This is a genomic window from Amycolatopsis sp. WAC 04182, assembly GCF_003947465.1.
Lineage (GTDB): Bacteria > Actinomycetota > Actinomycetes > Mycobacteriales > Pseudonocardiaceae > Amycolatopsis.
Genome location: NZ_QHJJ01000008.1, coordinates 399,115 through 454,831, shown reverse-complemented (window position 1 = coordinate 454,831; position 55,717 = coordinate 399,115). Strand labels below are relative to the sequence as shown.

At 68.7% G+C, this 55,717-nt stretch carries 53 protein-coding genes, 4 tRNA genes and 1 pseudogene (2 of these 58 running past the window's edge); 16 read left to right on the top strand and 42 right to left on the bottom strand.

The annotated features are described in order from the left end of the window. From DMH01_RS36935 to ruvC, 8 genes are all read right to left on the bottom strand, one after another. Window positions 1-2,143: the 5' portion of a bifunctional (p)ppGpp synthetase/guanosine-3',5'-bis(diphosphate) 3'-pyrophosphohydrolase gene (locus tag DMH01_RS36935; protein WP_125683150.1), read on the bottom strand. It extends 188 nt beyond the left edge of the window; the window shows 2,143 of its 2,331 coding nt (coding positions 1-2,143); the start codon lies at window positions 2,141-2,143; its stop codon lies off the left edge, out of view. Window positions 2,144-2,221: 78 nt separating this feature from the next. Beyond that, on the bottom strand, window positions 2,222-2,740 hold the full coding sequence (locus DMH01_RS36930) for an adenine phosphoribosyltransferase (RefSeq protein ID WP_125683148.1): 519 nt from the start codon (window positions 2,738-2,740) through the stop codon (window positions 2,222-2,224). A 107-nt stretch (window positions 2,741-2,847) separates the two neighbouring features. Continuing rightward, a complete protein-coding gene (secF, locus tag DMH01_RS36925; RefSeq protein ID WP_233621834.1) occupies window positions 2,848-3,990 on the bottom strand; it encodes a protein translocase subunit SecF in 1,143 nt (380 codons plus the stop codon). Window positions 3,991-4,046: 56 nt separating this feature from the next. Continuing rightward, complete coding sequence (gene secD, locus DMH01_RS36920) at window positions 4,047-5,741, bottom strand: protein translocase subunit SecD (RefSeq protein ID WP_199745759.1); 1,695 nt, start codon at window positions 5,739-5,741, stop codon at window positions 4,047-4,049. Between the two features lie 206 nt (window positions 5,742-5,947). Then, the gene (gene yajC / locus DMH01_RS36915) at window positions 5,948-6,355 is read right to left on the bottom strand and encodes a preprotein translocase subunit YajC (protein WP_125683144.1); all 408 of its coding nucleotides are present in this window, start codon (window positions 6,353-6,355) and stop codon (window positions 5,948-5,950) included. Between the two features lie 145 nt (window positions 6,356-6,500). Beyond that, complete coding sequence (ruvB, locus tag DMH01_RS36910) at window positions 6,501-7,577, bottom strand: Holliday junction branch migration DNA helicase RuvB (protein ID WP_125683142.1); 1,077 nt, start codon at window positions 7,575-7,577, stop codon at window positions 6,501-6,503. A gap of 8 nt (window positions 7,578-7,585) precedes the next feature. Further along, window positions 7,586-8,185, bottom strand: coding sequence for a Holliday junction branch migration protein RuvA (gene ruvA / locus DMH01_RS36905; RefSeq protein ID WP_125683140.1), 600 nt, complete (start codon window positions 8,183-8,185; stop codon window positions 7,586-7,588). Continuing rightward, on the bottom strand, window positions 8,182-8,766 hold the full coding sequence (gene ruvC, locus DMH01_RS36900) for a crossover junction endodeoxyribonuclease RuvC (RefSeq protein WP_125683138.1): 585 nt from the start codon (window positions 8,764-8,766) through the stop codon (window positions 8,182-8,184). Before ruvC ends, ruvA begins: the two co-directional genes overlap by 4 nt. A gap of 77 nt (window positions 8,767-8,843) precedes the next feature. Here ruvC and DMH01_RS36895 point away from each other — a divergent pair, with 77 nt between their 5' ends. Next, window positions 8,844-9,290, top strand: coding sequence for a cupin domain-containing protein (locus DMH01_RS36895; protein ID WP_125683136.1), 447 nt, complete (start codon window positions 8,844-8,846; stop codon window positions 9,288-9,290). A gap of 229 nt (window positions 9,291-9,519) precedes the next feature. Here the strand turns inward: DMH01_RS36895 and DMH01_RS36890 are convergent, their stop codons facing one another. The 5 genes from DMH01_RS36890 to DMH01_RS36870 all read right to left on the bottom strand — a co-directional run bounded on the left by DMH01_RS36890 (window position 9,520) and on the right by DMH01_RS36870 (window position 12,636). Then, complete coding sequence (locus DMH01_RS36890) at window positions 9,520-10,050, bottom strand: DUF4262 domain-containing protein (RefSeq protein WP_125683134.1); 531 nt, start codon at window positions 10,048-10,050, stop codon at window positions 9,520-9,522. A 67-nt stretch (window positions 10,051-10,117) separates the two neighbouring features. Beyond that, window positions 10,118-10,867, bottom strand: coding sequence for a YebC/PmpR family DNA-binding transcriptional regulator (locus DMH01_RS36885; protein ID WP_016334762.1), 750 nt, complete (start codon window positions 10,865-10,867; stop codon window positions 10,118-10,120). Between the two features lie 51 nt (window positions 10,868-10,918). Then, window positions 10,919-11,548: a pyridoxal 5'-phosphate synthase glutaminase subunit PdxT gene (gene pdxT / locus DMH01_RS36880; protein WP_125683132.1), complete on the bottom strand. Its 630-nt coding sequence runs from the start codon at window positions 11,546-11,548 to the stop codon at window positions 10,919-10,921. Between the two features lie 54 nt (window positions 11,549-11,602). Continuing rightward, entirely contained in the window at window positions 11,603-11,923 is a 321-nt protein-coding gene (locus DMH01_RS36875) for an AzlD domain-containing protein (RefSeq protein ID WP_005159089.1), read from the bottom strand. Then, complete coding sequence (locus DMH01_RS36870; RefSeq protein ID WP_148106601.1) at window positions 11,923-12,636, bottom strand: AzlC family ABC transporter permease; 714 nt, start codon at window positions 12,634-12,636, stop codon at window positions 11,923-11,925. Before DMH01_RS36870 ends, DMH01_RS36875 begins: the two co-directional genes overlap by 1 nt. Window positions 12,637-12,704: 68 nt before the next feature. Between DMH01_RS36870 and DMH01_RS36865 the strand changes: the two genes are divergently transcribed. Then, window positions 12,705-13,271 (top strand): helix-turn-helix domain-containing protein, encoded by a 567-nt coding sequence (locus DMH01_RS36865; RefSeq protein ID WP_034308044.1) that lies wholly within the window; start codon window positions 12,705-12,707, stop codon window positions 13,269-13,271. On the opposite strand, the gene DMH01_RS36860 is transcribed toward DMH01_RS36865, so the two are convergent. Further along, window positions 13,272-14,648, bottom strand: a complete 1,377-nt coding sequence (locus tag DMH01_RS36860) for an APC family permease (protein WP_125683130.1) — start codon at window positions 14,646-14,648, stop codon at window positions 13,272-13,274. It abuts the gene before it with no gap. Between the two features lie 142 nt (window positions 14,649-14,790). On the opposite strand from DMH01_RS36860, the gene DMH01_RS36855 reads away from it, so the two are divergent. Next, window positions 14,791-15,402, top strand: coding sequence for a TetR/AcrR family transcriptional regulator (locus DMH01_RS36855; protein ID WP_125683128.1), 612 nt, complete (start codon window positions 14,791-14,793; stop codon window positions 15,400-15,402). Then, window positions 15,399-16,460 (top strand): P1 family peptidase, encoded by a 1,062-nt coding sequence (locus DMH01_RS36850; protein ID WP_125683126.1) that lies wholly within the window; start codon window positions 15,399-15,401, stop codon window positions 16,458-16,460. The genes DMH01_RS36855 and DMH01_RS36850 overlap by 4 nt, the downstream gene beginning before the upstream one ends. 107 nt (window positions 16,461-16,567) lie before the next feature. Here DMH01_RS36850 and DMH01_RS36845 read toward each other — a convergent pair whose 3' ends face one another. From DMH01_RS36845 to DMH01_RS36835, 3 genes are all read right to left on the bottom strand, one after another. Beyond that, on the bottom strand, window positions 16,568-19,240 hold the full coding sequence (locus tag DMH01_RS36845) for a BTAD domain-containing putative transcriptional regulator (protein WP_125683124.1): 2,673 nt from the start codon (window positions 19,238-19,240) through the stop codon (window positions 16,568-16,570). A 91-nt stretch (window positions 19,241-19,331) separates the two neighbouring features. Next, on the bottom strand, window positions 19,332-19,832 hold the full coding sequence (locus tag DMH01_RS36840) for a peptidase inhibitor family I36 protein (protein WP_125683122.1): 501 nt from the start codon (window positions 19,830-19,832) through the stop codon (window positions 19,332-19,334). A 123-nt stretch (window positions 19,833-19,955) separates the two neighbouring features. Beyond that, the gene (locus tag DMH01_RS36835; protein WP_125683120.1) at window positions 19,956-20,372 is read right to left on the bottom strand and encodes a hypothetical protein; all 417 of its coding nucleotides are present in this window, start codon (window positions 20,370-20,372) and stop codon (window positions 19,956-19,958) included. 166 nt (window positions 20,373-20,538) lie between these two features. Here DMH01_RS36835 and DMH01_RS36830 point away from each other — a divergent pair, with 166 nt between their 5' ends. Further along, window positions 20,539-20,964 carry a PaaI family thioesterase gene (locus tag DMH01_RS36830; RefSeq protein WP_125683118.1) on the top strand — a complete coding sequence of 142 codons (426 nt, stop codon included), beginning with the start codon at window positions 20,539-20,541 and terminating at the stop codon, window positions 20,962-20,964. 63 nt (window positions 20,965-21,027) lie between these two features. Here the strand turns inward: DMH01_RS36830 and pdxS are convergent, their stop codons facing one another. Together pdxS and DMH01_RS36820 are read right to left on the bottom strand one after the other, a co-directional pair. Then, a complete protein-coding gene (gene pdxS / locus DMH01_RS36825; protein WP_125683116.1) occupies window positions 21,028-21,942 on the bottom strand; it encodes a pyridoxal 5'-phosphate synthase lyase subunit PdxS in 915 nt (304 codons plus the stop codon). A gap of 148 nt (window positions 21,943-22,090) precedes the next feature. Next, on the bottom strand, window positions 22,091-23,509 hold the full coding sequence (locus tag DMH01_RS36820) for an FAD-binding oxidoreductase (RefSeq protein ID WP_125683114.1): 1,419 nt from the start codon (window positions 23,507-23,509) through the stop codon (window positions 22,091-22,093). A gap of 163 nt (window positions 23,510-23,672) precedes the next feature. Between DMH01_RS36820 and DMH01_RS36815 the strand changes: the two genes are divergently transcribed. Next, window positions 23,673-25,781 carry an elongation factor G-like protein EF-G2 gene (locus DMH01_RS36815; RefSeq protein ID WP_125683112.1) on the top strand — a complete coding sequence of 703 codons (2,109 nt, stop codon included), beginning with the start codon at window positions 23,673-23,675 and terminating at the stop codon, window positions 25,779-25,781. Here DMH01_RS36815 and DMH01_RS36810 read toward each other — a convergent pair. From DMH01_RS36810 to DMH01_RS36785, 6 genes are all read right to left on the bottom strand, one after another. Continuing rightward, entirely contained in the window at window positions 25,775-26,236 is a 462-nt protein-coding gene (locus DMH01_RS36810) for an XdhC family protein (RefSeq protein WP_125683110.1), read from the bottom strand. The two genes, DMH01_RS36815 and DMH01_RS36810, sit on opposite strands and share 7 nt — an antisense overlap. Window positions 26,237-26,248: 12 nt before the next feature. Then, a complete protein-coding gene (locus tag DMH01_RS36805) occupies window positions 26,249-26,731 on the bottom strand; it encodes an NUDIX hydrolase (protein WP_125683108.1) in 483 nt (160 codons plus the stop codon). Beyond that, window positions 26,728-27,873, bottom strand: coding sequence for a glycosyltransferase family 4 protein (locus DMH01_RS36800; protein WP_125683106.1), 1,146 nt, complete (start codon window positions 27,871-27,873; stop codon window positions 26,728-26,730). Before DMH01_RS36800 ends, DMH01_RS36805 begins: the two co-directional genes overlap by 4 nt. A 22-nt stretch (window positions 27,874-27,895) precedes the next feature. Beyond that, entirely contained in the window at window positions 27,896-28,813 is a 918-nt protein-coding gene (locus DMH01_RS36795; RefSeq protein ID WP_125683104.1) for a phosphatidylinositol mannoside acyltransferase, read from the bottom strand. After that, entirely contained in the window at window positions 28,810-29,451 is a 642-nt protein-coding gene (gene pgsA, locus DMH01_RS36790) for a phosphatidylinositol phosphate synthase (RefSeq protein ID WP_125683102.1), read from the bottom strand. The genes DMH01_RS36795 and pgsA overlap by 4 nt, the downstream gene beginning before the upstream one ends. A 102-nt stretch (window positions 29,452-29,553) precedes the next feature. Continuing rightward, window positions 29,554-30,096 carry a MarR family winged helix-turn-helix transcriptional regulator gene (locus tag DMH01_RS36785; RefSeq protein WP_125683100.1) on the bottom strand — a complete coding sequence of 181 codons (543 nt, stop codon included), beginning with the start codon at window positions 30,094-30,096 and terminating at the stop codon, window positions 29,554-29,556. A gap of 118 nt (window positions 30,097-30,214) precedes the next feature. Between DMH01_RS36785 and DMH01_RS36780 the strand changes: the two genes are divergently transcribed. Further along, the gene (locus DMH01_RS36780) at window positions 30,215-30,757 is read left to right on the top strand and encodes a YceI family protein (protein ID WP_038512463.1); all 543 of its coding nucleotides are present in this window, start codon (window positions 30,215-30,217) and stop codon (window positions 30,755-30,757) included. 79 nt (window positions 30,758-30,836) lie between these two features. Here DMH01_RS36780 and DMH01_RS36775 read toward each other — a convergent pair whose 3' ends face one another. The 5 genes from DMH01_RS36775 to DMH01_RS36755 all read right to left on the bottom strand — a co-directional run bounded on the left by DMH01_RS36775 (window position 30,837) and on the right by DMH01_RS36755 (window position 36,773). Next, window positions 30,837-31,373 carry an HIT domain-containing protein gene (locus tag DMH01_RS36775; protein ID WP_125683098.1) on the bottom strand — a complete coding sequence of 179 codons (537 nt, stop codon included), beginning with the start codon at window positions 31,371-31,373 and terminating at the stop codon, window positions 30,837-30,839. Continuing rightward, the gene (thrS, locus tag DMH01_RS36770; RefSeq protein ID WP_233621821.1) at window positions 31,370-33,388 is read right to left on the bottom strand and encodes a threonine--tRNA ligase; all 2,019 of its coding nucleotides are present in this window, start codon (window positions 33,386-33,388) and stop codon (window positions 31,370-31,372) included. Before thrS ends, DMH01_RS36775 begins: the two co-directional genes overlap by 4 nt. 181 nt (window positions 33,389-33,569) lie before the next feature. Then, window positions 33,570-34,184: a malonic semialdehyde reductase gene (locus DMH01_RS36765; RefSeq protein ID WP_125683095.1), complete on the bottom strand. Its 615-nt coding sequence runs from the start codon at window positions 34,182-34,184 to the stop codon at window positions 33,570-33,572. A gap of 109 nt (window positions 34,185-34,293) precedes the next feature. Next, the gene (locus DMH01_RS36760) at window positions 34,294-35,820 is read right to left on the bottom strand and encodes a sugar transferase (RefSeq protein WP_199745758.1); all 1,527 of its coding nucleotides are present in this window, start codon (window positions 35,818-35,820) and stop codon (window positions 34,294-34,296) included. An 881-nt stretch (window positions 35,821-36,701) separates the two neighbouring features. Further along, window positions 36,702-36,773, bottom strand: a tRNA-Val gene (locus DMH01_RS36755). A gap of 400 nt (window positions 36,774-37,173) precedes the next feature. Between DMH01_RS36755 and DMH01_RS36750 the strand changes: the two genes are divergently transcribed. From DMH01_RS36750 to DMH01_RS36735, 4 genes are all read left to right on the top strand, one after another. Beyond that, window positions 37,174-37,599, top strand: coding sequence for an SsgA family sporulation/cell division regulator (locus DMH01_RS36750; RefSeq protein ID WP_005159130.1), 426 nt, complete (start codon window positions 37,174-37,176; stop codon window positions 37,597-37,599). 136 nt (window positions 37,600-37,735) lie between these two features. Next, window positions 37,736-37,808, top strand: a tRNA-Gly gene (locus DMH01_RS36745). A gap of 25 nt (window positions 37,809-37,833) precedes the next feature. Further along, window positions 37,834-37,904 (top strand) — tRNA-Cys (locus DMH01_RS36740). 1 nt (window position 37,905) lies between these two features. Further along, window positions 37,906-37,980, top strand: a tRNA-Val gene (locus DMH01_RS36735). 49 nt (window positions 37,981-38,029) lie between these two features. On the opposite strand, the pseudogene DMH01_RS43440 reads toward DMH01_RS36735, so the two are convergent. From DMH01_RS43440 to DMH01_RS36705, 6 genes and pseudogenes are all read right to left on the bottom strand, one after another. Further along, a pseudogene (locus tag DMH01_RS43440) lies at window positions 38,030-39,162 on the bottom strand (integrase). A gap of 95 nt (window positions 39,163-39,257) precedes the next feature. Beyond that, window positions 39,258-39,902, bottom strand: a complete 645-nt coding sequence (locus DMH01_RS36725) for a class I SAM-dependent methyltransferase (protein ID WP_125683094.1) — start codon at window positions 39,900-39,902, stop codon at window positions 39,258-39,260. 141 nt (window positions 39,903-40,043) lie between these two features. Next, a complete protein-coding gene (locus tag DMH01_RS43120) occupies window positions 40,044-40,214 on the bottom strand; it encodes a hypothetical protein (protein ID WP_199745757.1) in 171 nt (56 codons plus the stop codon). Window positions 40,215-40,372: 158 nt separating this feature from the next. Next, window positions 40,373-40,636 carry a hypothetical protein gene (locus tag DMH01_RS36715; RefSeq protein WP_199745756.1) on the bottom strand — a complete coding sequence of 88 codons (264 nt, stop codon included), beginning with the start codon at window positions 40,634-40,636 and terminating at the stop codon, window positions 40,373-40,375. After that, window positions 40,633-41,124 carry an NUDIX hydrolase gene (locus DMH01_RS36710; protein ID WP_125683092.1) on the bottom strand — a complete coding sequence of 164 codons (492 nt, stop codon included), beginning with the start codon at window positions 41,122-41,124 and terminating at the stop codon, window positions 40,633-40,635. Before DMH01_RS36710 ends, DMH01_RS36715 begins: the two co-directional genes overlap by 4 nt. A 73-nt stretch (window positions 41,125-41,197) precedes the next feature. Then, window positions 41,198-46,882, bottom strand: a complete 5,685-nt coding sequence (locus DMH01_RS36705) for a CHAT domain-containing protein (RefSeq protein ID WP_158633288.1) — start codon at window positions 46,880-46,882, stop codon at window positions 41,198-41,200. Between the two features lie 64 nt (window positions 46,883-46,946). Here DMH01_RS36705 and DMH01_RS42830 point away from each other — a divergent pair, with 64 nt between their 5' ends. Beyond that, on the top strand, window positions 46,947-47,336 hold the full coding sequence (locus DMH01_RS42830; RefSeq protein WP_158633287.1) for a hypothetical protein: 390 nt from the start codon (window positions 46,947-46,949) through the stop codon (window positions 47,334-47,336). Further along, window positions 47,333-48,145 (top strand): hypothetical protein, encoded by an 813-nt coding sequence (locus tag DMH01_RS36700; RefSeq protein ID WP_125683088.1) that lies wholly within the window; start codon window positions 47,333-47,335, stop codon window positions 48,143-48,145. The genes DMH01_RS42830 and DMH01_RS36700 overlap by 4 nt, the downstream gene beginning before the upstream one ends. Before the next feature lie 103 nt (window positions 48,146-48,248). Here the strand turns inward: DMH01_RS36700 and DMH01_RS36695 are convergent, their stop codons facing one another. Continuing rightward, window positions 48,249-48,920, bottom strand: a complete 672-nt coding sequence (locus DMH01_RS36695) for a hypothetical protein (protein ID WP_233621819.1) — start codon at window positions 48,918-48,920, stop codon at window positions 48,249-48,251. 107 nt (window positions 48,921-49,027) lie between these two features. Further along, window positions 49,028-49,822: a nuclear transport factor 2 family protein gene (locus tag DMH01_RS36690; protein WP_233621818.1), complete on the bottom strand. Its 795-nt coding sequence runs from the start codon at window positions 49,820-49,822 to the stop codon at window positions 49,028-49,030. A gap of 63 nt (window positions 49,823-49,885) precedes the next feature. Between DMH01_RS36690 and DMH01_RS36685 the strand changes: the two genes are divergently transcribed. Continuing rightward, window positions 49,886-50,881 (top strand): YafY family protein, encoded by a 996-nt coding sequence (locus DMH01_RS36685; protein WP_125683086.1) that lies wholly within the window; start codon window positions 49,886-49,888, stop codon window positions 50,879-50,881. Between the two features lie 676 nt (window positions 50,882-51,557). Here the strand turns inward: DMH01_RS36685 and DMH01_RS36680 are convergent. The 3 genes from DMH01_RS36680 to DMH01_RS36670 are packed head-to-tail and all read right to left on the bottom strand — an operon-like array spanning window position 51,558 to window position 53,544. Further along, a complete protein-coding gene (locus DMH01_RS36680) occupies window positions 51,558-51,914 on the bottom strand; it encodes a hypothetical protein (RefSeq protein ID WP_125683084.1) in 357 nt (118 codons plus the stop codon). Next, the gene (locus DMH01_RS36675) at window positions 51,907-52,344 is read right to left on the bottom strand and encodes a hypothetical protein (RefSeq protein ID WP_125683082.1); all 438 of its coding nucleotides are present in this window, start codon (window positions 52,342-52,344) and stop codon (window positions 51,907-51,909) included. The genes DMH01_RS36680 and DMH01_RS36675 overlap by 8 nt, the downstream gene beginning before the upstream one ends. Window positions 52,345-52,404: 60 nt before the next feature. Next, window positions 52,405-53,544 (bottom strand): hypothetical protein, encoded by a 1,140-nt coding sequence (locus DMH01_RS36670; protein WP_125683080.1) that lies wholly within the window; start codon window positions 53,542-53,544, stop codon window positions 52,405-52,407. 357 nt (window positions 53,545-53,901) lie between these two features. Here DMH01_RS36670 and DMH01_RS36665 point away from each other — a divergent pair, with 357 nt between their 5' ends. Beyond that, window positions 53,902-54,144, top strand: coding sequence for a hypothetical protein (locus DMH01_RS36665; RefSeq protein WP_125683078.1), 243 nt, complete (start codon window positions 53,902-53,904; stop codon window positions 54,142-54,144). Between the two features lie 318 nt (window positions 54,145-54,462). Continuing rightward, window positions 54,463-54,807, top strand: a complete 345-nt coding sequence (locus DMH01_RS36660; RefSeq protein ID WP_125683076.1) for a DoxX family protein — start codon at window positions 54,463-54,465, stop codon at window positions 54,805-54,807. 346 nt (window positions 54,808-55,153) lie between these two features. Here the strand turns inward: DMH01_RS36660 and DMH01_RS36655 are convergent, their stop codons facing one another. After that, window positions 55,154-55,717 carry the 3' portion of a hypothetical protein gene (locus tag DMH01_RS36655; protein ID WP_125683074.1) on the bottom strand. Its footprint extends 390 nt past the window's final position, so only the last 564 of its 954 coding nucleotides appear in the window; its start codon lies beyond the right edge, outside the window; it ends in the stop codon at window positions 55,154-55,156.

The following is a 55,717-nucleotide window of genomic DNA, read 5'->3' as shown; positions in this document are numbered from 1 at the left end:
CGTCCGAGAGCAGGCGATGCCGGTCCAGCGCTTCGACCTGGATCGCGACGAGGAACACCGAGGACGCCGACGGCGCCCATTCGACCTCGACCAGCCGTTCGGGCTGGGCCCGCAGGTCGTCGGCGTTGGTGCAGTCGGTCCGGTGCACGCTGACACCGCCGCCTCGCGTGACGAAACCGAGGATCTCGTCGCCGGGCACCGGCGTGCAGCAGCGGGCGAGCTTGGCCCAGACGTCGCTGGCGCCCTTCACCACGACGCCGACGTCGTTCGAGCCACGCCGGCGGGTGACCGTGGACGGTGTCGCGCGCTCGGCGAGCTCCTCCTCCGCCTCGTCGACCCCGCCGATGAGCGCGACCAGCCGCTGCACGACGTGCTTCGCGCTGGTGTGGCCCTCACCGACGGCCGCGTACAGCGAACTGATGTCGGGATGCCGCAGTTCGGTGGCGACCGCGCCCATCGACTCGGCGGAGACCAGCCGCTGGATCGGGAGGCCGACCTTGCGGACCTCTTTGGTGATGGCCTCCTTGCCGCCTTCGATCGCCTCGTCGCGGCGTTCCTTGGCGAACCACTGCCGGATCTTCGCGCGGGCCTTGGGCGAGCCGGCGAACTGCAGCCAGTCGCGGCTCGGCCCCGCCGTCTCGGCCTTCGAGGTGAAGATCTCGATGACCTCGCCGTTCTCCAGCTTGCGCTCGAGCGCGACGAGCCTGCCGTTGACGCGGGCCCCGATGCAGCGATGCCCGACCTCGGTGTGCACGGCGTAGGCGAAGTCGACCGGTGTCGAATCGACCGGCAGCGTGATCACGTCACCCTTGGGCGTGAACACGAAGATCTCGCGCGAAGCGAGTTCGTAGCGCAGTGACTCGAGGAAGTCCCCCGGGTCCGCCGCTTCACGCTGCCAGTCGAGGAGCTGGCGCATCCACGCCATCTCGTCGACGTCCACGGCGTTCCCGTTGTGGGTGCCCTTGGTCTCCTTGTACCGCCAGTGCGCGGCGATGCCGTATTCGGCGGTGCGGTGCATCTCGTAGGTACGGATCTGGACTTCCAGCGGTTTGCCGTCCGGCCCGATCACCGTGGTGTGCAACGACTGGTACACACCGAAACGAGGCTGCGCGATGTAGTCCTTGAACCGGCCGGGCACCGGCTGCCACAGTGCGTGGACGACGCCCATCGCGGCGTAGCAGTCACGGACGTCCTCGACCAGGATCCGCACGCCCACCAGGTCGTGGATGTCGTCGAGGTCGCGGCCGCGGACGATCATCTTCTGGTGGATCGAGTAGTAGTGCTTCGGCCTGCCTTCGACCTTCGCGGTGATCCGAGAGCTTTCGAGATTGCCAGTCAGCTCGGTGATCACCGACCGCAGGTACGTGTCGCGCGAAGGCGCGCGATCGGCGACCAGGCGGACGATCTCGTCGTACTTCTTCGGCTGCAGGATGGCGAACGCCAGGTCCTCCAGCTCCCATTTGACCGTCGCCATGCCGAGCCGGTGCGCCAGCGGGGCGAGGACCTCCAAGGTCTCGCGGGCCTTCCTGGCCTGCTTCTCCGGCGGCAGGAAGCGCATCGTGCGCATGTTGTGCAACCGGTCGGCCAGCTTGATGACCAGCACGCGCGGGTCGCGCGCCATCGCGATGACCATCTTGCGGATGGTCTCGGCCTCGGCGGCCGTGCCGAGCTTGACCTTGTCCAGTTTGGTGACCCCGTCGACGAGCTCGCCGACCTTCTCGCCGAAGTCGGCCTTCAGGCTCTCGAGCGAGTAGCCGGTGTCTTCGACGGTGTCGTGCAGCAGAGCCGCCACCAGCGTCGTGGTGTCCATGCCGAGTTCGGCGAGGATGGTCGCGACCGCGAGCGGATGCGTGATGTACGGGTCGCCGGACTTGCGCCGCTGCTCCCGGTGGAGCTCTTCGGCGACGTCGTAGGCGCGCTGGAGCTGCGCGAGGTCCGCGTTGGGATGCAGCTCGCGGTGGATGACGGCGAGCGGTTCGAGAACCTGCTTGACCGGCGCGGCGCGCTGCGCGGTGATCCGGCGGGCGAGGCGGGCACGCACACGGCGTGTCGCGGACGGCGTCGGCGCTGCCCCCTGTCGCGCCGCACCGTTCTGCTCGGTGCCGTCCTTCGAGGACACCGCGGCATCGAGCTCTTGGCTCACCCGCACCTCCTGCGCTTCGTGCGGCCTTCGGACATCAAGGGTAACCGCTCCCCCTCGCGGCTCACTTGGTACGCCCGTTCAACACACCCGGAGGGCCTCCACACGGCGCCCTTCAAGCACGGAACGACCACCGAGCGCGCCGAGTTCCATGACCACCGAAACGCCGGTGACCTGCGCCTTCGCGTCTTCCAGGAGCTTGCAGGTCGCCGCGACCGTCCCACCCGTCGCGAGCACGTCGTCGAGGACCGCGACACGCTGGCCTGGCTGGACGACGCCTTCGGGGAGTTCGACGGTCGCGGTGCCGTACTCCAGCGTGTACCCGACCCTGCCCGCGACCCGGGGCAGCTTGCCGGGCTTGCGGATCAGCGCGACACCGAGGCCACGGGCATAGCCGACCGCGGCGGCCAGCAGGAATCCGCGTGCTTCCACACCCGCCAGCAGGTCCACGCCGGGATCGACAGTGGCGGCCAGCGCGTCGGCGACGGCCTTGAACCCCGCCGCGTCGGCGAACAACGGGCTCAGATCCCGGAACAGCACGCCGGGTTCCGGGAAGTCCGGCACGTCGGCGATGAGGTCGAGTGCCTTGTCCAGCTCCATGTACTTCCTGCTCTCCAGTCGTGCTTCCGGTCCCTGAACGCCAGGAAAGGTCCTTTCATTGCAAATTTCGCAATGAAAGGACCTTTCCTGGCGTTTGACGGCCGGGATTACTTCTTCCGCTTGCCCGACGGACGGCCCTTGTGGGCCTTCTGGTTCCGGGCGGGAACGCTCGCCGCGGCGGCGTACGCCTTCTCCTTGCGGAGTTCGGCGGCCAAGGCGTCCTCGTCGTTCGGGTCGAAGTCGTCGTCGCGCTCGGCGGCCTTGCGGGCCTGGTTCGCACGCCGCGAAGCGACCCGATCGGCCTGCTGCCGGTACTTCGGGTCACGCATCTTGAAGTCGACCAGCAGCGGGGTCGCCAGCGCGACCGACGACAGCACACCGACCACGGTGCCGGTGAGCTGCACCAGCGCGAGTTCCTGCAGGGTGCCGGAGCCGAGCAGGAGGTACCCGATCACCAGCAGGCCGAGGATCGGCAGCGCCGCGATCAAGGACGTGTTGAACGAACGCATCAGCGTCTGGTTCAACGCCAGGTTCGCCGCTTCCCCGTAGGTCCGGCGGGTCAGTCCGAGCAGGCCACGCGTGTTCTCACGGACCTTGTCGAACACCACCACCGTGTCGTACAGCGAGAACCCGAGGATCGTCAGCAGACCGATCACCGTCGCCGGCGTGACCTCGAAACCGATCAGCGAGTACACACCCGCCGTCACCACGATGTCGTTCAGCAGGGTGACCAGTGCCGCGGCCGCCATCCGGGGGTCGAAATACAACGCCAGGAACAGCGTGACCGCCAGCAGGAAGACCCCGAGCGCGATCAGCGCCTGCCGGGAGATCTCCCCGCCCCAGGACGCGCTCACCGCGCTGTCACTGATCGCCTGGACGCTGGGCTGGCCGGACGTCCCGATCGGGCCCAGTTCCTGGAACAGCGCCTGCTTGACCTTGGCGACCTCGGCCGCGTCCAGGGTGTCCGAGCGGAGCTGGATGGTCGACGAGACGCCGCTGCCGACCTTCTGCGCCTCGTCGGCGGGCTTGCCCAGCGCGGCGGCGAAGACCTCCTTGGCCCGCTCTTCGGTGATCTGCCCGCTCTTGCCGTTGGCGGGCAGCTGGATCTGCGTGCCGCCTTCGAAGTCGATGCCGAAGTTGAAGCCCTTGACGCCCATCGACGCGATGCACACCAGCACCAGCGCGCCGAAGAAGAGGTACCAGCGCTTGCGGACGCCGACGACGTTGAATACGCCGCTGCCCACATACATCCGGTGGAAGATGCTCTCGCGTTTGTTCTCGGTGGTGTTCTTCTCGTCGACCACGGTCACGCCTCCTTGACGTTCGGGCGACCGGTGGCGGGACGGGCCGCCTTGCGCTCCGAGCCCAGCTGCTGCACGGCGCCGAGGCCGAGATTCTTGGGGTTGGACAGGAACTTCGACTTCGATCGGGAGACCATCGCGACCAACGGATGCGTCACGAGGTAGACCACGACGAGGTCGAGCACCGTCGACATGCCGAGAGTGAACGCGAAGCCCTTCACGTCACCGACGGCCAGCAGGTAGAGGACCGCCGCGGCGAGGAAGCTGACCGCGTCCGCCGCGAGAATCGTGCGCTGGGCTCGGGACCAGCCCCGGGGGACCGCGGAGCGGAACGTCCTGCCCTCCCGGATCTCGTCCTTCAGCCGCTCGAAGTAGATGACGAACGAGTCCGCGGTGATACCGATCGCGATGATCAGGCCCGCCACGCCGGCGAGGTCGAGGGTGTACCCGATCCACCGCCCCAGCAGCACCAGGACGCCGTACACGATCGCGAACGACAAGCCGAGCGACAGGATCGTCAGCAGGCCGAGCAGCCGGTAATAGAACATGCAGTAGATGAACACGGCCAGCAGGCCGATACCGCCGGCGATCAGGCCCGCCTGCAGCGACGCGAGACCCAGCGTCGCGGACACCGTGGTCGCGTCCGAGGACTCGAACGACAGCGGCAGCGAACCGTACTTCAGCACATCCGCCAGGTCCTTCGCCTCGGTCTGGCTGAACCGGCCGGTGATCTGGGTCTGGCCACCGAGGATCGCGGCCTGGATGGTCGGCGCGGAGACGACCTGCGTGTCGAGGACGAACGCGGCCTGCTTCTGGACGTTCTTCGAGGTGAAGTCGCCCCAGATCTGGGAACCCTCGCTCTTGAAGTTCAGGTTGACGACCCACTGGGAGTTCTGGGTGTCGTAGGCCGAGGAGGCGTCGGAGATCTGCGTTCCGGGGAGGAACTCCGGCTCCAGCAGGTACTTCATCGAGTTCTTGTCACCGCAGGCGACCAGCGGCTTGTCGGTGAGGTCGTTGCCGACCAGCGGGTCCGACACCTTGGGGTCGCAGTTGAGGGCCGCGAAGGCCTTCTCGGCGGCCGCGGCCTGCTTCGCCTGGTCCGTCGACAGCAGATCGGGGTTCTGCCGGAGGCTCCGGGCTTCCTCGATCTCCCGCTTGGTCTTCTCGTCCGCGTTCTCGTCCGGCTGCTGCTGCGGCGCGCCGGCGGCGCCACCGCCGTTGGCCGGGCTGCTCGGCGGGGCGCCGGCGCCCGGTGAAGCCGGCGGTGCCGAAGACGGCGTGCCGGAAGCGGGCGGGGCCGACGGCTGCGGAACCGGGGTCACCGGCTGCGACGTCACGACCTTCCGGAAGCCCAGTTTCGCGGTCTTGCCCAGGGCCTTGGCCTGGTCGCCCTGCTCGCCGGGGACGGTGATGACGACGTTGCTGCCATCGAGGACGACCTCGGTGCCGCTGACGCCGATACCGTTGACCCGGCGCTCGATGATCGAGCGGGCCTGTTCGAGGGACTCTCGCGGAGGGTCGCCGCCGTCGGGATTGCGGGCGGTCAGCGTAACCCTCGTGCCGCCTTGAAGATCGATGCCGAGCTTCGGCGTCGGCTTGCCGCTACCGGTGAAGAACACCAGGGCGTACAGCGCCACCACGATCAGGGCGAAGAAGGCGAGATAGCGTCCCGGGCGGAGATGCCCGGCCGGTGCGGCCACTGTGCTTCGGTCTCCTCGGACGGACTGGGTTTTTCCCCAATGGACTTGGCTGTTCACTCACAGGACGGGAGTCCGGCGGTACCGCGAACGAGCACGACTATGACGACGGACACGCACGCAGCACCGAGACACTACTCGGTGCTGCGTGAGCCCGGCGTTGCCCCCGCACCTACGAAAGTCTGGTGTCGGGGATGGCCTTACAAGCGCTACTTCTTGCCGTGCTCCAGCGGAGGAGCGATCTGCGCGCTCGACTTCTCTTCGACGCGCTCGTCGTCCTTCGACTCGATGGCCGGCTCCTCGACGACGGCCTCGTCGTCGATCGTGTCGGCGTCGTCCACGTCGGTCTCGACGACCGGCTCGACCTTCTCGCGGACGGCCTGGCGCAGCCAGGTGGTCACGACGCCCGGAGCGATCTCGAGGTCGATCGTGGTGTCGGCGGAAGCGTCGGCGACAGACGCGTAGAGACCGGAGGTGGTCATCACCCGGTCACCGGGAGCCAGGCTCGAGAGCAGCTCCTGCTGCGCTGCCGCCGCCTTCTTCTGCTTACGGGTGCCCATGACGAGCGGAATCGCCACAACGAGCATCAGGAGCAGCGGCAGCAATAACTGGTTCATGATTCTCCATTTCGAGCGGACGCCGCGCGGTGCGCTGTTTTGTCCGGTTTGGCGGGGTGTGCTCTCTCCGAGTGTGCCAGGTGCCAGCGGAAACTCCACCACCACCCGTCGTCACCACGGGCCTCGGACCGCGTGAACGGTCCGGTCAGTCCTGGTCGAACAGGTTCGGTCCGCCCTGCTCGCCGCGCGTGGCACCGGCCGGGACCGGCAGGCCGAGGTGTTCCCACGCGGCCGCTGTGGCGACCCGGCCGCGAGGAGTGCGGGCGAGCATACCGGCGCGGACCAGGTAAGGCTCACACACCTCCTCGACGGTGGTCGGTTCTTCCCCCACCGCGACGGCCAGCGTGGACACGCCGACCGGGCCGCCGCCGAAGGAGCGGACCAGCGCGGTCAGCACCGCGCGGTCGAGCCGGTCGAGGCCCAGTTCGTCGACGTCGTAGACCTCCAGCGCGGCGCGCGCGATCTTGCGCGTGACCTTGCCGTCGGCCCGTACCTCGGCGTAGTCGCGCACCCGGCGCAGGAGCCGGTTCGCGATCCGCGGTGTACCCCGTGACCGGCGGGCGATCTCCGCGCAGCCGTCCCGGTCGATGTCGATGTCGAGGATCGTGGCGGCGCGCCGGGCGACGAGTTCGAGTTCGCTGTCGCTGTAGAACTCCATCTGGCCGGTGAAACCGAACCGGTCGCGCAGCGGGCCGGTCAGCGAACCGGACCTCGTCGTGGCGCCGACCAGCGTGAACGGCGCGATCTCCAGCGGGATGCTGGTGGCGCCGGGCCCCTTGCCGACGACGACGTCGACGCGGAAGTCCTCCATCGCGAGGTACAGCATCTCCTCGGCGGGGCGGGCGATGCGGTGGATCTCGTCGATGAACAGGACGTCGCCGGGCGCCAGGTTCGACAGCATCGCGGCCAGGTCGCCCGCGCGTTCCAGCGCCGGTCCGGAGGTGATCCGGATGGCGGCGTTGAGTTCGGCGGCGACGATCATCGCCATACTCGTCTTGCCCAAGCCCGGCGGACCGGAGAGCAGGACGTGGTCCGGCGGGACACCCCGGCGTCGCGCGCTCTCCAAGACGAGTTCGAGCTGTTCGCGCACCCGTGGCTGGCCGACGAACTCGTCCAGCTTGCGGGGGCGCAGCGTGGTCTCGACCTCGCGTTCGCCCGTCTGCGGCAGCGCCGAAAGCGTCTCGTCGTCGGCGTCGAATTCCGTCACGGCCTCATAGTCCATGTGGCCGGCTACCGCTTACGCCCGAGGGTGGCCAACGCGGCGCGCAGCACGGACGACGTCGTGTGGCCTTCGCCCTCGCCGAGCACCTTGTCGACGGCCTGTTCGGCCTGTTTGGCCGGGAACCCGAGGCCCGCGAGCGCTTCGACGACCTCGCCTCGCAGCGCACCGGGCGCGACGACCGCAGGCGAGCCGTCCGTCGGGCCCGCGAGCGCGGTGACCTTGTCCCGGAGTTCGAGCGTGAGCCGCTCGGCGCCCTTGCGGCCGATGCCGGGCACCTGGGTGAGCACGGTGATGTTGCCTTCGACCAGCGCGGAACGCAGCTTGTCGGGATCGAGGACGGCGAGTGTCGCGAGCGCGAGCCGCGGGCCGATCCCGGAGACCGTCTGCAGCAGGCCGAACAGTTCGCGGGCGTCCGCGTCGGCGAAACCGAACAGCGTCAAGGAATCCTCGCGGACGACGAGCGCGGTGTGCAGCATCGCCTCCTCGCCGCGGCGAAGCGTCGCGAGGGTGGCGGGGGTGGCCTGCACGGCGAAGCCCACTCCCCCGACCTCGATCACGACGTGGTCGAGACCGATGGAGAGGATTTCACCGCGTACCGAGGAGATCATCGAGCCGCTCCCTGCGTCTTTGCTTCCTTGGCCGCGGCGGCGAGCCTGGCCTTGTGGTTCTTGGCGATCTCGGCCGCCCTGGCCTCGGCTTCGGCGAGCCGGACGCGCATCGGTTCGCGCCAGAGATGGCAGATGGCGAGCGCGAGCGCGTCCGCGGCGTCCGCCGGATGCGGTTTGACCTCGAGGCCGAGCAGTCGCATGACCATACCGGTGACCTGCGCCTTGTCCGCGCGCCCGGACCCCGTGACGGCGGCCTTGACCTCACTCGGGGTGTGGAACACGACCGGCAGCCCGCGTTTGGCCGCGGCGAGCGCGACGACGCCGCCCGCCTGCGCGGTACCCATCGCGGTGCGCACGTTGTGCTGCGCGAAAACCCGTTCCACGGCGACGGCCTCGGGCTTGTAGCGATCCAGCCAGCGCTCGACGGCGTCGGAGATCCCCAGCAGCCGCACGGAAAGATCGGCGTCCGGCGGCGTCCGCACGACGTCGACGGCCACGGCGCGGACGGTGCGGCCCGTGCCGCCGTCGACCACTCCGAGCCCGCACCTGGTCAGACCGGGGTCGACCCCGAGTACCCGCACGCGTTTCCTCCGCACTTCCGGCGAACATCCGTTCGAGCCTGAGGCTACCCGGGGATCACTCCGGGCAAGATGAGGACATGCCGAGCCCCGACGAGTTCACCGTTCATCTGGGTCTCCAGCCGCTGCCCGTGGAAGGCGGCCGCTGGGCACAGAGCTGGCGCGACGAGACCGCTTCGGCGATCTACTACCTGCTGGCGCCTCCGGAAACGTCGGCGCCCCACCGGCTGGACCGGCTGGAGATCTACGCGCACCACGCCGGGGCTCCGGTGCGGATGCTGCTGTTGTTCCCGGACGGGCGGATCGCGCGACCGGTGCTGGGCCCGGACGTCGCGGCGGGTCAGCGGCCGCAGGTGGTGGTGCCCGCTGGGGTTTGGCAGGCGTCGGTGAGCACCGGCGAGTGGAGCCTGGTCGGGACGGTGGTGGTGCCGCCTTATACGGACGACTGCGTGGAGTTCCGGTCCGCGGTCGCTTTGGCCGCGGAGTGGCCGGAGGCGGCGGAGGACCTGGCGCCCTGGCTTGGGTGAGTGAGCGTTACCCCGGAGAGCCGGATCTCGCGTGATCAGGCACGTAACTCGCGTGATTGGACGCCGCACTCGATGATCCGCCTCTGATCACGCGAGTTACGCGTCCAAACACGCGAGTTACGTCTCTGATCACGCGAGTGCGGCTTCGGCTCGTCCCAAGCGCAATGAAGGGGCCTTTCCTCGCGAAATTTGCGAGGAAAGGCCCCTTCATCTCAAGCCTCAGCACACCTCAGGGGCCGTCGACGCCCGGCGTCCAGCTCTCCGGGTCACCGGATTCGGTCAGCACCGGCTGGTACCGCGCGAAGCCCTCGGGCGCGTCCGGATGCCAGGGGAAGTGCCCGTCCGGCGTGGCGACGATCAGTTGCAGCGCCGGGAAGTCCCCGTCCGGGTAGATCAGGAACGCGCTCCCGAAGTACTCGGGATAGTGCCCCTTCGCGACCCGTTCGAAGACCACCGGCGCGCCCTCGAAGAAATCGTCGTACTGCTTGCCGACTTCGAAGATCTCGCCGGCGGCCGCGCGGTCGACGTAGGCGTCGAGCAGGACCGGCCCCATGTGCCCGGGCAGTCCGATCACGACCGCTTCCGCAACTTGGTGCAGCGCCCAGGCGCACGCGGTGAAGCAGAAGGCCGCTTCCTCCTCGTCGCCTTCGACCGCGATGACCGCGTTCCCTCTCGCCTTCGCCTGTCCCTCGATCCACTGGATGAGTTCGGTCTCTTCGGCGGTGAGGGCGTCGGCTTCGGAGGTCGTCACGCGCGACATTGTGCCCCACGCGAGCGCCCGCACATAGCCCCGGGACCGATTTTCCGCGGCATGGCGGGAAAATCGATCAGCCGACCTCGGCCATGACCTCGTCGGACACATCGAAGTTCGCGTACACGTTCTGCACGTCGTCGCAATCCTCGAGCGCGTCGATGAGCTTGAAGACCTTCTTCGCGCCTTCGACGTCCAGCGGGACGCTGACCGACGGCAGGAACGTGAGATCCGCGGACTCGTACTCGAAACCGGCTTCCTGCAAGGCTTTCCGGACCGGCACGAGGTCGGTGGCCTCGGAGACGATCTCGAAGTTCTCGTCGAGGTCGTTGACCTCTTCGGCGCCCGCGTCGAGCACGGCCATGAGGACGTCGTCCTCGCCCGCGTCACCCTTGGGCATGATCACGACGCCCTTGCGGTTGAACATGTAGGCGACCGAACCCGGGTCGGCGAGCGAGCCGTTGTTCCGGGTGAGCGCGGTCCGGACCTCCATGGCGGCGCGGTTCTTGTTGTCGGTGAGGCATTCGATCAGCACGGCCACACCGTTCGGGCCGTAGCCTTCGTAGGTGATGGTCTGCCAGTCGGCGCCACCGGCCTCTTCACCGGCGCCGCGCTTGCGGGCGCGCTCGATGTTGTCCTGCGGGACCGAGTTCTTCTTGGCCTTCTGGATGGCGTCGTAGAGCGTCGGGTTGCCGTCCGGGTCGCCACCGCCGGTCCGGGCCGCCACCTCGATGTTCTTGATCAACCGGGCGAAGAGCTTGCCGCGCTTCGCGTCCAGGTTGGCCTTCTTGTGCTTCGTGGTGGCCCACTTGGAGTGGCCGCTCATCTCTCCTCCATCTACTCCTGTGCCCGCCGCTGAGCACAGTGTCGGTTTTGCTTAAGCCTGCCGCACGAGGTCGACGAACAGCCTGTGCACGCGTTCGTCCCCGGTGAGTTCCGGGTGGAACGACGTGGCGAGTACCGCCCCCTGCCGGACCGCGACGATCCTAGCGGCCGCGTCGTCCGAGCCCGGCATTTCGGGGACACTGGCGAGTACCTCGACCCCGTCGCCCGCCTTTTCGACCCACGGGGCGCGGATGAACACAGCGTGCACCGGGCCGCCTTCGACACCGGTGAAGTCGAGGTCGGCTTCGAAGGAGTCGACCTGCCGCCCGAACGCGTTACGCCGGACGACGACGTCGAGCCCGCCGAGTTGCCGCTGGTCAGGCCGTCCGTCGAGGGCCTGGCGGGCGAGCAGGATCATCCCGGCGCAGGAGCCGAACGCGGGCATCCCGTCCACGATGCGCTCGCGCAGCGGGTCCAGCAGTTCGAAGGTCTCCAGCAGCCTCGACATGGTGGTCGACTCGCCGCCCGGCAGCACCAGACCGTCCACTTCGGACAGTTCGCTCGCGCGGCGGACCGGCAGCGCACGCGCACCGGCACGTTCCACCATCGCGGCGTGCTCCCGCACGTCGCCCTGCAGTGCGAGCACGCCGACCACCGGCCGTGCCCCCGTCGCGATCGCCACCCGACCTCCCGAAAGACCTTCCCCTTAGCTTAGGCGCTTCGGGGAAGGGCCAGGTCAGGGGACCCCGGCCAGCCGCAGCAGGGCGGCGGTCGCGGCGGCCGCCACGACGACCAGCGCGAACGGCGCCTTGCGCCAGGCGAGCACGCCACCGACCAGGACTCCGGCGGGCCGGGCGTATCCGGCGAACTCGTGTCCCTCGGTGAGCGCGGCGACCGCGACCAGCGCGGCCAGCAGGACGACGGCCGAACGCGCCATCAGTTTCTCGGCCTTGGGCGACACGGTGAACCGCGCCTTCAGGACCGGCCCGGCGAACCGGAAGGCGAAGGTCCCGGCCGCGAGCACACCGCCGGCGATGATCAGGTCCAGCGGGTCCATCAGCGCACTCCCTCGGGTTCACGTTCGGCCGGTTCCTTCGCGGCCACCCCGGCCAGCACGCCGACCAGGGCGAGCAGCACCGGCAGGCCCGCGGGCAGGAACGGTGTCGTCGCCAGCGCGACGGCCACGCCGACGAGCACCGGCAGCCGGGCGGCACGGTCGCGCAGCGACGGCAGGACCAGCGCGAGCAGGACCGCGGGGAAGGCCGCGTCGAGGCCGAAGGCGTCGGTGTCGCTGATCGCGGTCCCGGCGTACGCACCGGCGAGGACGCCGACGTTCCAGCAGACGAACAGCCCGATCCCGCAGACCCAGTAGGCCGCCTTGCGCCGCTCCTCGTCGCGCTGGGCCAGGGCGAACGCGACCGATTCGTCGATCATCAGATGGCTGCCGACGATCCGCGACGACCACCGCTTGCCCAGGACGTCGCCGATCGCGAAGCCGAACGGCAGATGCCGCGCGTTGGCGAGCAGACCCGCCGCGACGGCCGCGACCGGGCTGCCGCCGGCGGCGATGATGCCGACGAACATGAACTGCGAGGCGCCCGCGAAGACCAGTACCGAAAGCAGCATCGGCGCCCAGATCGGGAAGCCGGAGCCCACCGCGATCGCGCCGTAGGAGATGCCGACAATGGTGTCGGCGAGGCAGACCAGCCCGATGTCACGGAGAAGATCGCGCCCCAGGACACGAGTGGTTGTTCGCCATATCGAACGCATAGCGTCATACAATGAACGAACGCAGCCGTGTTCGTCAAGGCGAACGCAACGACCGATGGAGCGAACGCATGTCCCCGACCGCGTCCGACGGCGCACCCCTGGACGTCATCGCCATGTCCCTGCGCCGGGAACGCGCCCGGACCGGGCTGTCCCTCACCGAGGTCGCCAAACGCGCCGGCATCGCGAAATCCACGCTCTCGCAGCTCGAGTCCGGGACCGGGAACCCGAGCGTCGAGACGATCTGGGCGCTGTGCGTCGCGCTCGACGTCCCGTTCTCCCGCGTGGTCGAACCCGAACGCCCCCGCGTGCAGGTCATCCGTTCGGGCAGCGGGCCGACGGTCTTCGCCGAACACGCCGACTACGCCTGCACGCTGCTCAGTTCGTGCCCGCCCGGCGCCCGGCGCGACGTGTACCTGATCCGCGCCGAGCCCGGGAAACCACGGCTCTCCGATCCGCATATGAGCGGCATCGTCGAGCACATCGTCCTCAGCGCGGGCCGTGCCAAGGTCGGCCCGCTGGACGAGCCGGTCGAACTGCTGCCCGGTGACTACATCTGCTACCCCGGCGACGTGCCGCATATCTTCGAGGCGCTCGAACCGGGCACATACGGCGTGGAGATCGCCGAATACACCTGATCAAGCGGGCTCGTCGGCCTTCTCCTCGGTGACGTCGGCGAGCTTCCAGCCGCCCTTCCGCCGCAGCACCAGGACGTAGTACGCGATGGACAGCAGGGCGACGCAGGCGGTGACGATCAGGCTCGGCCGCCCCACCGCCGGGTCGAGCAGGTTCTGGTAGACGACGAACACCAGGACGGCCAGCGCCAGCACCGGCGCGACCGGGAACCACGGCATCCGGTACTTGGCGTGCGCGGTGGCGCCGGTACGCCGTCCGACGATCGCGCCGAGGCAGAGCGCCCCGTAGACCGCCACGATCGACGTGCTCGTCACCACCAGCAGCAGTTTCGGGTCGACGAAGCAGAGCAGCGCGGCGACCAGACCGGTGCCGACGGTGGCCACCCACGGCGTCCCGAACTTCGGGTGCACCGCGGCCAGCGCCCGGTTGACCGGCGACGGCCAGGCCCGGTCGCGGCCGCTGCTGAACAGCATCCGCGAGCTGATCAGCACGATCGCCAGCACCGCGTTGATGATCGCGAGCGCGACGGCCAGGCCGAGCACCGTGTTCAGCGTGCCGCCACCGCGCGCATCGATGAAGTAGGACAGCATGTTCTCCGAGGCGAACAACGCGTTCAGATCCGGCGCGCCGAGCAGGACCGCGGTCACCGGGACCAGCTCGGCGAGCACGGTGATGCCCAGCGCGAGCAGGATCGCCCGGGCGATCCCCCGCGACGCGTCCTGCGTCTCCTCGCCGAAGTAGACGGCCGAGCCGTAGCCGTTGTAGGCGAAGATCGCGACCGAGGTGGCGATCGCGATGGCGCCGACGGTGGCCGGTCCACCGTCCGAGGCGACCGGATGCGCCAGCAGATCGGCGAACGACCGCGCGGGGTTCAGCAGTCCGAGCGCGCTGACCACGATCAGCGCGAGAATCTCGATCGCCAGGAAGATCCCGGTGACCCAGGCGTTGAGCTTGATGTCGAAAACGCCGACGACGGCCGCGACCACGCAGGTCACGGCGGCGATGACCGAACCGGGCACGCCGGGAAGGAGTACGCCGAGGTAGGTGCCGACGCCGAGCGCGATCACCGCGACGATGAGCACCTGCGTGATGATCATCAGCCCCAGGACGGCGAACCCGGGCAGGCGGCCGAGAGTGCGGGTGACGATCGCGTACTCACCGCCCGCCAGCGGGAACGCCGACGCCAGTTCGGCGTAGACGAAGGCCATGAACACACCGACCACGGCGGCCGCCACGAAGCTGTAGAAGGCGCCCGTCCCGGCCCCGGAGATCACCCCCGGCGCGATGATGAAGACCGACGAGGCGGGGCTGATCGCGGAGAGCGTGATGAGCAGCGTGCCGAGGGTGCGCAGACCGCGGCGCAGGGCGGGAGTGGACACGGCCGACCTCCTACAAGGTGGGTTCCTTGAATCTCCTTCGAAAAACCGTTGAGCACGCATCAAAGGCCTTCGATCCTGTGACGTCAAGAGCTGATCGCGCTCGGCTCTTGCGTTTTTCGAACAAGCTTCGAAGAATGAACCCATGGCGAGACCGAGCAAGGCAGCGGAGCGGCGTACCGAACTGATCGAGGTGGCCAGACGGGCCGTCCTCGAACGCGGCGTGCTGAACCTGCGGCTGAGGGACGTCGCCGAGGGCGCGGGCCTGTCGTCGAGTTCGGTCCTGTACTACTTCCCCACCCTCACCGACCTGCTCCAAGAGGTGCAGCGCGAGGCGGTGGCGCGGTTCTGTTCGGCGCGGGAGCTGGCCGCGAGCACGAAGACCACCCCGTCGGAGCGCCTGCGGGCGATGATCCGCAGCGGCCTGCCCACCGGCCCCGACGACGAACTCTGTGTACTGCTCTACGAACTGGGCACGATCGCCCGCCGCGATCCCGTGTACGCGGCCCGGCACATCACGCTCTACGAGCAGCAGGTCCGGATCTACACCGGCATCCTCGAAGCGGGCGCCGCCACCGGCGAGTTCACGCTGACCGCGGACGCGGTGTCGATCGCGCGGAACCTCGTCGCGCTGGAGGACGGCTACGGCCTGCACCTCACGCAGGCCGTGCCGACGCTGGAAACCGCCACCGCCGAAGCGATGTTGCTCTCCTACGCCCGCACAGCCACCTCGAACCCCTTGGAGGACCGTCCATGACCCGCGCCCGCGACCTGGGTGTCCCGCTGCCCGGCCGGACCGGCGAGCACAACGCGCTCACCGACGTCCCCGGCGTCGAGGTCGGTTTCACGACCCTCGTCGAAGGCGAATCGGTGCGCACCGGCGTCACCGCCGTCCTGCCGCGCGGCCGGGAGGATTTCGCCATGCCGTGCGCGGCCGGGACGTACGCCCTCAACGGCAACGGCGAGATGACCGGTACCGCGTGGCTGAACGAGACCGGTTCGCTGACCCTGCCGGTGCTGATCACCTCCACGCACGCCGTCGGCGCGTGCCATCGCGGCACGATCGACTGGGTGGTGCGGGAACGACCCGACGTGGCCGCCGAATGGCTGCTGCCGGTGGTCGCCGAAACCTGGGACGGCTATCTGAACGACAGCACCGCGCCGACGATCCACAGTGGACACGCCATCGCCGCGATCGACGCCGCGCGAACGGGTCCGGTCGGCGAAGGCTCCGTCGGCGGCGGAACCGGGATGACCTGTTACGGTTTCAAGGGTGGCACCGGCACGGCCTCCCGCGTCGTGTCCTACGGGGACGACGAGTACACCGTGGGAACGTTGGTACAGGCCAACTTCGGCTCCCGTCGCGAACTCACCGTCGCGGGTGAGCACGTCGGAGCGGAACTCGGCGCCGACAACCCGATGGAGGAGGACTGGGCGGCGCCGTCCGGCGCGGGATCGGTTATCGTGATCGTGGGTACCGACGCTCCCCTGCTGCCCGGCCAGTGCACCTCCCTCGCCCGCCGTGTCCCGCTCGGCCTCGCCCGCACCGGCACCGCGGGCTCCCACTTCTCCGGCGATCTCTTCCTCGCCTTCAGCACGGCGAACCCGGGGGCGCTCACCAGCCGGTTCCCCCGGACCGAAGAGGCCGAGTACGAAAACCTCCGGTTCATCCCGTGGGGCAGGCTCGACCCGTTCTTCGAGGCCGTGGTGCAGGCGACCGAAGAGGCGGTACTCAACGCCCTGTTCGCGAACGAGGAGATGACCGGTCATCGCGGCCACCGGGTCCCCGCGTTGCCCACGGCCCGCTGGCGCTAAGGCAAAGGTGGCGTGGTCGGCACTTCCGCGGGGCATGTTCCGCTCGAAGCCGGCGCCCCGGTGCTCATGTCGCGATCTTCGGCTTACCCCTCAATACGAAACACGCCCTAGGTTCCGATCAGCACCTTCGCGGGGGCCCGCGCGAGGTCCAGCCGGACCCGCGAGGCGCAGATCTCGTCGGAGAGCGAGTCCAGCAGTTCCAGCGCGCGGCGCAGGCAGGACATCGCGCTCCGCCGGTCTTCGCGCCGCAGGTACAGCTGGCCCCGCCTGCGCAGGATGAGCGCAGTGCGGTGCGGGTCGTTCAGCTCGGCCGACAGCCGTCCGGCTTCGTCCAGCGCCGCCTCCGCCTCGTCGAGCAGTCCGAGCTCCGCGCTCGCGACGGCGTACGAGGTGTGGGCGTGCGCCATGCCGAGGACGTCGCCGATCTCCCGGAAAAGAGCCAGCGCCCGCCTCGCGGTCGCGCGCGAGTCCCCGGGCCGTCCGACGGCGCGGGCGAGGACGCACAGCCCGGTCAGTGCCCTGGCCCGCCCGGCGGGGTCGCCGATCCGCTCGCTGATCCGGCACGACTCGGTGAGCGCCTCCCCCGCCGCCCGGTAGTCGTCCCGGTACAGGTCGATCTGGCCGATTCCCCGTAGCAGCGCGGCTTCCCCGCGTGCGCACCCCGACTCCCTCGCCGCGGCGAGCGCGCATCGATGGCATCGCGACCATTCCGCGTACAGTCCATTGTGGTCGAAGTAGGACGCGGCCACGACGGCGAGTTCCCAGGCGAGCTCGCCCAGTCCGGCGTCCGCCGCGTGCGAGACGGCGGCCTCCAGCGCGGGCACTTCGCAGCGAAACCACGAAAGCGGTTCGGTCACCAGCGTTTCGTCGAGCGAGGTCCGCGTCGCGCAGCCGGGCTCGGGCCGCAAAACGCTCCGGGACAACCGATCCGCGGCCCGCTCCGCGAGCCAGAGCCAGCCGCCGAGCACTCGTTCGACCGTCTCCGCGCGGACCTGTTCCGGCTCGGCCGCGACCTGCTCGGCGGCGAACGCGCGCACGAGGTCGTGCACACGGTAACGGGGTGCGCCGGTGGCCCGCGGAACCGGCTGGACCATATGCCGATACCTCAGGTCTTCGAGCGCGCGGGACGTCGCCTCGGGTTCGCCGTCGTCCGCCAGCGCCGCCGCCCAGACCGGGAAATCGGCCGAGGGCAGCAGGCCGAGTCTTCGGAACTGCCGCTGCCGGTCCGGGGTCAATTGCCGGTACCCGAGGGACAGGCTGCCGCGGACGGCGAGATCCCCGGTGCGGAGCCAATCCAGCCGTCGCCGTTCGACGGCCAGTTCGCCCGCGACGTCGGCGAGCCGCCAGCCTGCCCGGTCGCCGATCCGGCTGCCGGCGATCCGCAGGGCCAGCGGGAGCCCGCCGCAGTGGTCGAGAACCTGCCGGGCGGCGACGGGATCTTCGTCGATCTCGGTGAGTTTTGCGAGCAGGGCCTCCGCGTCCTCCAGTGGCAAGAGACCGACCGGGACCTTGCGCCCGAGTTCGAGTCCGGCGAGGGAGAACCGGCTCGTGACGATCACCGCGCAGCCGCCGGACGCGGGAAGGAGGGGCCGCAGCTGTGCCTCGCCGGCGGCGTCGTCCAGGACGAGCAGCACGCGACGGCCGTGGACCAGGCTGCGGAACAGGCAGGCGCATTCGTCGACGTCGGCCGGGATCTCGTCGCTGGGAACGCCGAAGGCGCGCAGGAAACCGGCGAGTACGGCCTCCGGCGGCCTCGGCTCGTTCGTGGTCCCCCGCAGGGCCGCGAACAGCCGCCCGTCGGGGTAGTCGTCCGCGACCCGGTGCGCGAGCCGGATCGCCAGCGAGGACTTCCCGACCCCACCCGCGCCGGTCAGCAGCAGTACGGGCGGGGTGTCGCGGCCGCCGTCCTCGCCCAGTTCCCCCAGGAGGTCCGCGATGAGCGCGTCCCTGCCGACGAAGTCCGGGATCCCCGGCGGCAGCTGGCTCGGCACGGCGGGTTCCTGGTACGCGGGGTACTCCCGCGTGGCCCTGCCCTGGCCCTCGCGCAGGATCTCGCACTGCAACGCGCGAATCGACGGCGACGGCTCGACGCCGAGCTCGTCGACCAGCCGGCGGCGCCATCCGGCGTAGACGTCGAGCGCCTCGGCCACCCGGCCCGCCCGGGCGAGCGCGGTCATCAGCTGTCCGCAGACCCGTTCACGGAACGGGGCCGCGGCGAGCAGGTCACGCAGCCCGGGAACGAGCCTGTCGTGTTCGCCGAGGCCGAGTTCGGCATCGGCCTTGTCCTCCAGCACCGCGAGGCGCTCTTCCTCCCAGTGCGCGACGACCTCGGCCGCGGCGGGGATCCCGGCGAGCACCGGCCCGCGCCAGAGTTCGAGCGCGTCCGCGAACCGCTGGGCCGCCTCGCGATGGCAGTCACGGGCGAGCAGCGCACGCCCCTGGGCGGTGAGGCAGGTGAACCGGCCGGTGTCGGTTTCCTCGGCACTCGCGTCGAGAAGATAGGCCGCTCCCCTGGTGAGAATCGGCGTTCCCCCCGACGGCGCGCGCAAAGCCCGGCGAAGACCCGATATCAGACCTTGAACCTGGACTTTCGCCGAAATCGGTGGTGCCTCGCCCCAGAGCTCGTCGATTATCCGATCGAGGGGCACCGGGCGCCCCGCCTCGATCAGCAGGAGCGCGAAGACCCGGCGCGCCTGCGGTGGGCCGAGTGGCAGGTCGGCGCCCTGCCACTCGGCCGCGGGTTCACCGAACAAACGATAGAAATAATTCTTTTCCTTCACCGGTTTCTCCCCCAATATTCGAGACACCCGTAGCCGAGAGAATGTCACAAATATCCGGCGATGACGTCCGGCATTCGAAGGAACGTCTCACTCAGCAGGCGCTTGCCGACGTGTAAATTCTCAACGAAGTCGCCTGGTCGTTGTCGGCGTTGCCCACGTACGACGATTGGGCTCCCGCCTGCATGCAGCGACTGGTCCCACTGCCGATGTTGTAGTACCAGCGGGCGTCGACTCCGCGCCGGTTGTGCCAGGACGACATCTGGTCGTTGAATCCGTAATCGACCAGATTCTTCAGCCCCGGGTCCCGGAACTGCAATCGCCGTCCGCCGAAGTCGCGATGCTCGTACAGGCACACGTAGTTCGCTTGGCAGTTGCTGGCCGCGCTGGGCGACAACGACAGAGTGGTCTCCCCACCGTTCCAGACGATCTGGTCCCCGACGACCTTCCACCCGGGAGCGAGCTTCGCCGCGTCGACCCCGGCCGACTTCAGTGCGGCCGCCCCGTCCGTCGCGGCCGAAGCGGGAGTCGCGACGAGCGCCGTCGCGATCGCGGCGGCGCCCAAGGCCGCGGAAACGAACCGAAGAGTGCGCATTTGTCCTCCTTGATCCCGGCGTGCCCTCTGCACGCCGGAATCAAGCTCCCGTGATCCGCTACGCGATGCTTAAGCGGTCGAAAAGGGAACGCGGTTCATCCGCTTAGCTCTGCTGGTGGCGCGTCAGACCCAGTCCGCTTCGATGCCGCGGGCGCGGAGCGTCTCCAGCGCCTCGTCGTTGCCCGTGTAGAGCAGGGTCATCGACTTCAGGTGGGGAAAATGGTCGACGTCGGCGAACTCGTCGACGTCGAACAGGGAGTCCTCGCCGTCCCAGTTCGGCGCGATCTGGAGGTAGATCTCGTTGCCGCCGTCCATCTCGATCTCGGTGATCTTCTCCGCGAACTCTGCGGGGATCTCGAGCGCCTCGAAGTAGGCCAAGGCCTCAGGGACCGCCTCGACACTGCCGCTGTCGTAGGTGAAGCCCTTCTCGGCGGCGTACTGCCCTAGGTCGAACTTCGGCAGGAGTTCCTGGTTGTACATCAGCTCTTGGACGACCGCGAGCTTGAAGTTGGGGTCGGTGAACCGGATCGACTGACTCATGTCCGGACCTTATAAGCCTGCCCGTCCGCATGGTCCGAAATCGCCGAATCCCCAGCGCCCGGGTGATCACGCTCTCGTCCACCGGATCCCCGGGCGGTCCTGGTCGCGGGCCTCGTTCGACCGATCGATCCGGCTATGATCGACTCGTGCTGAAAGCAGAACTCCGATGACCGCACTGACCCTCGAAGACGCCCAAAAGGGCCTCGCCTCGCAACCGTTCAGTGTCCTGCTCGGAGCCCGGGTGGTCTCGTTCGGCGACGGCGCCGCTGCACTGGAACTCGACATCCGCGAAGACCTGTTGCAACAGAACGGATATCTCCACGGCGGCGTACTCGCCTACGCGGCGGACAACGCGATCACCTTCGCGGCCGGGACCACACTGGGCCCGAATGTCCTCACCGGCGGCTTCAGCATCAACTATCTGCGCCCGGCACAGGGAATCCGGCTCGTGGCGGAAGCGCGGGTCCTGCACAGCGGCCGGCGGCAGGCCACCTGCCGCTGCGATCTCTACGTGATCGGCCAGGACGGGAGCACGACGCTCAGTGCCGCGGCGCAGGGAAGCGTGCTGACCAGAAACGGTCCCACCCCCTGATACACGCGGAACGGCCCGGGGCTCATCGAGGAGCACCGGGCCGTCCGTACAGGAGCCGAGTCTTTACCAGCCGCGCTCGGACAGCCGGTGCGGTTCGGGCACGTCGTCGACGTTGATACCGACCATCGCTTCGCCGAGACCACGCGAAACCTTCGCGATGACGTCCGGGTCGTCGTAGAACGTGGTGGCCTTGACGATCGCCTCGGCGCGCTGCGCCGGGTTGCCGGACTTGAAGATGCCGGAGCCGACGAACACGCCTTCGGCACCGAGCTGCATCATCATCGCGGCGTCGGCCGGGGTCGCGATACCGCCGGCGGTGAACAGCACGACGGGGAGCTTGCCCTTCTCCGCGACCTCCTTGACGAGGTCGTACGGGGCCTGAAGTTCCTTCGCCGCAACGTAAAGCTCGTCCTCGGGCAGCGAGGAAAGGCGGCGCAGCTCCGCGCGGATCTTGCGCATGTGCGTGGTCGCGTTCGAGACGTCGCCGGTGCCGGCCTCGCCCTTGGAGCGGATCATCGCCGCGCCCTCGTTGATCCGGCGCAGCGCCTCGCCGAGGTTGGTCGCACCACAGACGAAGGGCACGGTGAAGGCCCACTTGTCGATGTGGTTCTCGTAGTCGGCCGGGGTCAGCACCTCGGACTCGTCGATGTAGTCGACGCCGAGCGACTGAAGCAGCTGTGCCTCGACGAAGTGGCCGATGCGGGCCTTCGCCATGACGGGGATCGAAACGGCCTCGATGATGCCGTCGATCAGGTCCGGGTCGCTCATCCGGGCGACGCCGCCCTGGGCGCGGATGTCCGCGGGGACCCGCTCGAGCGCCATCACGGCGACGGCGCCGGCGTCCTCGGCGATCTTCGCCTGTTCGGCGGTGACCACGTCCATGATCACACCGCCCTTGAGCATCTCCGCCATCCCGCGCTTGACCCGGGCGGTGCCGGTGAGCGAGGTGGTGGCCGGGTTCGTGGAGTCGTCAGACACTGCTGGACCTTTCGGAAAGCGCACGAGGTGGGGTGGCGCCTCCGAGCGTAGGCCGCTTTTGGACCTCTCAGGCAGGCCAGTTCGCGGCGATTTCAGCAGTCCACTGGGTGATCTGGCCCGCATCCAGAGGACCAAATGCGACCGGGGCCTAGCGGGCCAGGCCCTGTTCGAAGGCGAAGAGGCCATCCGGGTCGTACTTCCGCGCCACCCGGCGCAGGCGCGGCAGGCTGTCGCCGTAGTACGCCTTCGCCCACTCGGGCATCTCCGGGTCGATGTAGTTGACGTACCCGGCCTGCCCGTATTCGCGGCCGAGTTCGTCCCTGACCAGGCCGATCGCCTGGCGCGCGGCCGCCTCGCCGCCCTCCAGGCCACGGATGATCTGGACGCTGCCCAGCGCGGACCGATGCGGGAAGCACGACTCGCTCGACGGCACCCGAGCGATCGCACCGCCATACGCGTCCACGATCGAGTAAAGATGGGGATCGCTGGTCAACAGCGTCGCGAGCGCGCCGGGGTCGGGCACCGGATGCGTCAGCATCCTCGAAGTGGCCACATACTCCCCGCGCTGCGCGACCGCGGCGGGGAACGCGGTTTCCTGGGCGAAGGCGCGCATCGTCGCCAGGTGGCCCTGCTCGGTCACCTCGCGTTTGGTCGGCTGAGTGCCGACACGGCGGACCAGATCGTCCAGCAACGGGTTCACCTGCGCGGCGGTGCCCACGAAGCAGCCGCCGCAGTTCGCGGCCGTCGCGCCGAGGCCCATCCCGGACCACAGGTCGTCCGGCATCGCGGGCTGCCACTCCTGCCAGGCCGCGACCAGCGCGGCCAACGCGGCGGGCGGGAAGACCAGGTTGAAGTTCGTCAGCGTCCTGGCCGCCGCCGTGCGGAAGGTGAACGACGTGACGATGCCGAAGTTGCCGCCGCCACCGCCGCGCAACGCCCACAGCAGGTCCGGCGCGGTCTCCTCCGACACCAGGCGCGCCTTCCCGTCCGCACCGACGAAGCGCACGGATTCCACATTGTCGCAGGTCAACCCGTACTTGCGGACCAAGACGCCGATCCCGCCGCCGAGGGTCAGCCCGGCGATGCCGACCTGGGGGCAGCTGCCTGCGGGCAGCGCGCGGCCCGCCGCGGCCAAGGCCTCGTACACCTGGCCGAGCTGGGCACCCGCTCCGATCGCCGCCCGGCCGCCGGGCAGGATCCCGACCGCGTTCAGCCGGGACAGGTCGACGACCAGTCCTTTGTCCACAATGGAATAGCCGGCGTAGCCGTGCCCGCCGGAGCGGGCCGCGATCGGGATCCGCTGCCTGGCCGCGAAATCGACGCAGTGTCGCACGTCGTCCTCGTTCGCGCAGACCGCGACACCGGCGGGCAGCCGATGGTCGTAGAGGCTGAAGAACCCGAGCCGCTTTTCGTCGTATCCGGGATCGCCGGGCCGGAACAGCTCCCCCGTCAACCGGGCGCGCAGCCGTTCCCACGGACCACCGCCCCCGGGGATCTCCGCGGGCACCGCCGCCATCACCGGGACCGCCCCCGCCAGCCGCAACACGGTTCGCCTGTCGAGCTCCATCGCTCATCCCCCACCGTCGGATCCGCTCCGGGTGTCCGCCATCGAGCATAACGGCGCGTCGACATTCGGGGGTTCCCTCGCCGGTCGCCTTGCCGCGACGCCCGTCGCGGGTGTGTGATCGAGGACACACCTGTACGCGGCATCGTGTGGTGAGGAGACCGGCATGGCCGACAAACAGAGCAAGAACGGAGACTCCGGGGCCGCCGTCGCTGTGGACGACCCGGCGAAGGTCCGCAACGTCGTCCTGGTCGGCCCGTCGGGATCAGGAAAGACGACACTCGCCGAAGCGCTGCTCGCCGCGTCCGGCACGGTGACCCGGGCGGGCTCGGTCGTCGAGGGCACCACCGTGTGCGACCACGACCCCGCGGCGGTCCGGCAGCAGCGGTCGGTCGGCCTCTCGGTCGCGCCGGTGCTGCATCAGGGCCACAAGATCAACCTCATCGACACCCCCGGATACGCCGATTTCGTCGGCGAACTGCGTGCCGGCCTTCGCGCCGCCGACGCGGCGCTGTTCGTGGTCTGCGCGGCGGAAGGCGTCGACGCTGCCACGATCGCGGTCTGGGAGGAATGCGCCGCCGTCGGCATGCCGAGGGCGGTGGTCGTCTCCCGGCTGGACCATCACCGCGCCGACCCCGAAGGCGAGATCGCGGCCTGCCAGGAGGCTTTCGGCGCCGGAGTCCTGCCGCTGTACCTGCCCGCGCGTGACGGGCTCGTCGGGCTCATCACCCGCCGCTACTTCGACTATTCGAACGGTTTCCCACCGCAGGCCGGTGAGCCGGACGAGGCCGATCTCGCCCGGATGACCGAGGCCCGCAACGAACTGATCGAAGGGGTCATCGCCGAGAGCGAGGACGAGTCACTGATGGACCGGTACCTCGCCGGCGAGGAGATCGCGGAGGACACGCTGATCGCCGACCTCGAGACCGCTGTCGCCCGCGGCTCCTTTCATCCGGTGATCCCCGTGTGCGCGACGACCGGGGTGGGGCTCGCCGAAGTCCTCGACGGCATCGTGCGCGCCTTCCCCTCGCCACTGGAGCACGTCCCTCCGGAGGTCACCTCCCCCACCGGCGAACCGCACGCCGGGCTCCGGGCCGATCCCGACGGCCCGCTGGCGGCCGAGGTGGTCCGGACCGCTGTCGACTCCTACGTCGGCAGGGTGTCACTGGTGCGGGTGTTCTCCGGGACGCTTCGCCCCGAACGGCCGGTGCACGTCTCGGGCCACGGCCTCGCCGAACGCGGGCACGAGGACCACGACGCCGACGAACGGGTCGCGCATCTGTACTCGCCGCTCGGGGCGAACCTGCGCGAAGTGCCGTACTGCGTCGCGGGCGACCTCTGCGCGCTCACCAAGGTCGGTTCGGCGGAAACGGGCGACACCGTTTCCTCGCCGGACGATCCACTGATCATGAAGCCGTGGGCGATGCCGGAGCCGCTGCTGCCGGTCGCCGTCGTCGCGAAGACGCGCAGCGACGAGGACACCTTGGCGCGCAACCTTTCCCGGCTCGTCGCGGGCGATCCGACGCTCCGGCTGGACCGCAACGCCGAGACCAACCAGCTCGTGCTGTGGTGCATGGGCGAGGCACACGCCGACGTCGTGCTGTCGCGGCTGCGCGCGGGAGGCGCCGACGTGGACACCGAGCCCGTCCGGATCAGCCTGCGGTCGACCTTCGCCGGTCCGGGCCGCGGGCACGGGCGGCACGTCAAGCAGTCCGGCGGGCACGGCCAGTTCGCCGTCTGCGACATCGAAGTCCAGCCGCTGCCGAGGGGGTCGGGCTTCGAGTTCGTGGACAAGGTCGTCGGTGGCTCGGTGCCGCACCAATTCATCCCGAGCGTCGAAAAGGGGGTCCGGGCCCAGGCTCAGCGAGGGATCGTCGACGGCCATCCGCTGATCGACATCCGCGTGACCCTCGTCGACGGGAAGGCGCACAGCGTCGACTCGTCGGACGCGGCGTTCCAGACGGCGGGCGCGCTGGCGTTGAAGGAGGCCGCCGCGGCGGGCAAGATCGCGCTGCTCGAACCGCTCGAAGAGGTGGCCGTGCGGCTCCCGGACGAGCATCTGGGCACCGTGCTGGGCGATCTCTCCTCCCGGCGTGGCCGCGTGCTCGGTACCGAATCGGGTGAAGGCGGCCGCACGGTCATCCGAGCCGAGGTGCCCGCGGTCGAGCTCCTGCGCTACGCCATCGACCTGCGGTCGCTGACCTCGGGCACGGCGACGTTCACCCGCAGGCACGCCCGGTTCGAGCCGATGCCGGAAGGAGCGGTGGCCTACTGAAAGTCGAAGCCGCCCGGTCGCCCGTTCCGGTCTGCCACCAGACCGGCCAGGGTGGCGACGGCGATCTCGGGCGGCGTGCGTGAGCCGATGTTCAACCCGACCGGGCGATGGACCCGGGCGATCTCGTGGTCGGGAACGTCCAAGGCCTTGAGCGCGGCGACGTGCGGACCTGCGTGGCGCGGATTGCCGAGCACCCCGACCCATCTGGTCGGGCGGTCCAGCACGGCCTTGAGGACATCGCCGAGTTCGGGCCGGTCGTGATCGGTGACGACGACGTCGGCGTCCGGACCGAGGTCCGGCACCGTCGTGAGGGCTTCCAGACCGTCCTCGACGTCGGTCACCCGCGCGCCGTCCGGCTCGAACAACACCGCCTTGTAGCCGAGGTCCTCGCCGTAGCGCAGGAGGAACGACGCCACGGGCGTCGCGAACACCGCCACCAGCAGCCGCTCGCTCATGGAATCGTCCTCCTACAGATCGGGTTCGGCGATCTCGAAGTATTCCGGAAGCCGGGCGGTCCCCGCGAGGCCGAAGTACCGGACCTTCCGCCGCCGCCTCAAGTGCAGGGTGTCCCGGACGGCGTCGTTGTGCACGCGCCGCGCGATGACGACGCGGTGCTCGGCGTCGGTCAGCTCTTCGGCCAGCGGCGCCGGCAGGGCAGCTCGGTCGACGCGCGCCAGCCGCAGCGTCAGTTCGCTTTCCTCGGCTTCACGGTCCGGCCTCGGCGCCCGCTCCGCACGCTCGGCCAGCGCCCGCAACTCCTCGTCGCCCAGGATCGCCGCGGCCGCCCTGGCGACGACGGCGCGCCGCGCGAGGGCCGCGTCGAGCGCCGCCCAACCCGCGTCCGTGCGGACGTGCAGCCGGTCCAGCCGGTTCGCCGTCGCGAGCAGGAAAAGCCCGCCCAGTACCACGATCACGGCCACGAGACCGCCGATCCACACCCAGGTCGTCATCGGCTGAACTCGCGTTCACCCGCGCCGACGCGCCGGGGATCGGCGGCGATCGCGGTCTCGTAGACCCGCAGTACCTGCGTGGTGACCACGGACCAGTCGAACATCGCGACGCGCTCCCCCGCGGCCGCCGCCAGCGATACCCGCCGGGCCGGGTCCCCGAGCAGTTCGCGGAGGCCGTCGGCCAGCGCCGCGGCGTCGCCGGTCTCGGTCAGCATCCCGGCCTTGCCGTCGTCGAGCACCCGGCGGAACGAGTCCAGGCCGCTCGCCAGCACCGGCGTGCCCGCCGCCATCGCCTCGGTGAGGATCATCCCGAAACTCTCGCCGCCCGTGTTCGGCGCGCAGTAGACGTCGACGCTCCGCAACGCCCGCGCCTTGGTCTCGTCGTCGACCTGGCCGAGCAGGTCGATATGCGACGCCAGCTCCGGCCCGGCCTCGCGACGGAGCTGGTCGGCGTCGCCCCGGCCGACGACCAGCAGGCGCAGCTCCTCGAACTCCGGCAACAGCATCCGCAACGCCTCCAGCAGTACTCCCATCCCCTTGCGGGGCTCGGTGTACCGCCCGACGAACCCGACCGTGCCGCCCGCGCGCGGGTAGCCGTCCAGCGGGAGCGCGCGGGAGAAGAAGTCGACGTCGACGCCGTTGGGCACCTCGACCGCGTCGCCGCCGGCGTGCTCGACCTGGACGCGGCGGGCCAGCGCCGAAACCGCGATCCGCGCGGTGATCTTCTCCAGCAGCGGCCGCAGCACCGGCTGGAACGCCGCCAGCGTGCGCGAACGCGTCGTCGCGGTGTGGAAGGTCGCCACGATCGGCCCGTCCGCGACCTTCAGCGCCAGCAGGGAAAGACTCGGCGCGGCGGGTTCGTGCAGGTGCAGGACGTCGAAGTCGCCATCGCGGATCCACCGCCGCACCCGGGCGTAGGACACCGGGCCGAACTGCAACCGCGCGACGGAGCCGTTGTACGGGATGCCGAGCGCCTTGCCGGCGGGGACGACGAAATCCGGGACGTCGGAATCCTCGTCCGCCGGAGCGAGGACGGAGACCTGATGCCCGCGTGCCAGCAACGCCTTCGCGAGATCGATGACGTGTCCCTGCACGCCGCCCGGTACGTCGAACGAGTACGGGCAGACGATCCCGATCTTCATGACCCGCGCCTGAGCCATCGGCTCAGCTCGCTTCGCCGAGGGCGGCCTGTTCCCCGGCTTCGAAGTCGGAGAGCCAGAACTTCTGCATCATGTGCCAGTCGGCGGGATGGGCGGCGATGTCCCCGGCGAAGATGTCCGCCAGCGCCTGCGTGGCCGCCGGCACCTCGGACCGGTTCGTCACCCGGATCCGCGGATGCAGCCTGATCTGCCAGCCGTCTTCGGTGAACCAGCACCCCGCCGGGATCAGCGCGGCACCGGTGGTGGCGGCCAGCCGGGCGGGCCCACCCGGCATCCGGGTCTGCTCGCCGAAGAACTTCACCGGCACGCCGGAATTCGTCAGGTCCCTGTCCCCCACCAGGCAGATCGCCTTGTTCTCCCGCAGCCGCTTGAGCAGCACGCGCATCGCGGAGCTGTCGCCGGTCAGCGGGACGATCTCGAAACCGAGCGATTCCCGGTAGGACACGAAGCGCTGGTACAGCGATTCGGGTTTCAGCCGCTCCGCGACCGTGGTGAAACCGCCGAGATAGTCCGCGAGCCAGACGCCCGCCGCGTCCCAGTTCCCGCTGTGCGGCAGCGCCATCACCGCGCCGTTGCCCTCGGCGAGGGCGGCGTCGAGGTTCTCCACGCCGGTGATCGACTGGGCGACCTTGCGGCTGACCTCCTTGTGGTCCATCGAAGGCAGCCGGAACATCTCGTGCCAGTAGCGCGCGTAGGAGCGCATCGCGCGGCGGGTCAGCTCGTCGAGTTCGGCGACGTCGGCCTGCGGCACCACCCTGGCGAGATTGCGCCGCAACTGGCGCACGCCACCGCCGTCCCGCCGGACGGCGAGGTCGGCGCCCAGCCCGAAGGTCACCGCGCCGGCGGACTCCGGCAGCCAGCGCGCGAGCCGCCAGCCCGCCGCGTAGCCGAAGTCGCTGAGCCGCTGGGAGAACCCGCTCATGCCCCGCCCTCCGCGGCGGGTGGCCCGGCCGCTTTGGCGGCCCTCGCCGCCTTGGCCACCGCGGCTGTCCGCTGCAGCAGGGTGATCACCGAGAGCACCGCGAGGAGCCAGAGCGAGATGTCCACGGTGTACGGAACGCCCAGACCGTGCAGTCCGGTTCCCACGAGGGCGATGATCAGGCGTTCCGCGCGTTCGACGAGACCGCCGTCGGCCTCCAGCCCGGAAGCCTCGGCGCGGGCCTTGACGTACGAGATGACCTGCGCCAGCACCAGGCAGATCAGCGCGGCGGCCGCGGCCGGGCGATTGTCGTCGTGGACGAAGCACCACCACGCGATCGCGGCGAACAACGCGCCGTCGACCAGCCTGTCGCAGGTCGCGTCGAGGACGGCCCCGAACGCCGTGCCGTACCCGCGGGCGCGGGCCATCGCGCCGTCGAGCAGGTCCAGCATCGCGAAGCCCCAGACGGTGAAGGTGCCCCACAGCAGCATGTCGTTGGGAAAGAACCCGAGCGCGCACAGGACCGCCCCGGCCGTGCCGATGACGGTCATCGCGTTCGGGGTCAGACCGGCGCGCACGAGCACCTTCCCCATCGGGTCGGTGACGCGGGAAACGGAGGCGCGCGCGAAAATGTTGAGCATCGGTTCTTCAGGTGCACCTAAGCAGCAGGGTCGGGTGGCCGCCCGAAGCCTATCCACCCGCACCGACAGCGGTGACGCGCCCGCCCCCGGACCGGATCCCGGTCAGTCCGCTTTGGCCAGTTCGGCCGACTCTTCGAGGTCCGCGAGGGTCTCTTCCCGCAGTGCCAGTTCCGCCTCGGCGGCGGCGCATTTCGGCGACAGCCGCCCGAGCACGGCGGCGCTGATCTCGCCGAGCGCCTTCACCTGTTCGGGGGTCAGCGGGTCGAAGAGGCTCTCGCGGACGGCCTCGACATGCCCGGGCGCGGCCTCCTCCAGCGCCGCGAACCCCTCGGGGGTCAGCACCGCCCAGGAACCGCGTTTGTCGGTGGGACACGACTCACGACGCACCCAGCCGTTCGCCTCGAGCCGCGCGACCGCGTGGGAGAGCCTGCTGCGCGACGCCTTGCGCGCGTCGGCCAGTTCGCTCATCCGCAGCCGCCGGTCCGGCGCCTCGGACAGGGCGACGAGCACTTCGTAGTACGTGTGGGGCATGCCCGCCTCGTGCTGAAGCTGGCCCTCCAGGTGTGCTTGCAGCATTCGCGTGGCCGCGGAGAAGTCGCGCCAGACTTTTTGCTCCTCGTCGGAGAGCCATCGGGGTTCGGACATGCCACCCATTCTACCCCTGGTTGAACGCTCAACCAAATTGCGCTACAGTCGTGGTTGAGCGCTCAACCAGACGAGGGTTCACCAGGAACGCACCCAGACTTTTTGGAGATCGACTCTCATGACCACCACCGAGATCCCGGGCTACGTCGCAGGCAAGTGGACGATCGACACCGCCCACTCCGACATCGCCTACACCGTGAAGCACCTCGGCCTGGCCAAGTCCCGGGGCAACTTCACCGCCTTCACCGGTGAGGTCGTCACGGCCGACAACATCCTCGACTCGTCGGTCACCGTCGAGATCGACGCCTCGTCGGTCGCCAGCGGTGTCGACGGGCGCGACACGCACCTCAAGTCCGAGGACTTCTTCCACGTCGACGAGCACCCGGTCATCACCTTCCGCTCGACCGGCATCCGCGAGGACGGCGGCGACTACGTCATCGACGGCGAGCTCACCTGGCGCGGCAAGACCGTCCCGGTGTCGCTCGAGGCCGAGTTCAACGGCATCGGCACCAACCCGGCCAACGACAACGCCACCACCCTCGGCGTCTCGGCCAGCGCCACCGTGAACCGCCGCGACTTCGGCATCGGCCCGGAGGGCAACGCCTTCCTGTCCGAGAAGGTCAAGATCGACATCGAGCTGCAGGCCGCGCTCAACGCCTGAGGCCACTGCGCGTGAAGGCCCCCTTCCCTCGGCTGAGCCGAGGGAAGGGGGCCTTCACGCGCTTCACAGCCCAGGCGACCTACCAGGCGCCCGCCAGCAGCTGCCGTGTCTCCCCCAGCAGCTGCGGCAGCACCTTCGTATGCCCGATCACCGGCATGAAATTCGCGTCGCCACCCCACCTCGGCACCACGTGCTGGTGCAGGTGCGCGGCGATCCCCGCGCCGGCGATCACGCCCTGGTTCATCCCGATGTTGAACCCGTGCGCCGACGAAACCTCCCGGATCACCCGCATCGCGTGCTGGGTGAACTCCGCCACCTCGACGGTCTCCTCCGCCGTCAGATCCGTGTAGTCCGCGACATGGCGGTACGGCACGGCCATCAGGTGACCGGGGTTGTACGGATACAGGTTCAGCACCACGTACACGGTCTTCCCGCGCGCGATGATCAGCGCGTCCTCGTCGCTCTTCTCGGGAAGACGGCAGAACGGGCAGCCCTCGTCAGGTCGCTTGGACCCCTGCACGTAGGCGAGCCGATGCGGGGTCCACAGGCGCTGCAACGCGTCCGGGACCCCCACACCGTCCTGTCCGACGACTTCAGGGCCATCGGGGCCCGTCACCGGAGTACCGCCTCCAAGCCCGCCACGGTCGGCGAAGCGTTCTCGCGGCGCTGGACCCAGCCGGCGATCGCCTCGACCGCGTCCGCCACCGGGACACCGTTGATCTGGCCGCCGTCACGGAACCGGAACGACACGGCACCCGCTTCGACGTCCTTCGCGCCCGCCAGGAGCATGAAGGGCACCTTTTGCGTGGTGTGGGTGCGGATCTTCTTCTGCATCCGGTCGTCGCTCGCGTCGACGTTGGCACGGATCCCCTTGGCCCGCAGCGCCTTCTCGACCCCGCGCAGGTGCTCGACCTGGTCCTCGGTGATCGGGATCCCGACCACCTGGACGGGCGAAAGCCACGCCGGGAACGCGCCCGCGTAGTGCTCCGTCAGCACCCCGAAGAACCGCTCGATCGAACCGAACAGCGCGCGGTGGATCATCACCGGACGCTGACGGCTGCCGTCGGCCGCGGTGTACTCCAGTTCGAACTTCTCGGGCAGCATGAAGTCCAGCTGGATGGTCGACATCTGCCAGGTGCGGCCCAGCGCGTCCTTCGCCTGCACGGAGATCTTCGGTCCGTAGAACGCGGCGCCGCCCGGATCCGGCACCAGCTCCAGCCCGGAGTCCACGGCGGCGGTGCGCAGCACCTCGGTCGCCTCGGCCCAGACCTCTTCGGAACCGATGTACTTCTCTTCGTTCCGAGTGGACAGTTCGAGGTAGAAGTCGTCGAGACCGTAGTCGCGCAACAGGTTCAGCACGAAGTCCAAAAGGGACTTCAGCTCACCGGGCACCTGCTCGAGGGTGCAGAAGATGTGCGCGTCGTCCTGCGTCATGCCGCGCACACGGGTCAGGCCGTGGATCACACCGGACTTCTCGTAGCGGTACACGGAGCCGAACTCGAACATCCGCAGCGGCAGTTCCCGGTAGGAACGCCCGCGCGAACGGAAGATCAGATCGTGGAACGGGCAGTTCATCGGCTTGAGGTAGTAGTCCTGGCCGGGTTTGCGGACCGAACCGTCCTCGTTGTGCTCGGCGTCGAGGTGCATCGCCGGGTACATGCCGTCGCGGTACCAGTCGAGGTGACCGGAGGTCTCGAACAGCGCGCCCTTGGTGATGTGCGGCGAGTAGACGAAGTCGTACCCGGCTTCGACGTGCCGCTGGCGCGAGTAGTTCTCCATCTCCTGCCGGATGATGCCGCCCTTGGGGTGGAACACCGGCAGCCCCGAGCCGATCTCGTCGGGGAAGGAGAACAGGTCCAGCTCGACACCGAGCTTGCGGTGGTCGCGCCGCTCGGCCTCGGCGAGCCGCTCCAGGTAGACGTCCTGCGCCTCGGCGGATTCCCACGCGGTGCCGTAGATCCGCTGCAGCTGCGGGTTCTTGTCGTCTCCGCGCCAGTACGCGGCGGCGACCCGGGTGAGCTTGAACGCCGGGATGAACTTGGTGGTCGGCACGTGCGGGCCGCGGCAGAGGTCGCTCCACACCCGCTCCTTGGTGCGCGGGTCGAGGTTGTCGTAGATGGTCAGCTCGCCGCCGCCGACCTCCATCACCTCGGAAGTGTCCACATCGGACTTGATGTCGACCAGTTCGAGCTTGAACGGCTCGTCGGCCAGTTCCTTCTTGGCCTCGTCGACCGAGTCGAAGACGCGGCGCGAGAACTGCTGCGCGCCCTTCACGATCTGCTTCATGCGCTTTTCGAGCGCCTGCAGGTCTTCCGGGGTGAACGGGGTGTCGACGGCGAAGTCGTAGTAGAAGCCGTCCTTGACCGGCGGGCCGATGCCGAGCTTGGCCTGCGGGAACTGCTGCTGCACGGCCTGGGCGAGCACGTGGGCGGCCGAGTGGCGGATGACGCTGCGGCCGTCCTCGGTGCCGGCGGCGACGGCCTCGACCTCGACCTCGACCTCCGGGGCCCACGAGAGATCACGGAGGTTGCCCTCGGCGTCGCGCACGACGACGATCGTGTCCGGCCCCTTGGTCGGCAGCCCGGCTTCGCGGACCGCGGTGCCCGCCGTAGTGCCCGCCGGTACCACCACGCGCGAGGCGGTTGCGGCTGCTACTGACGACGGCTGGGACACGATGGACTCCTCGCGATGCAAGCGGATGTTTCGTGTGATGTTAGTCGTCACCCGCCGCACGGCTCACGCGCATTACCCCTAACAGCACGAAGGCCTCCTTCCCGTTCGGAAGAAGGCCTTCGCGTCTCGTGGAACGAGGTCAGACGGTCTCGACGACCTCGTCGAAGTCCAGCCGCGGCAGGCGGTCGAACCAGGGGTTGTCGCCCGGCTTGCCGACGTTGATCACGACGAGGGACTTCCACGGCTTGTCCGCGAAGAACTCCTTGTCGATGCCCTCGGCGTCGAAGCCGGTCATCGGGCCGGCGGCCAGCCCGGCGGCGCGGACACCGATGATGAAGTAACCGACCTGCAGCAGCGCGTTGAGCTTGGCGGTCTCGACGCGGCCCGCCTCGTCGGCGAACAGGTCCTTGGCGCCCGGGAAGTGCGGGAACGTGCGCGGCAGATTCTCGTGGAACTCGGTGTCGGCGGCCAGCACGACGGTCACGGGCGCGGCCTCGGTCTTGGCGCGGTTGCCCTCGGACATCAGCGGGGCGAGGCGCTTCTTGCCCTCTTCGGTGCGGATCACCAGCGCGCGCAGCGGCTGGTTGTTCATCGACGTCGGGGCCCATTTGACCAGCTCGTAGATCGCGCGGATCTGCTCGTCGGTCACCGGCTCGTCGCTGAAGCTGTTCGCGGTGCGGGCCTCGCGGAACAACAGGTCCTGAACGTCCTGCGGGAGGTTCAAGGCTTCGGTCGGCTCAACGCTGGTGGTCATGGGTGGATCTTCCTTCCGTACGCGTCCTGTACCCGGTCCCAACCTAGTTGAGCGCTGAACTATTTCTCGCTCAACTATCTCTGCGTGTGGGTCCGGTCACAGGAACGCGTCAGTAGGCGCCTCGTCCCTGCACCACGGCACGGAAGGTCTTCCACAGGATCACCAGGTCGAGGGCGAGCGACCAGTCCTCGACGTAACGCAGGTCGAGCCGGATGCTCTCGGCCCAGCTGAGGTCACTGCGGCCGCTGACCTGCCAGAGGCCGGTCAGCCCCGGCTTGACCAGGAGACGGCGGCGCGCGTCGGGGGCGTACTTCGCGGTCTCCTCGGGCAGCGGCGGGCGGGGACCGACGAGCGACATGCGGCCGCTCACGACGTTGAAGAGCTGTGGCAGTTCGTCGAGGGAGTACCGGCGGAGGAGGCCGCCGACCCGGGTGACCCTCGGGTCCTTGCGCATCTTGAACAACGGGCCCGCGCCTTCGTTGTCCACCTGGAGGTCCTGCTTGAGCTTGTCGGCGTTCGTGACCATCGTGCGGAACTTCAGCATCGTGAAGGTGTGGCCGTCGCGGCCGACGCGCCGCTGCCGGTAGATCACCGGGCCGCGGTCGTCGAGCTTGATCGCGACCGCGATCCCCAGCAGCAACGGGGAAACGAGGGTGAGGAGCAACGCGGAACCGAACCGGTCGAGTGCCTCCTTCACCAGACGGCGGCCGCCGGTGAACATCGGCGCGGTGACCCGGAGCAGGGGCATGCCGAGCACGCCGGATACGTTCAGCCGCGGCCCGGCCACCTCCATCAGCATCGGCGCGACCACCATCTCGGCCGAGGTGCCTTCGAGGTCCCAGGCGAGCCGCTGCAGGCGTTTCGGGTTCCAATGCTGATCGGCGGTCACGGCGACCACCCGGTAGCCGCCGCGGCGGACGTGGCCCGCGAGATCGTCGAGCTTCCCGACGATCGGGACGCCTTCCACTTCACCGCTCCCCCGTTCGGCGCCGGCCCCGGAATACGTGCAGACGGCTTCCACGCGCCAGCCGACATGAGGATCGGCCTTGGTGCGCGCGATGAGGTCGGCGACCGTGTCGGGACTTCCCGCCGCGAGCACCGGCAGCAGGCATTCTCCGAGCCGCCTGCGCCGGTGCAGCACCTGTCTCAGTGCGTACCGCTGCAGGAACATGAAGACGGAGATCATCGGGACCACGATGAAGACCCACGGCTGCACGGCGAGCGCACCGAAGAGCAGGCCGCCCAACGCGACGAGAACGGCGGTGGTCACCAAGCCACGCCCCAGCGTCCGGTACTCCTCCGCCCCCTCGCCCAGCACACGCGGGCTCCAGGCGCGGCAAACCGACAAGCCGAACAGGAAGGCCGCGGCGGTACCGAGCGCGTGCATGTCGTGCGGATCGGATCGATCGATCAAGAAGGCGCTCATCACGATGAGCGCGAAAGCGGTGAAAACGTCACTACCGATGACCCACGCGCGGTAGCGCGATTCCCAAGCCGCGTAAGGCGGCCGCGCCGAAGTCGTGTCGACGGCGGCGGCCTTGCCCGTACCCCGTTGCGGGGGGAGCGGGATCGACTGAAGGTCGATGTGCTGCGGCGTCCCGTTGACGGTGGACGACGGCCGCACCGACTCTTCCATCAGACCTCCCGGAGTGGGGATTCCCGAACGCCGGATCAACACGCTGTGTAAATAAGAGTGATCTCGAAGAGTGATCGATTCTCAAGCTCTCTCAGCGGCCGATGGGGCGACACACGCCAAGGTATCGGCCACTCTCCTGCCATCGTTACAAGGATTTCCAGCCACACCCTTGCCGGGCATCCGGCAAATGAATGCCGTGTTGATAACAACATGATGACGATGCGTAATAGACCGTATCCGCCGAACAACTACTCAAAGTAGTCACGAATTCCCTCGATTCCCGGCCACTTGGAGCACCGCGCCCCCGATCGGCCGAGCAGCCCCGAAAACTCCACAGTGGACGGTTCACGCGAGTCGATCCCCGATCGGTCCACTGTGGATTTCACGCGTCCGTCGAGCCGCCTCTCGGCAGACGGGCTCACCGTGAGCCGACCTACCTTGTCAATCGGTCACCGGAGTGGCGTTTCGTCACATCACGTCAGCATCACGGCGAGCGCCGCCGCCGGAGCCGAAGGATGAGTCCTCCCACCATGGCCCACATCACCTTCCCCATGGTCTGGACCTTTCGACGGACGTTTCGTGCGGAGGATCACAAAGATGTCTCGATCGGCGGATCATGTGACATTTTTGTGGCGCGACGCGAGATATCCGACGAGTGTCCACACCGGCCGGAACGAGGGGCTTCGGGGATCTTCGAACCGCCGCGTCCCCACGGCCCGCGGCCGCGCCGACGAATTCGGCCACGCCGACAGGGCGACCCGGGACGGCAGAAGTACCGCCCCCACATAACCCGCGTCCAACCTGGGGATCGCTTGCCGCCGGACGGCTCACCCCGAGAATGAATCAAGGCCCCGGACCATCGGTCCAGGGCCTTCATCCGGTGGGCGATACTGGGATCGAACCAGTGACCTCTTCGGTGTGAACGAAGCGCTCTCCCGCTGAGCTAATCGCCCGCTCGCGGTGTCCGGCAGACTCTACCCCACGACTTTAGGGGGCCTGCAAACGGGTGGTTCCGTCCGACCACACTCCGCTCACCAGCAAATACGGAGCGAACAACCACGAGCTAGCCGGGGCTGTCCGGGCCGGGGGCCGCCCGCGACGCGTTTCGACATTCGTGCGACGGTGCTATCGCGTGACGACTAAACCGCGCAGTATGTACATGTGGACTGCCTGCAGGGCGCATGTAGGGCTGCGCGTCGCGCGGGTGATGATGGGGTGACGGAGGATGGATCCGGGGTCCGATGACCCCGTCCGGGTGATCTGCGGCAAAACCGCGTTCCGATCGGCCGGCCGAAACGTCACATCATCGCCACTCGGTTCGACCGGGCCGGGAAGGAGACGAAGGGTAGGACGATGCGCAACGATCACGTGACGCTCCGCTCGACGGCGGTGTTCGACCTCCTGGCGCCGCGGACCCCCGCGGTTCCGGTCAAGGTGGAACTGCGATACGACACACGCGACCCGTACGCGGTCGTGGCCGCCTTCCGCACCGGCCGCGCCGGCTGGGTCGAGTGGGTCTACGCGCGCGACCTCCTCGCGGACGGCCTCCTGGCCGACGCGGGCGACGGCGACGTCCGCATCCGCCCCTCCGTCGAAGACCCCGAGTCCGTCCTCATCGAACTGAACTCGCCGTCCGGGCACGCCATGTTCGAGGCGTCCGCTCAGGAGCTGGCCGACTTCCTCGACCGGACCTACGACGTCGTGCTCCCGGGCAACGAGCACCTCTGGGTCGACGTCGACGACGCCCTGACCCACCTGATCCCCAACGATCTGGCCTGATGACGGGCTTGCGAACAGCAAGTGGCACCCCGGTTGCAGGGCCGTTTTCGGGATCGGATAGTGTTCACACACACCACGGCGACGGGGTGAGAGACAGAACCACGGGGTTCTGACCTCCCATCCAGACCGAGGATGTGCGGATGTAGCGCAGCTGGTAGCGCATCACCTTGCCAAGGTGAGGGTCGCGGGTTCGAATCCCGTCATCCGCTCGGAAGGCCCTCTCGGGCCTGACACGGTGGAGTGGCCGAGAGGCGAGGCAACGGCCTGCAAAGCCGTGTACACGGGTTCGAATCCCGTCTCCACCTCGCGCGATTAGCTCAGCGGGAGAGCGCTTCCCTGACACGGAAGAGGTCACTGGTTCAATCCCAGTATCGCGCACCATCTGTTTTCGCAGGTCAGAAGCCCTGTCCCTCCTCTGAGGGGCGGGGCTTCAGTCGTTCGAGGCCGTCTCGAGCCGCATGTCCCCGAACCTGGCAGGCAGGTGCGGGACCACTCCCCCAGCTTCGTCCGCTCACTCGAGTTAAGCGCAACCAGCGAGTCTCGAGCACTTGCAGGATCTGGCGGCGCATCAGCGGAGTCACAGGGTCGTAGACCCGCGCGATGCCGTTCGTCTTCCGACCCAGCCGCGCCCGACGGGCGACCTCGGTGATGCCGTCGCCGGCCGGCCAGGTGCTGTGGCTGTGCCGTCCCTCGTGGAAGGTGAACGTCGTCAGGATCGGTTGCACCACTTCCGCCGACCGCATGTGTTCATGCGTCACTGCCATCCCGGACCGGGCGCCAATAACGGTTGCGGAAGTTCGACCGCCGCAACGGCGCGCCCTCAGCACTGCAGAGCACGAACGGGAAGCTGTGGCTGTCGATCAGCTCTTCGTAGAAGACCGCGATGCTCGGCGGTAGCTCCACGCTTCGGGTTCCCGCCGGGGTCTTGGTCCGGCCCTTCTTCGCCCGACCGCCCTGTTGTCGCGGTGTCACCGGGCGAGTCGGCCGCGGGCCGAGATCAGCGAGCCGCGAGGTGTCGCCCCGGCGACCGCCTTTGAACAGACGTCCACCGATTTCCTTCAACGGCTCACGGATCTGGATCGCCCGCGCTTCGCTGTCGTACTCGTGCCGCTGCTGACCGACCAGCTCGCCCCATCGGGAACCGGTGTAGAAGTCGAGCAACCCGAGAACGAACCCGGCGAGACCGAGCCCGCTCTCGTAGAGACGCATCGACGCACGCAGCGCCTGCACCGGTGTCGCGACGAGGTTCTCGACCTCGAACTCACCCGAGGTGACCCGGATCCCGGCGCACGGGTTCGCCGGGATCTTCCGAGCCTTGACCGCGGCACCAAGGATCGTAGAGAACAACGAAAAAATCGACGCCACCGACGAGTCGGCATAGTCCTCGTGCAACTCCGAGAGCCACTTCTCGATCTCGACGTAGCTGTTGAAGATTCCGGCCAGCGGCCATGACGACCACTGCGGGAGTAGATGGTTGTCCAGAAAGGACCGGTACTTGGCCGATGTCGTCGGCTCCAGGCGCGGCCCGACCCCGGCGGCCGTGGACGTGAAGGGCTCGGGCAGCGGATCAGCTGATGAGACGCGGTAACGTCGGCCGATCGCCAGCTGTACCAGCTGAAACAGCTGGCGCACAAGGCATTCCTGAATGGATGCCGTCGTTAGGAACGGCTACGTGCGAAAAAGATCGCTTGCGGAACTTGCTCGTCCGGGTCGAGCAGCCACTGGGCCTCGACCTCGAATCCGGCCTCACGCAGCCAGGATGCGACCCTTTCCGGCCGACGGCGGTGGACATGGAGCTTCATCGGATGGCCGCCGTAACCCTCGGTCTTCAACTGCGACACGTCGCCTACGTGAAACAGGAGTTGCAGTGGTCCGCCCGGACGCAACACTCGGTGGAAGTGCGCGAAGACTGTCGGCACGTCGCCGTCGGGGATGTGGATCAACGACTGCCAGGCAAGCAGGCCAGCCGCCGAAGCGGCCGGGAGGTCCAAGTCTGTCATCGAGCCCACCTCGAACCGCAGACCGGGGTGCTCGTGCCGGGCCACGTCGATCATCCCTGGGGAAAGGTCGATGCCGAAGGCGTCGACATCGAGCTCGTGCAGGTAGGCGGTGACTTCTCCGGGGCCGCAGCCGACGTCCGCTACTGGCCCGCCTCCACCGGCCCTCACACAGTCGGCGAACACCGCCAGAGCCGCGCGAAGGTACTGGTGACCAGCGAGGGCACCACGGACTTGGTTGGCATAGCTAACTGCGACCGTGTCGTACGAGGTCCGGGTGTCGGCCAACCAGTCGTCCGTGTTCATGACCGGAACGATATGCCTGATCGCGATCTCATGGACAGCCGACTCGATCTGTTCGTCGTTGGGCAGGCACCTGAGCACCATGGTTGTTGTCCCCCAGAGGTTTGCACAGCAGGCGGGCGTGCGGTGGTGGCAACGGGCAGCTCATCGCTCGTGGATTTGATGCCTCCTGACACCGGGGTGATCAACGGTGGCGGCGTAGCGGTAGGCGCCGACGACCGAGAGGCCGAACAGGTCGCAGATGAGGCGGACGTTGCCGTTGCTGGCGTGAGCTTCGTCGAGGATGCGGTCCTGGCGGATGGCTTGGGCGTTCATGCCGAGGCGTTTGCGAATCCACCACGGGGTGACCGGCCTGGCGGTGTTGGGCCAGGACCGTTGCCGACAGGTCAGGTAGGCAGTCAGCCGCAGCCGGACAGGTGCGGCGAGCGGGATGACCCGGCCGTCGACGTGCAGTCGTCCGTCGCGAAGGTCGGTCAGGTGCAGGGCGCAGAGTTGCCAGATGCGGATGGCGTGGAATGCCAGCCCGGGAATCTGCTCAGCGTCGCTGCCGTCAGCGCGCGGTTCTCGGCGAGATCCAGCTTCATCACCTGCCGTCCGTCATCGTCACGGAGGTCATTCATGAAGTCCGGAAGGTATTCCGGACGACTCCCATAAGAACTGCCATCGGTCATCCGTTCCACCTCGACCACGTCGAACCAGCCGCGAACCTGCCCAGACGTCGACGTCGCCAGGTTCATCGCTCGCGACATGACGATTGGGCTACGCGCCTGGCGATCTCCGCGTCCAGCGGGCTCGTATCCTCGCTCACCGGCTCCGATGGCGGCCACCATCGGAAGTCCAGCGCTTCGTCGTTGACGGTCAGCCGAGGCATGACTTGGAGCCGAACCCGATATACGGCCAGGAGTTCCCGGCGCTCCGGCTTCGTGAGATCGAACTCGGCGACGGCGGCGAAGGACAAGTCCACGCCGTGGATGCCGGTCTCCTCGCCCAGCTCCCGTACCGCGGCCTCGCGCGGGCTCTCACCCGCTTCCCTCATCCCTCCCGGGAGTTCCCACTGCCTCCGCCGGCCATCGAACATCATCAGGACTGCGTGCGCGTGGATAGCGACAACCAACGACGCGGGCACGGTCACCTGCTCGACCAGACGCCCCAACTCGTCTTCCGTGACGGAACGAAACTCGATCAAGGCGTTGCCGGCACGATCACGGATCGGCAGTTCGACCATGACGCCATCCCACCACGACAACGACAGTCGCCCGGCGAAAGCGAGCCGGCGGGCCGAGGCGTGCACCCGTCCTTCACGGTCCGAAGTGGACGTATGGGGCCCAGATGGCCGGGTTGCGGGGGGCCGAGTCGCGCAAGGCGCGCACGGTGCGATGGAGCAGATGGGCGGTGTCGTCGAGACGCAGACCCGAAGGTCCGAGCAGTCCGGTGTACATCGTCTCGGCCACCTCGACCGCGGTCCGGTCCGTGATGGTCCACAGGGTCGCGATCACCTGCCGGTAACCCGCGAGCTGGAGCGCCGCGGCGAGATGGATGGCCTCGTCGGGCAGATCTGTGCCACCGATCGCCGTGCTGCAGGCCGACAGGTAGGCGAGTTCGGCGTGCTCGAGATCCAGTTCGGCGACCTCGAGCACGCTCAGTGGTTTGTCCCACAGGTAGAGGCTGCCGGTTGACGGTTGTCGCAGGTTTTGCCCGCCGTGGCAGGCGAAATGTGCGTAGGCGTGGGTGCGCAGGTCGGCGGTTGTCGCGGCGTGGGTGGCGGTGTCGGCGACACGTACCGTGCCGTTGAAGGAGGGCGCACGAGAAACGAACTCGGCTTCCGCCCGGGCGCCGGGCAGGGGGCACATGGCCGGGCTGCCGGGAACCGGCGGGGTCTCCGGCATGCTGACCACGAGGATGCGTCGGTCGGCGGGCTTGACCGCGCTCGCGGTGTTCGCCTTCGCCAGCGCGCGCAGTGTCGGTGTGTAGGACGACACCACGCGGTCGATCACCGTGCGCCCGGCGGGAGTGTCGGCCGGGTCGTGGTAGCCGACGGCGTGCAGCGGGAGCAGGGTCAGTGATCCTGTCGGGCACCACCACAGTCGTGGCAACGGCTCATCGTGCCCGGTGTAGCCCAACCGGGTCAGCACCGGCTCGGCGACGGTGTCCCACAACCATTCCAGGGTCGCGTGCACCGTTTGTTTGGCGCCGGTGGTGGCGAGGTCGCCGGGTCCGCCGGGGTTTTCCAGCAGCTTCAACGCCCGCAGGTATCCCTCTGCCTGTCGTCCGGCCTCCGCGTACGACAGATCAGGCAGCGGGACGTGGTCGACGTCGCGGTCCCCGTGCACGATCAAGGCGTCACATCGGGCTTCGTCGACGTTGAGCAGGACGACGGGACCGTCGGGCAGGCCCTCGCGGAGGGTGGCCAGCGGCGGGATCCTCAAGAGGTATTCCAGTCCGGGCAAGGCGCGTGCTTCGGCAAGCAACCGGTCCCAGTCCTCGGCCAGCTTGATCCGGTCGGACTGCATACGCTGGCTCGGGTCGCTCCACGGATCGGTCGTGGCGGCGGCCTCCGGAATCTCGGGCGCGGTGGTGGCCGCCAGCTTCGCCGCCACGGCGCGCAGGCGATCGTGCAACGCGCGGTCACGTTCCCGCAGCATCGACAGGTCGTCCCTGGTCTGCAGTGCCTGCGACCACAGAACGGAGCGGCCCTGCTCGAGCAGTTCCACAGCACGGCCGGGGTCGCCGGCCTCCAGTGCCGCGGCGGCGGCCACCCTCGCCAGGCCTTCCCACATCGTCAGCCTGCGCTCGCGCGCGTCGCGTTCGATGCCGTGCCAGGCCACATTGGGCAGCAGCGCGACAGCGACGCCGAAGGCCTCCGTCGCGGAGGTCCAATCACGGTGCCGGACGGCCGTCTCGGCCCACAATCTGGCCGCGGCCGCCCGATACGTCGGTGCGGCAGCGGGAGATTCGACCGCCGTTCGGTAGGCGGCGACCGCGGCGTCGACGTCGCGCCGTCCTTCGACGCGCCTGCGCTCGTGCAGCCTTCCCAGCGTCACCCAGGCCACCGCGACTCGCGGGTCACCGGCGGTCAGCCTGTCTATCGCCCGTCTGGCCGACTCGATCGATTCGGCCGCGTCCGCGTCGTCCCCACCGCGGTCGTACCGGGTGTGCAGCACGGTCGAGAGGCTGAGGACGCACAGCGGGTACATCGAGTGCGTGACGTCGGTGATCGCGATCGCCTCCCGGACGAGTGCGACGGCCCGGTCCAGTGCGTCCCGGCTCGGACGCCGGTCACGGCGGGTGCGCAGCAGCCCCGCCAGGTTGATCAGGATCTCTCTCCGGTTCGGGCTCTGGGGCGTGCTGCGGTCCACCGCCTCGTTCAAGGCCGCGACCGCGGCGTCGAGGTCCGCGGTGTCCTGCTTTTCCAGGTACCGGAGGTGCAGCGCGGTCCCGAGGTTCATCAGGCACATCGGCACCGCCGGATGGTCCGCCGGCGCGGCCGCGACGGCCGATCGCCCGGCCTCCACGGCGGCGTCGAGGTCGGCGACAGAGCCGAGCAGACCCGCCCGCGTGCGTAGCGCGTTGGACAGGTTGGTCAGCATGATGGGCCGCATGATGTGCCCGGGATGGGCGTCCTCCGCCGCCTCGAACAACGCGTCGATGGCGGCGTTGAGGTCGGAGACCGTTCCGGTCCGATCGAACCGGGACCACAGTGCCAGCCCCAGCGTCATCAGGTTGATCGCCGAGGCGACGTGCCAGTTGGGCGCACGGGCGGCCTCGCGCCCCAGGTCGACGGCGGCGTCGAGGTCGTCGAGATCGCCGGTGGCCAGCGATCTGGTCAGCAGGCCGACGGCCAGTGCGGTGAACTGGGCACTCCGTTCGGCCGGTGTCGTGCCCGGCAGGGTCGTGGCGCGCTCCGCGGCCTCGATGGCCTCGTTCAGATCGGCGGACTCGGCCAGGATGCTGAACCGGCCACGCAGTGCGTGCGCCAGCTCGGACAACGCGTTCGCCGTTATCGCGTCGTTCGGGCCCGCGGCGGCCACCCCGCGGCGCAGCACCTCGATCGACTCGGTCAGCACCCCGACGTCGCCGGTCCGCTCGAACCGCAGGGCCAGCAGGGTGCCCAGCGTGATCAGGGCGTACGCCCGGTTGGCCTCCTCGTCCTGGGTGCGGGCGAGGACATCCCTGCCGATCTCGATCGCTTCGGCGAGCAGAATGTCTTCTCCGGAGTTGAGAAAACGCAGGCGCAGCGTGCTCGCCAAGAAGATCCCCGCCGTGTTCCGGCCTGGGCTCGCCACTGGTAGGCCGCCAGCCGCGACCCGCAGCAATTCGCTCGCCTCGGCGAGCGCGACCTGGTCGTTCGACCACTGCCCGTGAAGCGACAGCGCGATTCCCAGCATCAGGCTGAATTGAACCTTCTGGTCGCGCGATCTGACCGAAGCGAGGCCTGGCCGCAGCACTGCGATCGCCTCGTCCAGATCCGCGATCGAGGCCGTGGCCTGGAAACGGGCCCGGAGGGCATGGCCGAGATAGAACCGGAACGTCGGCAGATCCGGGCTGTCCGGCCGGGCCCGGCCGAGCACCGACCGCAGTGCGTCGACGGCCTCGGTGAGATCGGCGGAGTCGCGGGCCCATTCGTACCGATCGGTCTGTGCGGCCGCGACATTACCCGCCAGCAGCAACGCGTCGGGGCTTTCCCGCAGGGCTGCCTTCCCCCTGTCGATCGCCTCGGCCAGGGCGCTTCGGTCGCCGTGGCGAAAAAAGCGGATGCGAAGCACCTGGATGAGATTGTTCACGAGCATGACCCGGTTCATCTCGGTCGCGTGCGCCAAAGCGGACCGCAAGGTCTTGGCCGCCGCCTCCAGGTCTGCTTCGGCACCGGTGTTCTCGTAGCGGGACATGAGCGCGTTGCCCAGGGTGAGGGTGACCGCCACCTTCGGAACCGCGCCGGGTGGCGTCGCCGCGTGGCAGGCTTCTATGGCTTCGGTCAGCTTCTCGGGGTCGCGTTCGGAGGTGGCTGTCGAGCTGAGGATCGCGGCAAGAACGCCGAGTATCCGATAGCGGCTCGAGTCGCCGGTAGCGGCGAGCGCCGAGCGGATCAGCCGGGTCGCCGTCTCCCTGTCGGCAGGCTCGCCCCTGGCGTCGAAGCGTTGCAGGTGCGCCCACGCGGTGTCCGCCTGCAGGTCGGGCAGCCGGGGGTCGTCCGCGGGCAGGGACTCGACGATCCGGCACAACGCGGCGACGGACTCGTCGAGGTCGGAGGGGTCCGGATTGCGGCTATACCGGAGGCTGAGTGCGTCCACGAGCGCGGACAAACACTGCGTCAACGCGGGGGCGTCGGGGGCCAGCGGCACCGTCGCCCGCAGCGTCTCGATCCGTTCGTCGAGGTTCGTGGCCTGGCCTGTGCGCAGGAAACGCCACCGCAGCAGTTCCGCCAGCTGCCAGAGCTGCTGGCCGCGGATCACCGTGTCATCGGGGATGTCCCGCGCGGCCGTTCTCGTTGTCTCGATGGCTTCGTCGAGCTCACCGTCATCGATCTCGCCGTCGGTGTCCGCCAGCTTGACCGCCTCGTACAGGACCATCGACAGGGCCGTGAGCATCGGCGTCCGACCGAGCGGACCGCCTGCGCCGGCCGTCTTCGCCTCACGAAGGACGTCCACGGCTTCCCGGAGGACCTCCTGACCACCGGATGCCCGGTACAGGCGGCGAAGTGCCTCACCGAGGGACAGCAGCGCGGTCCCCCGAAGCGGGCTGTCCGCGGGCAGAGCCGCCAAGGCCGCTCTTGCCGCCCGTGTCACCTCGGCAGGGTCCGTGCCTTCGGCTCGGAGCACGGTCGCCAGCGTGGCCTCGACCGCCCACCTCAGCGGGTGGGTTTCACCAAGGGCCGCGTCGGCCTTCCTGGCCAAGGTGATGGCTTCGGCCAGGTCGGCCTCGTCGGGACCATCAGGTGTGGTGAACGCCGAGGCGTACGAGAACCGGGTCTGGAGCGAGCTTGCGAGGTTGAGCAGCGCGGGGACATGCGACTCGCTGCCCTCGGGGAGGTTCCCCAGCGCCTCCCGCAGGTACCGGACGCTTTCCGCGATGTCGGTGGCATCGCCCGTACGGACGAACCTGACGCGCAGAGCGCTGCCTCGCAACAGGAGCGCTTCACCGAATGCCGGGTCGTCCGGAGCGCAACTCGCGAGGACCTCCCGGGTCACCTCGACGTATTCCTCGACCACGGCGAGCGGACCGCCGATATTGCAATGGGTCTCCAAGGCCAAGGCGAGCTGCGACAGGCAGGCGACGCGGTCCGGGTCACCGAGCGGCAGAGACGACGCCACTTCGCGCAGGAGCACCGTGCTGTCGGCGAGGTCCCGTTCCCGCCCTCGGATGCCGAACCGGGTAAGCAGCGCAAGCCCGAGGGGAAACCGGACCGCCGGGGCGATCGGGTGCTCGGCCGATTCGAGTGCCGCGCGGCCCGCTGCGACGGCGTCGTCCAGATCCGCCTCGGCGGCCGTCCACTCGAAGCGCTGGTTCGCCAGCGTCATCAGGTTGAACAGGTGCGCCGGACGGTCGACCTCACCGCCGGCGTCGACGGCGGCTCGACATGCGGCTATCCCCAGGTCTGTCAGGACGGGATCCGCGGCCGTCAAAGCGGCGTCGGTGATCACCGACGCGTAGAACGGTCCGAGTTGCGCGGGCGTGAGTCCCGCATAGTGGTTTTCCCGAAGCCAGCCGAGCACCGGTGGTGGCACCACACCCGGGAAGGATTCGGCGAGCGGAGCGAACAGTTCCGTGCAGATCTGGATATCAGGCCCGATACCGCCCGGCGGCAGGGCGCAATGCCGCAGCCAGTGCAGCATTCCGAGTTGCCGAAGCAGTTCGGGAGGCAAACCGGTACCGATGGCGGGCAGGACCAAACGAGCGGCGTCCGCTACGGCCTCGGGTGTGGTGACCTCGTCGGATTCGCTTGTTTCCAGGCAACGGAGGATGCGTTCCAAGAGCGAGATGCCCACTCCTCCCCCTCGCCACCCACTACGGTGCGGTAGACGATTCAGGATGGCACAAGGGAGGGACGAAGTGGCGGCATTCGACGAGGGACAAGCGCTCGTTCTGTGGTGCACCGCCATGTCGGATCTACGCCAGGCCGCCGTCGCCGGCCGGTGGACCGACCGGCTGGAACGCGCCGCCTCCCGCGTGCGCGCGGGTGGTTCGGCGTTGGACGCGTGCCGGCAGTTCGACCTGCTCGATGCCGAGTCGGCGGAGCCGACCAGGAGCGCGGGCACTGCCGACCGCATGCCCGTATATCCCAGCACGCGGAGCCCTCGTCCGCCACGAACCGGACGCGGCGAGTACAGCTGCCCGCGCAAGGTGTGCATGCGCCACGACCATCGGGACGACAACGGGCACCCGCCCGTCTGCGCCTTGTTCGACAACGAGCCGATGCTGCCGACGGGCGCGACGCCGTGAACCCCTTCTTATCGTCTCTGAGCAGCAAACTCGCCGAGCGATGGGTCGCGACCCTCGTGCTGCCGGGGGCGCTGTTCATCGCCGCGGCGGTGTGCGCGGCCCGGCTGGGGCACCGCTCGGCGTTCGACCTCGTCTCGGTGACCGGCTGGATCGTGCGGGAGGCACCACGCCTGCCGGTCGCGGCGGCAGTCTTCCTGCTGGCCGGTGCCACGGCGACGGCCATGGCCGCGCAGGCGGTCGGCAGCCTGGCCGAGGCGGTCTGGACCAGACCGTGGCGCGGGCCTGCCGCCTGGCTCGCGCGGGGGCTGGTGGCCTTACGCGGCAGGCTCTTCGATCGAGCGGCGGCCAAGGCGGGGGTGGACCCGGTCTCCGCCTACTGTCCACGTCATCCGGCCTGGATCGGCGAGCGGTTCCGGCTGCTGAACGCCCGGATCGCCGGGCAGTACCACGGACTCGATCTGGGCTTGGTGTGGCCGCGCCTGTGGTTACTGGTCCCGGAAACGGTCCGCACTCCAGTGCAGGCGGCCGAATCCCAGTTCAGGTCGGCCACCAGGCTCGTCGGCTGGGGCGTGCTGTACCTCGGACTCGGGATCTATTGGTATCCCGCGGCGCTGGCCGGAATCGGCGCCGTCGCGGTGGGGTGGAGCCGGGCCCGATCCACCACCGCGACACTCACCACGTTGATCGAAGGCACGGTGGACACCCATCTCGACACGATCGTCACCGCTCTCGGCCACACCGTGCCGGCCGCGGGCTTCACCGGCGAGCTTGCCCGCCGGATCAACGACCGGCTGGCCAAGGGCGACTGACCACCCGAACGGTTTCAGCCAGAGGCCCAAAGCCCACGCGAATGTCCATATTGGACGGACACGGGGTGGCGCGAGTCTTGCGGTATGAGAGTACGTTGCAACTCTAGAGGTGACGGTTCCAGGGACTTTCGGCGCCTGCCCGTGTCGCGCTGCCGCCGGGTGGCAGGTCGAGGGTGTCGATCAGGCTTTGGTCTTCGTCGATGGCGTGGTGCAGATGCCCGATCTTGCCGGTGCCGCCGTCCGCGTCGGAAGCGCCGATGAGCTGCCACATGCCGTCCTCGGCATCGTGCTGGACAAGCAGAATCGGCTCGCTTCGCTCGAAGATCTCACGGGTCTGGATACAGGTGGTGCGCAGAAGCCAGTGCAGCATCCACCAAGCCCGCCGATCGCGCTGCATGATCTGGTCGGCGACCCACCAGATGAACGGCAGGTCCTCATGGGCACGCGCCTCGTCCGCGGTCAGGTCCGGGCCACCCTCCGGCACCCGCTCGAACGGGTCGTCGGTCAGCGAGAACGCATGCCCGTCCTCGGTTTCGAAGACGACGGCATGGAAGGTTCCGCCGCCAGGGTTGCCCGCGCCGATCCCGACCGACAGATGAGCGACATGCGGGTCCGACCCCGTCGTCCAGCCGAACGCGTACGACGCCAGCTCCCCCTGCGGGCCGACGAACTCCCCGAACGCGCGCCGGTCCATTCCTGTCGCTGTGGCTGTCGGCACCTCGACCAGCGCACCCTCCAGCACCTGGATATCCACCACCGCAAGATAGCCGATCATCGGCACGACAGGACGCGACTCGCGGCATGAGCGGATGTTCAACGGTGAATGAGCTCATATCGGGCGTTCGGCCATCGCCGGGTACGGGGCCCGGCGATGGCGGTGGTTTACAGGTCGTTGCCGGAGAGTGCCTGTGCCACGGTGAGACTGTCCTCGTAGACGTGGTAGCGGGCGATCAGGCCGTTGTCGATGGTGAGGTGCAGCGCGCAGCGGGCGATGTAGGCCTTGCCGGTGGCCTTCACGGTCTGGCGGATCTCGCCGAGCACCACGACGTCTGGGCCGTCGACGAGGATCCTGGGCACACCCCCGCCACGCTTGTCGGGCACGTGGAATGTGTTGAGCGCACGGAAATGGTCGGCCACCTCGCCGCGAGTCGAGCGGGGCTTGATCCATGGCACGGCTGGGTGTCCTTCGGCCGGCCAGTCCAACTGCCAGTCGACCGTCTCGGCGAACAACTCGGCGATCTGCTCCGGCTTCCCCTCGGCCAGGCGGGCAAGGAACCCAGTCACGACGGCGCGGGTGGCTGCCTCGGCGCCGGTGAACTGGTAGTCGCGTTGGATCCGCCCGTCCTCGCCGAGCAGGGCGAACACGACACCGGCCCACACGGGTTCACCGCCGGCGGCGGGAACCATGTGCACGGTGAAGGTGACGGCATCGTGGTGATGTACGGCGTCGTTGGCCGCCACGAAACGGAATCCGCCGGTCGCGACGAACTGCTCGTGCGCCTCGGCGACGCGGGTCTGGATAGCGTCATGCCCCCGGTAGCAGGCGGAACCGATGAACTCGACCCCGTCCTCGCCCCACAGCGCGGCGATGGCCGCACTGCGCCGAGCAGGGTCGGGCTCGTTCCACACGGCGGCGTAGCAGTTGACGAACGGCTCGATGTCAGTGGTGCTGGTCATGGCCGAAACGCTAACCAGCCTCCCTGACACCTTCTGTCAGTGGAGCGGGGCACAATTCGAGTCATGCGCGCCAGCCGCCTGGTGTCCCTGCTGTTGCTGCTGCAGACACGGGACCGGATGACCGCCCAGCAGCTGGCCGACACCCTGGAGGTCTCTGTACGGACCATCTATCGGGACGTGGAAGCGCTAAACGCGGCAGGCGTACCGATCTACGGCGAACCCGGCAACGAGGGTGGTTACCGCTTATTGGAGGGCTACCGAACCCGGTTGACCGGTCTGACCGCCACCGAAGCCCAGACGTTGTTTCTGACCGGATTGCCCGCGGCGGCCGCCCAGCTGGGTCTGACGACCGCGGTGACCGGCGCGCGGCTCAAACTCGCCGCCGCGCTGCCCGAGGAGTTGCGTGACCGCGCCGACCGCGTCGCCGACCGGTTCCACCTCGACGCGCCCTCGTGGTTCCACGAGGGCGACCGCACCCCCCATCTGGCTGTGGTCGCCGACGCCGTGTGGAACCAGCACGCCCTGCAGATCCGCTACCTGCGCTGGGCGGAACCGCACGAGATCACCCGGATCACCCAACCGTATGGTCTCGTCCTCAAAGCCGGTCACTGGTACCTCGTGGCCAGCCACCAGGGCCAGTTCCGCACCTACCGGATCTCCCGCATCCTCGACGCGCACGCACTCCCTGAATCCTTTGCCCGCGTGGAAGACTTCACCCTCGCCAGCTACTGGCGTGGCTATCTCGAGCACTTCGACCGGCGCCGGCACCAGCACCAGGCAACGCTGCGGGTCTCCCCCCACGGCCTTGACCTGCTGCCCCACCTGCTGGAACCGGCCGTGGTCCACGCCGCCCGGCAGACCGCGACGGAACCGGACCCGCAAGGCTGGACCCAGATCACCATCCCCACCGAGTCGGTCGAAGCAGCTCTGCCCGAACTGCTCAAACTCGGCGCCGATGCCGAAGTCCTCGCACCCGAAAACCTGCGCGCCCACATCATCCATACCCTCCGGGCAATGAATCACGTCTACACCCTGGGCACGAGCCCCCACCAGCCCTGACGCCGCGCCATCGACGAACCTGGCCGAGCTAGAGCCGTCTTAACCCGATTCAACCGCCACCCAGACGTCCTCACGCCCACACCCGTCGACCCCGATACATCCTCAACTCGGCATGAGCGGACGCTGCTGGTTCGTTTGTGCCACCGCGTCTTCGAACGGCGCCGGTTGCTGCGCTTAACGAGCTCCACGACGTTGGTGCTCCGCACCAACACGTGAGGCCCCGACGACGATCGGCGAGTCACCAAGGCCCGCTCGGATGGCCCAGCGATGATCAATCTCAATCCAATGGCACATTTGCCAACATTGGCCAAGATCAATGAGATTTGGTCTCGGAAATTGAGAACCTACAAGGTGGTTGTAGGGTCTCGCCGCTCGTGACATGTCGATCTTGTGCGACTTGGGCGTTCTCCGTTGTCTCACGGTGACGTCACCATGATCAGTCTCAAACTCGTGGCATTTCCTCGACTGAGGTGACCATGCCCGAGCACCAGTCAGGGCCCTCGCCGCTGCGGGCTCACCATCCGGAGCCGTGATCGCGACGACGGATCCGGGCACGTCGGCCTTGCTCGCTGGGGCACGACATCGGGGCTGCTTCTCGTGCTGCCGATGCCACCGGCCGCCATTGTCGCGATTCCGTTACCAGCGACTCGCCTGTGGTCGGAGCGGCACATGACGCTCATTGGGCCCGCTGGTCTCCTTTCGGGGTGTTCGACAGCCAACACAGGCTCCCCTGAGGTGACCAATCGACTGCCTGGCACTCGCGGATGACCCGCTCCACAGTGTCCTCGATGGACGACGTCCACGGCTCAAACCCCGTGTCACCGATGTCTCCCACGATCATCAGGCCCTCGCGGAGCAGGTAGCCGAGCACGGCGGCGAAGAATCCCGCGAAGCGGTCGCTGTCCTCGGGGACGACCTGGATGGCGTTCCAGATCAGGGTGTCGACCGGGACCCAGTCGTCGAGAGCCCTGTCGAGCGTCGGCGCCACGGCTCGTTCGATCTCACGCAGTTCCCGGGCCCGCGGGTCATCCATCGAGATGCACCCTCAATGCATTCTTGCCGCTTGGGAAGATGTCGATTGTCTCGCCACCCGTCTTGGACGTCTGGCGCCACTGCATCGTCGTGCCGTCTGGCAGCGTGAACACGTCGGGAATTTTATCCCCTCGACCCGGAAGCCGCTGGGCACCCGCGGTCCAGTGGTCGAACAGCGTCCGCAGGTCGGCGACGGTCGACACAGTTTTGACGCCGCTGTTCTTGCCTTGAGGCAGCGCGTCGAACGAAGCACGCCAACCTTTGGCGGACGGGCTGGTGATCGCCGTGGTGAGACGTCGCGCGGTGAATGCGGCTTCGAGTTCGCGGCGGCCGTTCTCCGCTGCGGCGTCGTTCTTCACGCTGTCGAGCACGGTCTGGTCGAGGCGTTCAGCGCCGGTGCGCACGGCCCACTGGCAGCCGCGGTTGATCACACTCCACAAACTAGCTGGTCAGCACACATGACAGCGTTTCCGGCACCGACACGGCGAGGATCACGGGGATCCTGCTCCCCCGGCCCGCGCCTCGGCGGCCGTGTACTCGACCCTGATCACGACCGACCGCTCGTTGGGCACGGTGAACTCGCTGTCGGGCACGACTTCCATCCGGCCCGCGACGTTGTGCAGGCGCCTGGTGACGTCGTCGATGCGGCCGGCGATCACCCGCTCGTTCCGCTCCGGGCTGCCGGTCTGGCTCGCCCGGCCAGTGATCCGCACCGGTTTCTGCCCGGAAATGATCAATTCACGCACCGGCGCCGGGAGGGACGCCCACCACTCGTTCACCCCCAGAATGCCGTCGTTTCCGGACCTGAACCTGCCCTCGGCGGAATAGAATATGGTCTTCATCTTCGTGATCTTCGGCGGGATCCGCACCCGGATGTTGACCGCGAAGCTGCACGTGACCGAGGTGGTACCGCTCACCGTCATTCCGACCGCGTGCGAATTGGCCTCGCTCACCGCATAGCTGCCGCCCGTGGTCACCGATCCCCCCACTCCGCCCGGGGTGGCGGCCCCGGTCCCCGATCCGGTGAGCGTGGTGGTCGTCGTCCTCGTTCCGGTGTCCGTCGTGGTGGTGGACTGGAGCGCCCGGAAGACGACGCTGACCGTCAGAGTGCCGGAATTCTCGCCGTCTCGTGAAGTGATGGTCGGAACCCCTTCGAGGTACCCGGCGGCACCGATCGTGCCGCCGGGAGTGGTGTTGGCGAAGGCCACTCGGCCTTCCGGTGTCACCGTGAAGGGCGCCGAAACCCAATAGTCGATGGGACCACCACCGGCGTGGATGTGCCGTTCGTTCGTGCCGTAGAGCCGGCCGAGTTCCTGGACGATGCCGTGGTGGTGCCAATACCAGGGCAGCCGGAGCAGCACGGTTCCCGTCGCTCCGGGATCGACTTCGACCGTCTCCGTGGCGTTGCTGAGGAACCAGGCCGGATGACTGACCGAGCGGTTCCCGTCGGCGACGTCGACGGACGCGTTGGCGTTGACCATCACGCTGCTGTCGTTCGTCCCGCCCCAGCCGGCGAAGGTACCTCGCTTGTTGACGTCGCGCTGGACGGGGAGCCCGGGCTTCTTCGCCCCGAGATAGGCGGTGACGGCTTTGTTCCCAGCGAGGCGTTGCAGGTTCGCCACGTTCGCCACGCCCGGCAGCAAACCGCGCGGGGGCTTGTCTTCCGTGGCCCGGGGACGAGTACTCCGGTCGCGGGCCGGACCGGACGACCCGAGTCGTTGCCTGTCGACTTCGCGCTCATTCATTAATGCGACACCTCGCCAACGTGAATTGCCGGAGATCGAACTTCACGCACATTCCCGCAGAACAGCACAATACCGTCACACTGTTCGGGGCCCGCCGATCTGCCGGGGCGTCACAAAGGGCACCATCGGCTTCCCTGTCGGGCAGACGCCACCCGGACGGGTCACTTCAAGGGGACACTTGACTGCCGAAAAACGGCCGGAAAAATCATGCCGCTCCGCGTTCGAATCCTCTTGGACCACCCATTGCGCGAGCCCGGATGGCCGGACGAACTGGACGCAGTCCGTGTCGTCTACACCCGCGGGTACGACGCCATTTCGGAGGCGGTCATCGGCGAAGTGCGCTACCTGCTCACCGTCCAACCGGGCCCGACCTCGATGACCGTGGACGGGGAATCCGTGGCGTTCGCCAGCCCAGCCGCGACGATACCGCTGGCCTGGACACGGGCGGTCGATCGGTACCGGCTCCACCGCGAGGATATGCCGTGATCTTCCGCGACACCATCACGATCCTGCGGTCCGCGATCGGCCGGGACCGGTACGGCTCGAGGAAGCCACCGGATCCGCCGACACCTTCAAGTTCGTGTTCAAGGGCAAGGACTGGGTCTGCATGGACCCGATCACCGCCGACGACGACTGGAAAGAGACGACCTGCTCGACCTGGAGGACGGGTGCGCTACACGGCGGCGGGCCCCCTCGCCGAAGCGCCGGCAGCGATAGAGGCCGCGCTCTGTTACCTCTGAACCGGCTCATCCGTCATAGAGGCGGAAGCGCCCTGTTGGCTGAGACCCCTGGAGCCGAGCCCCAATGACTGTTGCCTACGTCATCGTCACCGTAACGACCGTCGCGTACTGCCTGTTCTCGGCCGGTGCCGACTTCGTGCGGTGGGAACGTGTCGGCGTCGCCATGGACACGGTCGGCGTGCCTCGGCGGTGGATGCCCTGGCTGGGAGTCCCCAAGGCAGTGGCCGCACTGGGACTGCTCATCGGTTTCCGGATACCGATGATCGCCATCGCCGCCGCGGCCGGTCTCGTTCTCTTCTTCGGCGCGGCCATCGTGACCCACTTGAGAGCACGCGACTACTCCTTTGGCCTGCAATACCCGTTCCTCCTCCTGGCCATCGCCACTTTGGCCTTGAGCACTGCCGTCTGAGGAGCTCGCCGGTATCCGCGCCTACCTCGAAGGCGTCCCGTTCAGCCTGCTCGACTGGCCGACCACCTGCGGCCCGACTCAACGTGTCCGTCCTTAGTGGACTGAGCGGCAGGACCCCCAGGCCGCCCGACGTCAAAACCACACGAGGTCTGAGATATCGGGCAGCGTACGCGACGGTGAGCTGCAGGCATGGAGGTCGGCAACAGTGTGGTCGTTTCATTCCGCCACGGCCGTCGATGCCAAGGGCCTCATTTGTCGCGGGCAGTGCGAGCGAACGTTCAGCGGGCATGAGAGCCGGGCGATCGTCGGCCGCGGGCGGAGCAGCTCGAGCCGTACCCGGCAGCAGCTATGCCATGTCGGCCAGGAGCAGCGCCAGGCTTCCCAACGGAATCGCACTTCCGTCGCGGCGGGTGATCGTCTGGGCCAGTTGCCGGATCTCCGCCGCCCTGCCCGCGTCTACCTCCTGCCCCGGCCGGGCGGCGACATCGAGACGGGCGAGCCGGACCGCACGGCGAAGCCGCGCGATCTGCGCACGATCGCCCGTACGTGCCACGATCTTCACCGCGTCATAGACACTGGGATGAAGCAGGAGCGCGGTGTCCGCGGTGATGGCCGGATCGTTCTCCAGCAGGCCTCGTTCGCCACGATCCCACAGCGCGCCCAGCGCGCGTTGCCGTCGTCGCACTGCCTCCCGCCGCCGCTCCAGCGGAGTAGCCTGTCCACCGCGGCCGCGCCGTCGATCCGGCTCGGAGCTGGTTGCCGGGTGCGTGGCCGGTTTTCGGCGTTCCGCGTCGCCGTAGACGAGGCGCATCCGTTCGGCCCACGCTGGGAACGTGGTTCCCGCGACGGGCGGATCGGGCAGGCTGGCCGGTAGGCGGGTGATGGCGCGTGTGTCGTCCTGCTCGCCGGG

Coding starts and splice junctions, on each gene's coding strand:
- DMH01_RS36870 (WP_148106601.1), bottom strand. CDS start 12,636: ATGCGTTCGATATGGCGAACAACCACTCGTGTCCTGGGGCGCGATCTT.
- DMH01_RS36760 (WP_199745758.1), bottom strand. CDS start 35,820: ATGGAAGAGTCGGTGCGGCCGTCGTCCACCGTCAACGGGACGCCGCAG.
- DMH01_RS36750 (WP_005159130.1), top strand. CDS start 37,174: ATGCGCAACGATCACGTGACGCTCCGCTCGACGGCGGTGTTCGACCTC.
- DMH01_RS36890 (WP_125683134.1), bottom strand. CDS start 10,050: ATGTCGCGCGTGACGACCTCCGAAGCCGACGCCCTCACCGCCGAAGAG.
- DMH01_RS36800 (WP_125683106.1), bottom strand. CDS start 27,873: ATGAAGATCGGGATCGTCTGCCCGTACTCGTTCGACGTACCGGGCGGC.
- DMH01_RS36725 (WP_125683094.1), bottom strand. CDS start 39,902: ATGAACACGGACGACTGGTTGGCCGACACCCGGACCTCGTACGACACG.
- DMH01_RS36895 (WP_125683136.1), top strand. CDS start 8,844: ATGCCGAGCCCCGACGAGTTCACCGTTCATCTGGGTCTCCAGCCGCTG.
- DMH01_RS36795 (WP_125683104.1), bottom strand. CDS start 28,813: ATGAGCGGGTTCTCCCAGCGGCTCAGCGACTTCGGCTACGCGGCGGGC.
- DMH01_RS36715 (WP_199745756.1), bottom strand. CDS start 40,636: ATGAACCTGGCGACGTCGACGTCTGGGCAGGTTCGCGGCTGGTTCGAC.
- DMH01_RS36680 (WP_125683084.1), bottom strand. CDS start 51,914: ATGGATGACCCGCGGGCCCGGGAACTGCGTGAGATCGAACGAGCCGTG.
- DMH01_RS36830 (WP_125683118.1), top strand. CDS start 20,539: ATGACCGCACTGACCCTCGAAGACGCCCAAAAGGGCCTCGCCTCGCAA.
- DMH01_RS36660 (WP_125683076.1), top strand. CDS start 54,463: ATGACTGTTGCCTACGTCATCGTCACCGTAACGACCGTCGCGTACTGC.
- DMH01_RS36685 (WP_125683086.1), top strand. CDS start 49,886: ATGCGCGCCAGCCGCCTGGTGTCCCTGCTGTTGCTGCTGCAGACACGG.
- DMH01_RS36810 (WP_125683110.1), bottom strand. CDS start 26,236: ATGAGCGAGCGGCTGCTGGTGGCGGTGTTCGCGACGCCCGTGGCGTCG.
- DMH01_RS36855 (WP_125683128.1), top strand. CDS start 14,791: ATGGCGAGACCGAGCAAGGCAGCGGAGCGGCGTACCGAACTGATCGAG.
- pgsA (WP_125683102.1), bottom strand. CDS start 29,451: ATGCTCAACATTTTCGCGCGCGCCTCCGTTTCCCGCGTCACCGACCCG.
- DMH01_RS36840 (WP_125683122.1), bottom strand. CDS start 19,832: ATGCGCACTCTTCGGTTCGTTTCCGCGGCCTTGGGCGCCGCCGCGATC.
- DMH01_RS36710 (WP_125683092.1), bottom strand. CDS start 41,124: ATGGTCGAACTGCCGATCCGTGATCGTGCCGGCAACGCCTTGATCGAG.
- DMH01_RS36805 (WP_125683108.1), bottom strand. CDS start 26,731: ATGACGACCTGGGTGTGGATCGGCGGTCTCGTGGCCGTGATCGTGGTA.
- DMH01_RS36820 (WP_125683114.1), bottom strand. CDS start 23,509: ATGGAGCTCGACAGGCGAACCGTGTTGCGGCTGGCGGGGGCGGTCCCG.
- DMH01_RS36850 (WP_125683126.1), top strand. CDS start 15,399: ATGACCCGCGCCCGCGACCTGGGTGTCCCGCTGCCCGGCCGGACCGGC.
- DMH01_RS36930 (WP_125683148.1), bottom strand. CDS start 2,740: ATGGAGCTGGACAAGGCACTCGACCTCATCGCCGACGTGCCGGACTTC.
- ruvB (WP_125683142.1), bottom strand. CDS start 7,577: ATGGACTATGAGGCCGTGACGGAATTCGACGCCGACGACGAGACGCTT.
- DMH01_RS36785 (WP_125683100.1), bottom strand. CDS start 30,096: ATGTCCGAACCCCGATGGCTCTCCGACGAGGAGCAAAAAGTCTGGCGC.
- DMH01_RS36865 (WP_034308044.1), top strand. CDS start 12,705: ATGTCCCCGACCGCGTCCGACGGCGCACCCCTGGACGTCATCGCCATG.
- DMH01_RS36875 (WP_005159089.1), bottom strand. CDS start 11,923: ATGGACCCGCTGGACCTGATCATCGCCGGCGGTGTGCTCGCGGCCGGG.
- DMH01_RS43120 (WP_199745757.1), bottom strand. CDS start 40,214: ATGAACGCCCAAGCCATCCGCCAGGACCGCATCCTCGACGAAGCTCAC.
- DMH01_RS36835 (WP_125683120.1), bottom strand. CDS start 20,372: ATGAGTCAGTCGATCCGGTTCACCGACCCCAACTTCAAGCTCGCGGTC.
- DMH01_RS36780 (WP_038512463.1), top strand. CDS start 30,215: ATGACCACCACCGAGATCCCGGGCTACGTCGCAGGCAAGTGGACGATC.
- DMH01_RS36690 (WP_233621818.1), bottom strand. CDS start 49,822: ATGACCAGCACCACTGACATCGAGCCGTTCGTCAACTGCTACGCCGCC.
- DMH01_RS36765 (WP_125683095.1), bottom strand. CDS start 34,184: ATGACCACCAGCGTTGAGCCGACCGAAGCCTTGAACCTCCCGCAGGAC.
- yajC (WP_125683144.1), bottom strand. CDS start 6,355: ATGAACCAGTTATTGCTGCCGCTGCTCCTGATGCTCGTTGTGGCGATT.
- ruvA (WP_125683140.1), bottom strand. CDS start 8,185: ATGATCTCCTCGGTACGCGGTGAAATCCTCTCCATCGGTCTCGACCAC.
- DMH01_RS36885 (WP_016334762.1), bottom strand. CDS start 10,867: ATGAGCGGCCACTCCAAGTGGGCCACCACGAAGCACAAGAAGGCCAAC.
- DMH01_RS36815 (WP_125683112.1), top strand. CDS start 23,673: ATGGCCGACAAACAGAGCAAGAACGGAGACTCCGGGGCCGCCGTCGCT.
- DMH01_RS36695 (WP_233621819.1), bottom strand. CDS start 48,920: ATGATCGGCTATCTTGCGGTGGTGGATATCCAGGTGCTGGAGGGTGCG.
- secF (WP_233621834.1), bottom strand. CDS start 3,990: ATGTATGTGGGCAGCGGCGTATTCAACGTCGTCGGCGTCCGCAAGCGC.